Here is a 56,398-nt window from a genome sequence, read left to right on the forward strand (position 1 = left end):
GATCATCGATCACGGGCTTACAGTCGGCGGTGGCCCTGAGGCGGACCCACACCAATGTTCCGCTCCAGCGCCGCACGCCCTGTCCTGCCAGACAAGGCACCCCCACCCCTTACCGAAACAGGGGACCCCCTCCGACTCAGGAAGGCGGCGCAATGACCGACCCCTCCGCAATCCAGCCGAGCGAGCTCGACCAGCTCCCGGACCGCGACCCCGAGGAGACCGCCGAATGGCAGGCCTCCCTGGACGCCGTTACCCAGGCGGCCGGGCCGCACCGTGCCGCGTACCTGATGCGGCGCACGCTGGAGCGCGCCGAGGGCGCGGGCCTGGCGCTGCCCAAGCTCCTCGAGACCGATTACGTCAACACCATCCCCACCTCCGCCGAGCCGGCGATCGACGGCGACGAGGAGATGGAGCGGAAGATCACCGCGTGGAACCGCTGGAACGCGGCCGCGATGGTCACCCGCGGTGCCAAGCACGGCGTCGGCGGCCACATCGCGACCTTCGCGTCGGCGGCCTGGCTGTACGAGACCGGCTTCAACCACTTCTTCAAGGGCAAGGAGGGCGACGGTTCCGGTGACCAGCTGTACATCCAGGGCCACGCCTCCCCCGGCATCTACGCCCGCGCCTTCCTCGACGGCCGCCTGAACGAGGCGCAGCTCGACAACTTCCGGCGCGAGTCCGGCGGCGACGGCCTGCCCTCCTACCCGCACCCGCGCCGCCTGCCCTGGCTGTGGGAGTTCCCGACGGTGTCGATGGGCCTCGGCCCGCTCTCCGCCATCTACCAGGCGCGCTTCAACCGCTACCTCACCAACCGCGGCATCAAGGACGTCTCCGCCTCGCACGTGTGGGCGTTCCTCGGTGACGGCGAGATGGACGAGCCCGAGTCGACGGCGGCCCTCGCCCTGGCCGCCCGCGAGGGCCTCGACAACCTCACCTACGTCATCAACTGCAACCTCCAGCGCCTCGACGGCCCGGTCCGCGCCAACTTCCGCGTGGTGCAGGAGCTGGAGGCCCAGTTCCGCGGCGCCGGCTGGAACGTCGTCAAGGTCCTGTGGGGCAACGCCTGGGACGAGCTGTTCCAGCTCGACACCACGGGCGCCCTGGTCCGCCGCCTGCGCGAGGTGCCGGACGCGCAGTTCCAGACGTACGCCACGCGCGACGCCGCCTACATACGCGAGCACTTCTTCGGCTCGGAGCCGGCGCTCGTGGAGCTGGGCAAGCTGCTGAGCGACGACAAGATCAGCGAGTGCTTCCACCTCTCGCGCGGCGGCCACGAGGCCCGCAAGGTGTACGCGGCCTACCGCGCGGCGCTCACCCACAAGGGCGCGCCGACCGTGATCCTCGCGCAGACGGTCAAGGGCTTCACCCTCGGCAAGGGCTTCGAGTCCAAGAACGCCAACCACCAGATGAAGAAGCTGACGGTGGACGAGTTCAAGGACATGCGGGACCGGCTCGACCTGCCGATCCCGGACAGCGCGTTCGTCGACGGCCAGGTGCCCTACGGCCACCCCGGCGCCGACTCGCCCGAGGTCCGCTACCTCCAGGAGCGCCGCGCGGCCCTCGGCGGCCCCGCCCCGGCCCGCCGCACGCAGCCGTTCGCGCCGCTGCCCGCCCCGGCCGACAAGGCGTTCGCCGCGTTCGACAAGGGCTCCGGCTCGCAGTCGGTGGCGACGACCATGGCCTTCGTACGCCTGGTCAAGGACCTGGTACGCGACAAGGAGACCGGCAAGCGCTGGGTGCCGATCGTCCCCGACGAGGCGCGCACCTTCGGCATGGAGTCGCTCTTCCCCTCCCTCGGCATCTACTCGCCCAAGGGCCAGACGTACGAGCCGGTCGACCGCGACCAGCTGATGTACTACAAGGAGGCCAAGGACGGCCAGATCCTCAACGAGGGGATCACCGAGGCCGGTTCGATGGCGGACTTCATCGCCGCGTCGTCGTCGTACGCCACGCACGGCGAGGCGATGATCCCCTTCTACATCTTCTACTCCATGTTCGGCTGGCAGCGCACCGCCGACCAGATGTGGCAGCTCGGCGACCAGCTCGGCCGCGGCTTCCTCGTCGGCGCCACGGCCGGCCGTACGACGCTGACGGGTGAGGGCCTCCAGCACGCGGACGGCCACTCGCCGGTCATCGCGGCCACCAACCCGGCCGCCCTGACCTACGACCCGGCGTTCGCCTACGAGGTCGCCGCGATCGTCAAGGACGGTCTGCGCCGCATGTACGGCGAGGCGCTGCCCGGCGAGGACCAGAACGTCTTCTACTACCTCACCGTCTACAACGAGCCGATGCCGCAGCCCGCGAAGCCCGCGGGCGTCGACGAGGGCATCGTGCGCGGCCTCTACCGCTTCAACACGGCGGAGTCGGCCGGCCTCTCCCCCGCCTCCGACGCCCCGCGCATCCAGCTGCTCGGCTCCGGTACGGCCATCCACTGGACGCTCGCCGCGCAGAAGATGCTGGCCGAGGAGTGGAACGTGGCCGCGGACGTGTGGTCCGCCACCTCCTGGACGGAGCTGCGCCGGGACGCCCTGGAGGCGGACGAGGCGCTGCTGCGGGGCGAGGAGCGCACCCCGTACCTCCGTACGGCGCTCGAAGGCGCGCAGGGCCCTGTTCTCGCCGTCTCCGACTACATGCGTCAGGTCCCCGACCAGATCGCCCAGTGGGTCGAGCAGGACTACTCCTCGCTCGGCGCGGACGGCTTCGGCCTCTCCGACACCCGGGACGCGGCCCGCCGCCACTTCGGTGTCGACGCGGAGTCGATCGTCGTCGCGGCGCTGGCGCAGCTGGCCCGGCGGGGCGAGGTGCCGGCGTCGGCGGTGAAGGAGGCACGGGCGAAGTACGGCCTGTAGCCCTCCCGACGTCTCCCGCCCACCCACCCGTTCAGCCGGCAACCCCGGGCAATCGGGCGGGTGGGCGGGAAACACCCGCCGCGAAGCGGCGGCCCAGGAGATGACGCCGGGCAATCGGGCGGGTGGGCGGGAAACATCCGCCGCGAAGCGGCGGCTCAGGGGAAGCCCCAGCACAGCGCAGCGCACAGCGCCCCGCATCATGGACCCATGCGCGCTGCCCGCCTCATCAAGATGGTGCTCCTGCTCCAGTCCCGCCCCTCCATGACCGCCGCGGAACTGGCCACCGAACTGGAGGTCTCCGAGCGGACCATCACCAGGGACGCGCAGGCCCTGTCGGAGGCGGGCGTCCCCGTGTACGCCGACCGCGGCCGCACCGGCGGCTACCGCCTCGTCGGCGGCTACCGCACCCGCCTGACGGGCCTCGGCCGCGACGAGGCGGAGGCCCTGTTCCTGTCCGGAGTGCCGGGCGCCCTGCGGGAGATGGGCCTGGAGGACGCCGCCTCCGCGGCCCGCCTGAAGGTCTCGGCCGCGCTCATGCCCTCCCTCAGGGACGCCCCGCAGAGCGCGGCCCAACGCTTCCACCTGGACGCGCCGGGCTGGTTCAAGGAGACGCCCGCCCCCGAGCTGCTGCCCGCCGTCGCGGAAGCGGTGTGGGACGACCGCCGGGTCACCGCCCGCTACCGCCGCCAGGAGTCGGAGGTGGGGCGGGAGCTGGAACCGTACGGGCTCGTGCTCAAGGCGGGCGTCTGGTACGTGTGCGCCCGCGTCCCCGCCGACGGCACGCACCGCGTGTACCGCATCGACAGGTTCACCGAGGTCAGCGTCGGCGACGAGCGCTTCGTAAGGGACGAGGGGTTCGACCTGCCGGGCTTCTGGGAGGAGCGGGCGGCGCAGTTCGCGCGGGCGATCCTGCGCTCCGAGGTCGTGGTGCGGCTCACCGAGGCGGGCGCACGGCAGCTCCCGTACGCGACCGACCGGGCGGTGGCGGCCGAGGCCATGGAGTCGGCGGGCGCCCCGGACGCGGCGGGCCGGGTGACGGTCACCCTGCCCGTCGAGAACGACGACGTGGCGTACACGCAGCTCATGGCGCTCGGCCCGGAGGCGGAGGTGCTCGAACCCGCCCCCCTGCGCGAGCGGTTCGCCCGCGCGGCGGAAGGCTCGGCGGCGCTCTACCGGTAGCCGGCCACCGGTCACCGATCCTCGGTCACCGGTAGCCGGTGACGTCCGCGGTGTCGCTCTCCTGGTCGACCTCCGTGAGGTAGCGCCAGGCGTCGGGCGCCGAGCCGTCCACGTCCGTGAAGCCGTACTCCTTGGCGAGGCCGCCGCTGGAGAGCGAGGCGCCGTTGTGCCGTGCCACGTCGGGGTCGGCGGCGAGCGCGACGAGGGCGCGGCCCACGAAGGCGGGCGTCTCGGAGATCGCGAAGTGCGGGTTCTGCGCGCAGCCCGCGCGCCAGTCGTCCTCGGTCACCTTGAAGTGGGTGTCGAGCATGGCCTCCGAGCGCAGCCAGCCGGGGGTGAGGCAGAGCGCCGTGCAGCCGTACTCGGCGACCTCCTCGGCGAGGTCGCGGGCCATGCGCAGCGGGGCGGCCTTGGCGAGGTCGTAGTAGAAGGGCTTGCGGTAGCGGGGGCCGTTGTACTCGGCGGTGCCGTCGGTGACCTCGACGATCAGGCCGCCGGGGTTCCTGACGAGGAGCGGCAGCGCGTACCGGCTGGTGACGATGTGGGTCTCGACGCCGAGGCGCAGCACGCGCAGCCCTTTGCCGAGGTCGTGCTCCCACATCTTCTTGTCCCATTCGACGTGGAGGTCGCCGCCCCAGATGTCGTTGACGAGGATGTCCAGGCGGCCCTGCTCGCGGTCGATCCGCTCGACGAGCGCCTCGACCTGTTCGGGTTCCAGGTGGTCGGTGGGTACGGCGACGCCCGTGCCGCCCGCCGCCCGGACCAGCTCGGCGGTCCCCTCGATGGTCTCGGTGGCGCGGCCTGTCTCGCTGAGGTGCTCGCGCGTGGTCCGCCCGGTCACGTACACGGTGGCGCCGGCCCGGCCCAGTTCGACGGCCATGGCGCGGCCCGCGCCGCGTGTGGCGCCCGCGACGAGGGCGATCTTCCCGGTCAGGGGGTGCGTGCTGTCGGTCGTTCGCCGTGTGGTGTCCATGTCTTCGAGGCTTCCACCAAAAGGCGACAACCCCTGTCGGTTTTTCCATCGGCATGTGCGCGATAACGAGACAGTCGCATTCCGGTGTACTCCGCGTGCGTCTCCCCTCCCCAGGACCGATGCTGGACCCGTGATGGACGAGACGGAGTTCTGGGAGATCGTGGACAGCACCCGCGAGGCCGCCGGCGGCGACCCCGAGGACCACGCCGAGCTGCTGGTCGAGAGACTGCTGCGGTACGACCCGGAGTCCGTCCTCGACTTCGCACGCCACTTCGAGGCCCGTTACAACCGCGCCTACCGCTGGGATCTGTGGGGCGCGGCCTGGGTGCTGCTCGGCGGCGCGAGCGACGACGCGTTCGACTACTTCCGGTGCTGGCTGATCGGCCAGGGCCGGGAGGTCTTCGAGGGCGCGGTGCACGACCCCGACGCGCTCGCCGAGCTCCTGGACGACTTCGACGAGGAGCTGGACGGCGACGGCGAGGAGCTGGGTTACGCCGCCGACGAGGCGTACGAGCAGCTCACCGGTGTCGTCGCCCCGGACCTCGGCATCCTGCCCGCCCCGCCGGAACCGGCGGGCACGCCGCTCGACCTCGAGGACGACGCGGTGATGGCGGAGCGCTATCCGAAACTGTGGGCCCGCTTCATGGCGGACTGACCCCACGGCGACCCGGTCGCGGCGGACCGGACTTACGGCTCGCGGGCCTCCCCGCCCGCCGCCGTCTCCGCCTCCGCCTCCGCCTCCGCCTCCGGCGCGAACACCATCATCGTCACGTCGTCCCGTACCGTCCCCGCGTACCGCACCACGTCCGCCCACATCCGCTCGGTCAGCTCCGCCGGGTCGTCCAGGATCTCGGGCTCGGACTTGATCAGCTCGCTGAGCCGCTCGGCCAGCGGGTAGAACGCGCCGGACACGTCCCGTGCCTCGCTCACCCCGTCGGTCAGGCCGAGCAGCCGGTCCCCGGCGAGCAACGGCACCGTCAGCTGTTCGGGCGGGGCCAGGCCCGCGATGCCGAGGCCGAGCGGGGGCCCGGCCGCCACGGCGAGTTCGGTGACCTCGGGCCCGCGCAGCAGCAGCGGCGCCGGGTGGCCGCAGGAGACGACGCGTACGCACGCGCAGTCGTCCGGGAACTCCAGGAGTACCGCCGTGGCGAACAGCTCGGCGTGCTCGTCGTCCGCCGAGTCCACGACGAGCCTGCGGTCCAGGCGCCCGGCGACGCCCTGGAGGTCGGGCTGGTCGAGGACCGCCTCGCGGAAGGCGCCGAGCAGCGCGGCGACCGTGCCGACGGCCGTGAGCCCGTGGCCCTGCACATCGCCGACCAGGGCCCGGACGGCTCCCGGGCCCCTGCGTACGTCGAAGAAGTCGCCGCCGACGAGGGACTCGTGCTCGGCGGCCTGGTAGAGGCCGGCGCACCGCACCCGGCCGACCCGTTCCGGCAGCGGCGGCAGGACCGCGAACTGGGCCGCCTCGGCGACGGTGCGGACCGTGACGAGCTGGGCCTCGCGGCGGCTGCGCACCCACGCGAAGAGGATGCTGAGCAGTGCGATGAAGGTGATCGTCAGCGCGTCGCTGTTGCCGGGACGGCCGAGCCCGAAGTCCGGCAGGGTGAGCAGCGCGACCACGACGCCGCCGAGCAGGGCGGTGGCGGCGGGCCCGTACGACAGGGCGGCCAGCGGCGGGACGGCCGCGACCAGGAAGCTCAGGTCCACCGTCTTCGGCGTGATGAGCTGGATCAGGATGATCGCGACGAGGAGCAGCGGCGGCGGCCAGCGCACCCAGGGCGGGGGTGGCGTGCCGCGCAGCAGCCAGTCGCGCTCCTCCGCGTCACGACGTCTCGCCGCAGCCCTGATCATTTCCTCACGCTCCTACGCGCGAGGGGTCGCCGCACCCCGGGCCGGTCCTTCGGGTGCCCGGACCCGCGTGGCGGCGGGCCGGGATTCCCGGGGGGCGGTCACAGGGAGCGGCCCATGAGGACGTCGTCCACGTACGCGCCGTCCAGCAGGAACTCGCCGGGCAGGACCCCCTCGATGGCGAAGCCCTCGGCCTCGTACAGCTTGCGGGCCGGGGTGTTGTGCCCGAGCACCCGCAGGGTGATGCGGACGGCGCCCTGGCGGCGCGCCTCGTCCATGGCCGCCCGCATCAGCCGTCTGCCGACCCCTTTGCCGCGTGCCTCCTCGGCGACCACGAAGCCCTGGATCTGGCGTACGTGCGCGTTGACGAGGAGCGGGGTGGGGAAGCCGAGCTTCACATAGCCGACGAGCCGCCCGTCCAGTTCGGCGACGAGGTGGTCGCCGGGCCCGAAGCGGTCGTCGAAGAAGGGCTCGTAGGGAGGCTCGGGGCGGGGCTGGACCGCGTGCAGCGGGGACCAGGCGGCGCGGTCCAGACGGGCCAGGGCGTCGTCGTCCTCGGGCAGCGCGATGCGTATGTGCGGGGCCGTCATGGCGCCACTGTACGGCGATCATCGCGCGTCCCGGTGGCATTTCGGCCACGTTCCAGCCGCGTTCCGGCCAGTGTCCGCCGTGCCCCTTCCCGGCGTCCCGACCCGGCGTCCCGGCCGGGCGTCGGCAGGCCTCTTCCCGGGGTTCGGGGGCAGGATGGGGCCCATGGAACCCACACAGCCGACGCGTTCCCCGCAGCCGTCCCGGGTGGCCGTCGCCGGCGCCTCCGGGCTCATCGGCACGGCCCTCGCGCGCTCCCTCGCCGCGGACGGGCACGACGTCGTCCGGCTCGTGCGCAGAGCCCCCCGCACCCCGGACGAGGTGCGCTGGGACCCCAAGAAGGGGTACGTCGACACGGCCGGGCTCGTCGGCTGCTCCGCGGTCGTCAACCTCGCGGGCGCGGGGATCGGCGACCACCGTTGGACGGACGCCTACAAACGGGAGCTGCGCGACAGCCGGGTCCTCGGCACGGCCGCGCTGGCCGCCGCGGTGGCCTCGCTGGACGAGCCGCCCCGGGTGTTCCTGAACGCGAGCGCGATCGGCTACTACGGAGACACAGGTCAGCACGCGGTGGACGAGAGCGCGCCCGCCGGGGAGGGCTTCCTGCCGGCGCTGTGCGTCGAGTGGGAGGCCGCGACCGCCGCCGCCCAGGAGGCGGGCATCCGCACCGTCCTGGCCCGCAACGGCCTGGTGGTGGGCCGCGAGGGCGGCGCCTGGGGGCGGCTCTTCCCGCTCTTCAGGGCGGGGCTCGGCGGGCGCCTCGGCGACGGCAGGCAGTACTGGAGCCACATCTCCCTGCACGACGAGGTGGCGGCGCTGCGCCACCTCCTGGACTCCGGAACGCTGTCCGGCCCCGTCAACCTCACCGCGCCCCACCCGCGCACCAACCGCGAGGTGACGGCCGCGATGGGGCGGGTGCTGAAGCGGCCCACGCTCCTCACGGCCCCCGCGCCCGCGCTGCGCCTGGTGCTGGGCGAGATGGCCGGGGACGTCCTCGGCAGCCAGCGGGTGCTGCCGAAGCGCCTGCTGGAGTCCGGCTTCGTCTTCGCGTTCCCCGACATCGAGGACGCGATCCGGGCGGCGCTGCGGTAGTCGGCCGTACTTCGCGGGGGGGGCACCCGGTGTGCGACCCGCGTGCGACCGTGCCCGGTCCGTGCGCGACTGCCCCCGGAAGGTGCCACTCCTACCCTCGTTGCCGAAGTCGGGGATTCCGGGGCCCCGCCGGGGGCATCAGCTCCCCACCAGCCGCGCGACCTCTGGGAGGGCACGTGCTAGAGCCTGCGCACCATGCGGATGTCGTCATCGTGGGGGCCGGGGCCGCGGGGCTCGCGGCCGCGCACCGGCTGACCAGCGCCGGTGTGCCGACCCTCGTCCTGGAGGCCGCCCCTTGCGTGGGCGGCCGGATGTCGACCGACAAGGTCGACGGGTTCCGGCTCGACCGGATCGGACAGCTGCTCACCACCTCCTACCCCGAACTGCGCCGCACCCCGGGGCTCGACTCCCTCGTCCTGCGGCCCTTCGCGCCGGGCCTCCTGGTGCACAGCGACGGCCGCCACCACCGCGTGGCGGAGCCCCTGCCCGGACGGAGCGCGAGGGGCGCACTCACCGCAGCGCGCGCCCTGGCGAGCGCCCCCCGCATGGCATCGCGCGGCGGCACCCCGGCACGCGGCACCGCGCCCCGAGGCGCCTCCTCCCGTGGCACCTCGTCCCGAGGCACCGCCCCTCTAGGCGGTCCGCTCGACCAGGCCCGGCTCGGGGCCGCGCTCGCCCGTCTGGCGGCGACCCCCGTCGAGCGGCTCCTGTCCCGCCCCGAACTCCCCGCCGCCCAGGCCCTCTCCGCGCGCGGCCTGCCCTCGCGCACCATCGACGGGTTTCTGCGGCCGCTGCTCTCCGCGCTGCTCTGCGATCCCGGTCTGACCACCTCCAGCCGGTGCGCCGACCTGGCCCTGCACGCCTTCGCGCGCGGCCGGCTCTGCGTGCCGGAGGGCGGCGCGGAGGTCCTGCCCGAACTGCTCGCCGCCGCGCTGCCGCCGGGCACGGTCCGCACCGGCGTCCGTGTCACGGCGGTCTCCACCACGTCGGTCACCACCGCCGAGCACGGCGAGGTCGCCTGCCGTGCCGTGCTGCTCGCCACCGACGCCCGCGCGGCCGCCGAGCTGCTGCCGGGCCTGCGCGTCCCGCCGTTCCACGAACTGACGGTGGTGCACCACACCGCCCCGGAGCCGCCGCTGGAGGGGCCCGCGCTCCTCCTGGACGCCGACCGCGCGGGCCCCGTCGCGCACACGGCCGTCATCAGCCAAGTGGACCCCTCGCGGGCGCCCGCCGACCGCGTCCTCGTCTCCTCCACGGTGCTCGGCCCACCGCCCGACGAGCGGACCGTCCGCGCGCATCTCGCCGCCCTGTACGGCACGCCGACCGACCGCTGGGAACTGCTCGCCGTCCACCACACCCGCGAGGCGGTCCCCGCGATGCCACCGCCGCACGACCCGCGCCGCCCGGTCCGGTTGCTCGCGGGGCTCTACGTCTGCGGGGACCACCGGGACACCAGCACCGTGCAGGGCGCGCTGCACTCCGGCCGGCGCGCGGCGCACGCCGTGCTCGCGGACTTCGGCCTCGCTCCGGCGCACGCCCAGGGCGCACCGCTGCCGGCCGCGGCCTGATCCCCTCACCGCCGCTCGGACGTGGGGGCGTGCGGCTCAGCCCAGCGCCGCCACCTTGTCGCGGTACCCCCGGACGGGCGCCGCGTCCCGGTACGGCTCAAGGCGGCGCTCGAAATCGCGTACGTACTCATGGGCCCGCGCCGACCGCATCTCGCCGGCCGCCTGGGCGGCCTCGGCACCCAGCAGGCAGGCCTGTTCCAGGTCGCCGAGGCCGAGCCGGGCCGTGGCGAGCACCACCCGGCAGAACAGGCGGCTGCGCGCGAACCCGGGGGCGCGCAGTTGCAGGGAGCGCTCGGCGTGCTGGGCGGCGACGCGGTACTGCTGGAGGTCGCGGTAGCAGTGCCCCTGCTCGTCGGCCAGCTGCGCCTCGTCGAAGAAGCGGGCCCAGTAGGGCACCTCGTCGCCCGGCCGGGACGCCTCCAGCGAGCGCTCGGCCCGCATCAGGGAGGCCGTGCAGGCCCGCGCCTCGCCGAGCACGCCGTGGCCGCGCGCCTCGGCGGCGTACAGCAGGGACTGCACGACGGGCGGTGCGGCGGAGCCGACGCCCTGCTGGGCCACCCGCGCGAGCTGCACGGCCTCCCGCCCGTGCCCGAGGTAGACGGCCTGGCGGCTCATCGTGACCAGGACGTAGGAGCCGTACGCCCGGTCGCCCGCCGCCTGGGAGAGGCGCAGCGCCTGGACGTAGTACCGCTGGGCCAGTCCGTGGGCGGCGATGTCGTACGACGTCCAGCCCGCGAGCCGGGTCAGGTCGGCGGCGGCGCCGAAGAGCCGCCGCCCGGCCTGCTCGCCGTAGGTGCCGCGCAGCATCGGCTCCGCCTCGTGCTCCAGGTAGCGGACGAGGGCCTGGCGGGCGTGGCCGCCGCCGTAGGTGTGGTCGAGGGCGCGGAACAGCTCGCCGACCGAGCGCAGGGCCGCGATGTCGCCGTTGGTGACGCGCTGCCCGGGGCCGCGGTCGGGCTCCCTGCGCTGGCGGGGCACCCCGGGGCGGCCCTGGGCGGGCACGCGGTGCGCGGGGTCGGGCTCGCCGCGGCCGACGCGTTCGTCGGCCCGGCCGATCAGCCAGTCCCGGCTGGGCACGACGAGCCCGGCCGGGGTGAACGCGATCTTCCGCAGCTCGGCGTGGCTGCCGGAGTCCTTGCGCCACAGGCCGCCGACGATGTCGACGGCCTCCTCGGGGGTGGCCGCGAATTCGAGCCCGGCGTACACCGGCGCGCACGCGTCGAGCCCGAGGTCCTGGGCGGAAAGGCGCCGCCCGAGGCGTCTGGTGAAGACCTCGGCGATCAGTGCGGGTGTGGTGCCTCTGGGCTGCTGGCCACGCAGCCAGCGGGTCACGGACGTCTTGTCGTACCGCAGGTCGAGGCCGTGTTCGAGCCCGAGCTGATCGACGCGGCGCGCGAGGCCCGCATGGGAGAACCCGGCTTCCGAGATGAGCGCGGCTAGCTGGCGGTTGGGCGTGCGCTGCGGGGGTCGTTCCGTCATCGGCTGTGCGGTCTCCTGCCTTCCGGACCTGCCTTGAGCAGCCCTTATGGCCTCGTGAACGGCGCGAATGTAACGGCCATCACAGCCCGCGTCGGCGCCTTCGCCCCTCGTTCATCCGATCGTGTGAGGAACCCGGGCCGAGGTTGCCTGCACGGGGGGCCCGTACAGTGGCTGGGGCGCGATATGTGCACGGTGAACGTTCAGGGAGGCACCAGCCGTGAATGAGTTTCGGTTCGTCCGACTGGGCTTCGGCCCGGACGCCGTGGAGTACCAGGAGGCGTGGGACGAGCAGCGCCGGGTGCACGCCGCCCGCTTCGCCGACGAAATCCCGGACACCTGCCTGCTGGTGGAGCACCCGCCGGTGTACACCGCGGGACGCAGGACCCAGGACAGCGAGCGGCCGCTGGACGGCACGCCCGTCGTGGACGTGGACCGGGGCGGCAAGATCACCTGGCACGGGCCGGGCCAGCTCGTGGGGTACCCGATCCAGAAGCTGCCGCGCCCGGTGGACGTCGTAGCACATGTGCGGCGCCTGGAAGAGGCTCTTATCCGTACGTGTGCGGAGTTCGGTCTCGAGACCTCGCGGGTCGAGGGCCGCAGCGGGGTCTGGGTCCTCGGCGACCCCGTGGAGCGGCGCCCCGCGCTCGGCGGTCTCTCCCTGGACTTCGACCCGCGCCTGACGGACGAGGAGTTCGACGCGCGGTTCAACGGTCCGGAGTACGCCCCGTCCAACGCGGGCCAGCGCCGCGAGGACCGCAAGATCGCCGCGATCGGCATCCGCGTCGCCAAGGGCGTGACGATGCACGGCTTCGCGCTGAACGTGAACCCGGACAACACCTGGTTCGACCGGATCATCCCGTGCGGCATCCGGGACGCGGGCGTGACGTCGCTCTCGTACGAACTGGGCCGCGAGATCACGATCTCCGAGGTGCTGCCCGTGGCGGAGCGGCACCTGCGGGACGTGCTGGAGAACGCGGAGCTGAAGCCGCGCCCGGTGGAGAAGACCGCCGTCTAGGGCGGGGCCGCCGGACCCGGGGGAATGCACCCCGTTGGCCAGAGGTTGGCCGGAAGTAAGGCCGACGACATCACGGGCGTACCCTGGTGTGCGCCGATGAATCGAAGATACGCCAGCTAGCAGGGAGCCGATGTGTCCGCAGTCGCACCCGACGGACGCAAGATGCTGCGCCTGGAGGTCCGGAACAGCCAGACCCCCATCGAGCGCAAGCCCGAGTGGATCAAGACCCGGGCGAAGATGGGCCCCGAGTACAACGCCCTGCAGAAACTCGTGAAGAGCGAGGGCCTGCACACGGTCTGCCAGGAGGCGGGCTGTCCGAACATCTACGAATGCTGGGAAGACCGCGAGGCGACGTTCCTCATCGGCGGCGACCAGTGCACGCGGCGCTGCGACTTCTGCCAGATCGACACCGGCAAGCCGCAGGCCCTCGACCGCGACGAGCCGCGCCGCGTCGGCGAGTCCGTCGTGACGATGGACCTCAACTACGCCACGATCACCGGCGTCGCCCGCGACGACCTGGCCGACGGCGGCGCCTGGCTGTACGCGGAGACCGTGCGCCAGATCCACGCGATGACCGCGGAGCGCGCCGAGGGCCAGACCAAGGTCGAGCTGCTCATCCCCGACTTCAACGCCGACCCCGACCAGCTGGCCGAGGTCTTCTCCTCGCGCCCCGAGGTCCTCGGGCACAACGTGGAGACGGTGCCGCGCATCTTCAAGCGCATCCGCCCCGGCTTCCGCTTCGAGCGCTCGCTGGAGGTCATCACGCGGGCGCGGGAGGCCGGCCTGGTCACCAAGTCGAACCTCATCCTCGGCATGGGCGAGGAGCGCGCGGAGATCAGCGAGGCGCTGCACGCGCTGCACGAGGCGGGCTGCGAGCTGATCACGATCACGCAGTACCTGCGCCCGACGCCGCGCCACCACCCCGTGGAGCGCTGGGCCAAGCCGGCGGAGTTCGTGGAGCTGAAGGAGGAGGCCGAGGAGATCGGTTTCTCCGGCGTCATGTCGGGCCCGCTGGTCCGCTCCTCCTACCGCGCCGGCCGCCTGTACCAGATGGCGATCGAGAAGCGCGGGGCGTACGTCGCCTCCCAGGCCGTGTGAATCCGCGCACAAGCCTTTACTGACAGGTAGCCGCCGCGACGCCGCGGCCCGCGTGATCCCGCAGGTGACGGGGGTGTGCGGGCCGCGTCGGCGTTTCGGGGCCCGGATCGAGGTTTCATCGGCGTTTGACCGGTCGGTCACGCCCTGGTAACACCAATCAGTGACCCTGGTATCACCGCACGTACAGCTCCACCGCCAGACGTACAGCTTTCCCCCGAGCCATCGAGCTGGTCCTCAGGAGGGCCCCATCATGCAGGCCGCGCCCGTACGCGCCACCGCCATCCCGTCCGTCACCGACGCCCTGCGCGTCGTCGAGTCCCTGCTGCTGAGCGGCGGCCAGCGCACCGCGCGCCGCAACGCCTGGACTTCCGTCCTGGAAGACCGGCGCCGTGCCAAGGACCGGGTCGAGGCGCTGCGTGTCTTCGAGGAGACGGTGGCAACCCGCACGTCGTAGTCGCGTCCGGGGCCACGTAGACTTCAGGGCATGGCGAGGAAGGAAACCACCGCGGCGGATGCGGCCGCGGAGCCAGGGCGACTCAAGCAGATCGCTCTGACCTACAAGATGACCCGACGGGCCGACTCAAAAATCGGGCTCATCATCGCGGCCGTGGGAATCGTCACCTTTGGTGTCTTCCTCGCGATCGGCTTCTTGATCGGCCACCCGGTCTATCTGGGCATTCTCGGCTTCCTGCTCGCCTTCCTCGCGATGGCGATCGTCTTCGGACGCAGGGCCGAGCGTGCCGCCTTCGGGCAGATGGAGGGCCAGCCCGGTGCGGCGGCCGCGGTGCTCGACAAGATCGGCCGCGGCTGGACGACGACCCCCGCGGTCGCGATGAACCGCAGCCAGGACGTGGTGCACCGCACCGTCGGCAAGGCCGGCATCGTCCTGGTGGCCGAGGGCAACCCGAACCGCGTGAAGGGCCTGCTGGCCGCCGAGAAGAAGAAGATGGCGCGCATCGTGTCGGACGTGCCGGTGCACGTCGTCATCGTCGGCACCAGTGAGGGCACGGTCTCCCTCAAGAAGCTGCGCACGACACTGCTGAAGCTGCCGCGCGTGCTGACCGGCCCGCAGGTCACGGCGACGAACGACCGGCTGCGCGCGATGGGCGACCTGATGTCGAACATGCCGCTGCCGAAGGGTCCGATGCCCAAGGGCATGCGCATGCCGCGCGGGTCGAAGGGCAGGTAGTCCCGGTCCGCCCCTTCCACCCGCTTCCCTGACGACGATGCCCTACGACGATGAGGGCCCCGGAACCGATCGGTTCCGGGGCCCTCATCGTCGTAGGGCGCCCTCGTGGCCGTCCTGATTGGCTGGGTGCGCTAGATCCTGCTCGGCTGGGTCCGCTAAATCCGCACCTGCACGGCGCGGGCGAGGCGGTCGTGGAGGCCGCGGCCGTCGCGGTCCCAGATCAGGGCCGGGATGGCGACGCAGAGCAGGAGGGTGCGGAGCAGCCCCCGGCCGAAGCCGAGCCGGCCGCCGCCCTCGGCGACGACGCGGAGCCGGAAGAGGGCCTTGCCGGGCGTGCAGCCGACCGTGCCGACGGTGAGCACGCCGAGGACGAAGAAGATGCCGAGCGCCCAGTTGCCCATCGCCTGCTGGTCACCGCGGGCGAACAGACCGTATGCGATCACCATGCACAGGCCCCAGTCCACGGCGATGGCCCCGATGCGGCGGCCCGGACGCGCGATCGACCCCGGCCCCTCCTCGGGCAGACCGAGCTGCTCGCCCCGGTACCCGAAGTCGACACCGGCGTCCTCCGCGGCCGCGCGCGGGCCCGAGAGCCACGATCCGATTGCTTGCCTGTTGTCCACCCGTCCACGGTACTGCGCCCGGATTCGGGCGGACACGGGCGGGTCGGGTGTGCGTGACGGCCGGCGGGGGCGCGAGGAGTGCGAGGTCAGGTGTGCGAGGGCAGGTGTACGAGGGCCGGGGAGCGGGGTACCGGAGGTACACGCAAGCGCGCCGGTTAACTTCGGCGAAACAAATGGGTCATGCTTGAGAAATCCCCCGTCCCTAAGGTCGGGTCCCAGCGTGTGCCACCCCACCGGCCGCACCACGAGCTGCAAACCCGTCCCGCCCCGGGCGGGAGTAGGAGGAGTTGGATGTTGTTCCAGAACGCCGACGACGCGAAGAAGTACATCGCGGACGAGGACGTCAAGTTCATCGACGTCCGGTTCTGCGACCTGCCCGGTGTCATGCAGCACTTCACGATTCCGGCGGCGGCGTTCGACCCGGAGGAGGAGCTGGCCTTCGACGGATCGTCGATCCGTGGCTTCCAGGCCATCCACGAGTCCGACATGGCGCTGCGCGCCGACCTGTCGACGGCCCGTGTGGACCCCTTCCGCCGCGACAAGACCGTCAACATCAACTTCTTCATCCACGACCCGATCACGGGCGAGCAGTACAGCCGTGACCCGCGCAACGTCGCGAAGAAGGCCGAGGCGTACCTGGCCTCGACCGGCATCGCCGACACCGCGTACTTCGGTCCCGAGGCCGAGTTCTACGTCTTCGACAACGTCCGCTTCCAGACGTCGGCGAACGAGAGCTTCTACCACATCGACTCCGAGGCCGGCGCCTGGAACACCGGTGCGGTCGAGAACAACCGCGGCTACAAGGTCCGCTACAAGGGCGGTTACTTCCCGGCCCCGCCGGTCGACCACTTCGCCGACCTCCGCGCCGAGATCTCCCTGGAGCTGGACAAGAACGGCCTCCAGGTCGAGCGCCAGCACCACGAGGTGGGCACGGCGGGCCAGGCCGAGATCAACTACAAGTTCAACACGCTGCTGGCCGCGGCCGACGACCTGATGCTCTTCAAGTACATCGTGAAGAACGTCGCCTGGCGCAACGGCAAGACCGCGACCTTCATGCCGAAGCCGATCTTCGGCGACAACGGCTCGGGCATGCACGTGCACCAGTCGCTGTGGACGGGCGGCACCCCGCTCTTCTACGACGAGCAGGGCTACGCGGGTCTGTCGGACACCGCGCGCTACTACATCGGCGGCATCCTCAAGCACGCGCCGTCGCTGCTGGCGTTCACCAACCCGACGGTGAACTCCTACCACCGCCTGGTCCCCGGCTTCGAGGCCCCGGTCAACCTCGTCTACTCGCAGCGCAACCGCTCCGCGGCGATGCGTATCCCGATCACGGGTTCGAACCCGAAGGCCAAGCGGGTCGAGTTCCGCGCGCCGGACCCGTCCTCGAACCCGTACCTCGCCTTCTCGGCGCTGCTCCTGGCGGGCCTCGACGGCGTCAAGAACAAGATCGAGCCGGCCGAGCCGATCGACAAGGACCTCTACGAGCTGGCCCCCGAGGAGCACGCGGGCGTCCCCCAGGTCCCGACGTCCCTCCCCGCGGTCCTCGACGCCCTCGAGGCGGACAACGAGTACCTCCAGGCGGGCGGCGTCTTCACGTCCGACCTGATCGAGACGTGGATCGACTACAAGCGGACGAACGAGATCGCCCCGATCCAGCTGCGACCGCACCCGCACGAGTTCGAGCTGTACTTCGACATCTAAGAGACCCGGTCAGGCGACCTGACCGGAAGTCCCCACAACAGGGTCAATGCTCTGACCTGATGCCGGAACACTGCGAGGGGCCGCTACCCATGTCGGGGTAGCGGCCCCTCGCCTACTCCTGGAGCGGAGCGCCGGCCCCGCGCGTGGTCCGGCACCAGCGCACCACATCGTCCTGGTGGCTTCCGTGCCGTCGCCGGGGTCCTCGCCGCCGGTTCCGACCTTGTAGGAGCGGGAACCGGTCAGGCGCCCCGCCCTCGATCTCGATGGCGGGGCACGAAGCAATCCCATCCGTGGCCTGCCTGCCGTTCTCGAGGAAGAAGGCCGGCGCTCTGCTGCCAGCCGTCGAGTGAGACTTCCGGGCCTCCTTCGAGGTACCGGTGGAGGGCGCTGGAGGTGGTGTCCACGAAGTTCTCGGGGATGGCGCCGACGTCGACCCAGCAGACCTGGGCGTGCTTGCGGGGTTCGCGGTTGTCGGGTTCGCCGGTCCATTCGTGGGCATGAGGCCGGTCTCCCTCGTAGAGCTCGCGGACCGCGGTTTCGGTGATGGGCTCGCCCGGCTCGCTCTTGCCGACGGGGAGGTCCCACATGCCCTGGGCGAACTTGGCGTTCCCGCCGCGTTGGAGGAGGACGATGCGGTTGGTGGCCTTGTCGTGGACGATGACCGCGGCGACCAGCAGGGTCATGGATGCGAGCGCCGGCTTCAGGGCCTTCGGCTGATCGCCGGTCTGCTGGGCCACAAGGTTCCCTTCGTCGGGCGGGGTGTTGGGCATGTCAGGTGAGTGCCTCGCGAGGCTGGGAGGCCGCCCCCGCGTGCGTCGGGCTTTGCAGACGCAGGGGCGGCCGGTCTTGGGGTCAACGCAGTGCTTGGGCGACGCGCTGACCCAACCTCTCGTCGTGGAGGGCGCCGACCGTTCGCCAGGCAGCGTCGGAGACTTCTTCGGCCTGGAGTTCGCCGATGTCGGCGGTGGTGCGGAAGAGGAAGCGGAAGTCGAAGTGCTGGTGGGCGGGCTCGCCCTTGGCGGGGTTGGCGTCGATGGGGTGGATGTCGATGTGGAGCGGAGTCTCGCCGTGCGGGGTGACGACGTGGGGCGGGATGCCGGTCTCCTCGGCGAGTTCGCGGCCGGCGGACTGCAGGAGCGTCTCGTCCGAGGGCTCCAGATGACCGCCGGGCAAGAGCCATTTCTGGGTCACGTTGTGGAGAATGTGCAGGATGCGGCCGTCGGGGCCGACGAGGATGGCCCCTGCGGTGACGTGGCCGGGCAGCGTCTTACGGCTGGTGAGGTCGTCGCCGTCGTCCAGGAGGCCGAGGACGACGCCGAGTTCGCGCTTGTCCTCGGGGTATTCGTCGAGGTAGGCGGCGATGGTGGTGCGGATGTGGTGGGCCGTGATGGTCATGGTGATCACCTGTTGAAGTAGGAGAGCCAGGTCGCCGCGATGGCTTCGCGGTCGGGTGCGGGGACCTCATGGATGCCGGGGGCGAGGTCGCCGCGGGTGAGCATCCTGATCGCGGCGAGGATCTCGGCCTGGACCAGGAAGATGAACGGCCCAACGCTGGCGCCGTGGATGAAGTTGACGGCGTTGCCGCCGTTCGCCAGATAGAAGTAGTGGCCGGTGGTCTGGTAGCGGGTGACGTGGTCGCCGACCTGGGTGCGGGTGTAGACGTCAGGGAGTCCGGCGAGGTCGAGTTCGTCCTCGCTGCTGGTGACGGTGGCGACGTAGGCGCCGTTGCGCAGGTGGGAGAAGTCCTCGCCGCACAGGGAGACGGCGCCGGTCGCGCAGAGCACCAGGCCGGCCCCGGTCAGGGCGGCTTCACGGTCGCGGGCGACGGTAAAGCCCTGGGAGAGTGCCTGGGTGCGGCGGACGGGGTCGATGTCGAAGACGGTGACATGAACGCCCTTGGCATGCAGGAGGCGGGCGATCGAGCTGCCGAGCTTGCCGAAGCCGATCACCAGGGCGGGGCGGCCGTGGAGGATGTCACCGCGATCGCGCATGACGGCCTCGGTGGAGAAGACCACGGACTGGCCGACGAGGAAGTCTTCGGGGTCCTTCAGTGGTGAGCGGGCGACGGAGATGACGGGGCAGGGCAGTTTGTCGAGGTCCTCGTAGCGGTGGTGCCCGTTCTCGGTGTCCTCGATCACCCCGGCGAGCCGGCCGGTAAAGCGGTTGTGGACGTCGGCGAGGCTGGGGGCGAAGTAGCCGCCGACGTCCAGCAGGGTGACCGTCTGGTCGGCGGCACGGGATTCGAGGTAGTCCAGAGCGTCGTCGGCCTGGGCGAACATTTCGCGGGTGAGGGTGTCGACCATGTGCGTCTGCTCGACCTCGCGCTTCGCGGCCGGGTGGACGGACTTCGGCTTGGGCAGCACCGCAGTGAGCCGGGTCATCGCGGCGACCGCGCGGACGAACGCGGGACGCTCGGCCAGCAGGTGCGTGATGAGGAACGACGCCGTCTGCTCACCCGGGGCGAACTGGGCGGCGATCCGGGCGAAGTAGGCGTCCAGCCGGGCGCGTTCGAAGGTTTCCATGGCAGTTCCCTCTCATCCGTTCCGTCCGGGGGCCGTGCGAGGAGATGCGGGTTCAACGGATGCGGGCGCGTCCGAACAGCAGCCGGTCGGCTACGAGCGCTGCATCCAGGTAGGCGTCGACCTTGGCGGCGTCAGCGGACTGCGGCAGGAGGCCCAGCCCGAGCAGGAGGATTGCCTCACCGCTGCCGGCGACCTGTTCGGTCCAGGACCGACGGGTGGGCAGCCGCAGCCGCCGGGAGGCGCCGGGGAAGCGCACCAGCACCTGGTCGCCGACGATCTGCAGGCAGCGCTCCAGCACCGGAACGACCTCCCGGGCGCCGACCAGGCCCCCCAGGCTGGCGGACAGCCGCTGCATCCTGGCCTCGGCCGTCTCAGCGGTGCCCGAGCCGGTCAGGGCCGGGGTGTAGGTGATCAGAATGTGCGCGATCTCGCGGCCGTCCGGGCGGGTGCCCGGCCAGGTCCAGGCTGCGAGCGACACCAGCAGCCGCAGCTCAGGGCCGGGCGGAGTGAGCAGAACGCTCATGCTGTCGTGCCTCCCGTGGCCTTGAAGCAGGACCAGACGACCTTCCCGACCGGAGTGCGGTCCTCGACTCCCCAGCCGTCGGCGAGCGCGTTCACCAGGATCAGCCCGCGTCCGGAGGTGTCCGTGCCGGCGGCCTGCCGAGCTTCCGGGTGCCGGCGGCGGCTGTCGTGCACTTCCAGGTGTACGACACCCTCGTCGGCGCCGAGCCTGACCAGGAAGCCGTGTCCGGGGGCAGTCCCGTGGACCAGGGCGTTGGTGGCGAGTTCGGAGACGCAGAGCCGGACGTCCTCGGCGCGGTCCGGCAGACCCCAGCCGGCCAGGGCCTCAGAGGTGAAGGACCGTGCCTGGCCGACCGACTCGGGCCGCGCGTCGAAGAACTGCTGGGTCGTCTTGGTCATCACGGTGGTCCTCATGACTCGGCGTCCAGGACGCGGGTGGTGCCGGGGTGACGGCGGCGGACGGGACCGCTGCGAGAGAGGGAGTGGTGGGCCGTGCGGGGCTTGCGGACCAGCAGCAGCCGCGAGCCGACCGCCTCGATCCGCCGCCCGCGTTCAGCGGCTATGGCCTTCGGCCCCAGGTGCGACATGGCCGGGGCGATGACGCCGTAGACGTCCGGCAGCGCGAGCACGTCCAGTAGCCCGGTGAACGCCGCCGAGGCGGGTCCGGCGGACGCGTCGCGGTGGGTGAAGACGCCGGACAACTGCAGTTCGTGGCTGCGGCAGTACTCGGTGAGCGAGGCGACCAGCGCGTCCTGCCGCGCTTGGGAGACCCGCACCAGCCGCAGGAAGCCGTAAACGACCGGGCCGCTGACCGGGCGATGCTCCGTGAGGGGTTCCATGCTCAGGACCGTCCCAAAGGCTCGACAAATGGTGACGCTCTGAGCGTGGCGTCCGGCCAACTCGCGGCCAATCACCGGCCGTTCTACTTCCGTTCCACTTCCGTCCCGCCGACCGCACGGATCTGCTTCGATGACCGGCGGAAGGGAGTGACGCGTGGCGACCGTGCACCACTGGACCGGCCTGGAGGCCAGGGCCCTGCGGCTCGCCCTGCGACTGAGCGTGCGGGCCTTCGCCCAGCAGCTCGGCCTGGCCGTCGCGACCGTGTCCAAGTGGGAGAGCAAGCTCGCCGGCACCGAGCCCAGACCCGACACTCAGGCCATCCTCGACACCGCCCTAGGCCGCGCGGACGCCGCTGTCCACCTGCGGTTCGAAACGCTCCTGTCCGAGATGACCAGCCCGGTGCAGAACGCCGGCCGACGCCGCGTAACCGCCTCCGGCCCCAGAGCCTGGGAATACGAGTCCTGGGCCGATGACCTCGACCGGGTCGTGGTCGCCCTGTCCCGGCAGAACTTCGCCTTCGCCGACAACCTCCTCACCCGGTGGCTGGGCCGGTTCAAGGCCGCCGAGCTGGACGAGAAGGGCCTGTATCTCTTCGCCCGCTCCACCGCCCTGCTCGGCGACCTCAAGCGCGACCAGGGCGTTGTCCTGGGCCCGCTGTCCGCCCAGCACTCCTATGCCGGCGCTCGCGCGGTCTTCACCCAGCTCGACATCCCCCGCCGCGTCGCCCAGCTCGACCTGTCCCTCGCGGTCGTCACCGAGATGTCCGGGGAGCTGGAGATCGCCGCCCGCAACTACGAGACCCTCGCCGTCGATGACCGGCTCTCCCGCCGCGACCGGGCCCGCGCGAGGCTGTGGGTGGGGACCGCGCTGAGCAAGGACGGCCAGCACGACTATGCGACCCGCGTCATGCAGGTGGCGACCCGCGACTTCGAGGACCTCACCGAACCGGACGACTGGTCGGTGGCCCACCAAAAACTTGCCCTCGCCCGCCGCGGCGCCGGCGACCTTACCCAGGCCCTGCACTTCATCGACATCGCCCGCAGCAGCGGGACGCCCGACTCACCGATGCAACGCGTGCGACTGCACACCGCTCATGGCCACATCCTGCTCTCCGATGCGGCGACCCGGGATGATGGACACCTCGTCCTCGACCAGGCCGCCAAGGTGGCCGCGCAGTACGGACTTGTGCACCAACTGCGCAGTATCGAGGGCATCAAGGCCATGGGCGAGGGGCCGACCGGCCCCCGGCAACGGTGACCAGGGAGAAACGCGTGAGCAACGACCAGCAGGGCATCACCGCTGACCAGTGGCGCCAGGCCAAGCTGATCTGGAACTACCACCAGATGCAGCACGAGCTGCGGCCCGTCGACGTGGCGATCGGATTGGGCAGCCACGACCTCGGCGTCGCAGCCCATGCCGCCGAGCTGTACCGTTCCGGGCTCTTCCCCACCCTGGTCTTCACCGGCGGCAACAGCCCCACCACTGCGAAGGTCTTCCCGCGTGGTGAGGCCGTCCATTTCCGCGAGCACGCCATCGATCTCGGCGTCCCCGCCGAGGCGATCCTGCTGGAACCGAACGCGGGCAACACCGGGCAGAACATCACCCTCTCGCGTGAGGTCCTCGTCGCCGCAGGCATCACCCCGGCGTCGGTGCTGCTGGTCTCCAAGCCCTATATGGAGAGGCGGTCGTTCGCGACCGCCCGCGAGCTGTGGCCCGACGTCGAGATCCTCTGCGCGTCGGAGCCGCTGGAGTTCGACGACTATCTGAAGTCCATCGGCGACGAGAAACTCGTCCTGGACATGCTCGTCGGCGACCTCCAGCGGGTCATCGAGTATCCAAAGCTCGGATTCGCCATCGAGCAGGAGGTCCCGGAGGACGTGCATGCAGCGTACGAGTCCCTCATCCGCGGCGGCTTCACCAGCCGCCTCATCAACCCCTGACTTGCCCGAGCCAGGCGGGTGGTGTGCCATCCACCAGCCGAATTTGCTGCCCCGGCTGACCACGCTGGCCAAGCTGTTCGCGGCGGACTACTGGATCGTCCTGGACAACGTGCAGTTCACCCGCCGCGACTACCAGCACCGAGCCCGCCTCGCGAACCTCCACGACCCCGCCGGTCAGCAGTGGCTTACCATCCCCACCCGCCTGCCGAGCGGACGGCCCACCCTCATCCGCGACGCCGTGATCGACGACGTGGACCTGGCCCGCCGCAGGACCGCGGGGATGCTGCGGCAACACTATGGGGCCAGTCCTCACTGGCCCGCTCTCACCGAGGCCCTTGACCCGGTGCTGGATGCCTTCGACACCGGCAAGACCGCGAAGGTTGCCGAGACCTCCACCCGCGTCCTGCTGGACCTGCTGGGCTGGAAGGGCCAGGTCGTCACCAGCAGCCGTCTGCCGACCCGGCCGGGCCGCTCCGTCCGGCTCGCGGACCTTTCCGCGGCGACCGGCGCCCGCGCGTATCTGTGCGGGACCGGTGGCATGACCTATCTCGACCCCGCCCCGTTCACGGTTCAGAACATCGCCGTGGCCTCGTTTCGGCCGCCGACCACCGGCATCTGGTCCTCCGGCCGCCGCCTCAGTGCCCTGTGGGCCTTGGCCATCCTGGGCCCGGACGCCGTGGCAGCCCACCTCCGGGCTCTCCCGGCCCACCGCGGCTGGCTCCAGACGGCAGCCTGAACGAGCCGCCCCCTCCTCGTGGAGCGCGATCTGCCTCAGCTGGTTCGCCGGGCAGATGCCCAAGCCCCGCAGCGGCGGTACACCTGGAAGGCGGTCAGCCCCTTGGTGCCAGCGGCCTAGGGCGTGTTTCGAAAGTCCCGTCTGCCTGGCGACGCCTGGCCCGCCCTGCGGGCGGACGACGCTACTTTCGAAACACGCCCTAGTCGTATGTCCAGGCGCGGCCGGTCTGGCGGTACTTCTCTACGGGGATCGGGTCGACGCCTGTTCGCATGCGGGCGGGGTAGAGCAGTCCGTCGAGGTGGTCGATCTCGTGGTGGATGAGGCGGGCGAGGCCGCGCTCGTACGCGGTGGTCACCGGCTCGCCGGTCAGAAGCGTGGCCTCCACCGTGATCTTCAGGGGGCGGGGCACGAGGCCACGCACGTCGAAGAAGCTCAGACAGCCCTCGTACTGCTCATCCATCTCCTCGGAGCGAATGGTGATCCGGGGGTTGAGCAGGATGACGGCAGGTGTGTCGCCGGGCGGCTGGACGACCGCGACGGCGCGGCCGATGCCGATCTGTGGGGCGGCGATGCCCATGCCCTTGGCGAAGGGGTGGACCCGGCCGATCCGCTCCATGGCAGCGAACAGCTCGTCGGTGATGCGCTCGGCCTCGTCGCGCTCGGCGGGCAGGTCGAAGGCGCGGGCCGGTTCGGCGAGGACGCCGGCGCCGTGCTGGACGACTCCGAGGTCGCGCATCTGCCGGCTGGGCCGCACGTCGCTCACCTGAACTCCTTTTGATCCGAGTCGTGTTCGGGCCGTGCCCTGAATCGCCACTCCAGACGGTACCGAGCGTGCAGGGCCGGTGTGGTCGTGGTCCCTGTGCATCCCCCGGCCGATGATGAAGTCGATGGAATGGAGACGATGAAGAAGTCACCGTCCACCGCGGAGGCCTGGACGGGCTCGCCACGGGCTTCTGCCCGGGGGTGGTGTGGCATGCTGGGGTGATTTTGGGAGAGCGTTTTCTGGGGGGCCCTTGAACATTCTCGTACGCTGCTCGTCCGGCGGTGCCGAGGAGCAGCTTCGGTCGCTCGCCGCCTGGCTCGACTCCGACAGGGTGGTCCGCCGTTCCCTGCGGGCCGAGTTGGGGAACGGCTCCCCCGCGGAGCCCGGTCACCAGGGCAACGGCATCGACATCCTGGCCCTCGTGCTCGGCAGCGGATTCAGCGCCGCCTCCCTGGCCACCTCCATCGCGAGCTGGCGCTCCACCCGCCCCCGGCGTCCCACTCTCACCGTCGAGCGGCCGGACGGCACCGTGGTGCACATCAGTGGTGAGTCGGAGGAGGAAGCCGAGCGTCTGCTCCGCCGCGTCCTGGGGGAATGACGTGGCTGCGCCAGAGTCGGCGAAGCTGCCCGATCCCGACGGCACCCGCGTCGTCCTCGTCGGCGCGAGCGCCTTCTCCGCGCTGGACTCCTTGCCGGCGGTGCGGGGAAACCTCACGATCCTGCGGAACCTGCTCCGGGACAAATGGCAGCTGCCCGCCGATCACTGCACGGTCCTCGCCGATCCGCCGCTTCCACGGGATGTCTCCCGCGCTGTCGGCAAGGCCGCCAGGGAAGCCTCCGACACGCTGCTGATCTACTACGCGGGCCACGGGTTGATCGAACCCAGGACCGGTCGTCTGCACCTCGCCATCGAAAGCAGCGATCCACGTTCCGTGCACGACTCGGCCGTTCCTTACGACTGGATCCGGATGGACGTCGAGGGGAGCCGGGCCCAGCGCCGCATCGTCGTCCTCGACTGCTGCTACAGCGCCCGCGCCTTCGGCGTGCAGTCGAACGCGCCCGCTCTGGAGCTGGACGGCACCTACCTCCTGGCCGCCGCCGCGGAGACTGCGGTCGCGCTCGCGCCACCCGGCGAGCCGGTCACGGCTTTCACCGGTGAATGGGCCTCCATCCTCCAGGAGGGAATCCCGGGCGAGACCCAACTGCTCACCCTGGACGCAATCTTCACGCGGCTGCGCACCCGGCTCGTCACGAGAGAGCGTCCGGAGCCTCAACGCCTGTGCCGCAATCAGCTCGGGCAGGCGCCTTTCATCCGCAACGCCGCCTACACGGCACCGCGCGACACACCCGAGGGTGCGGAGGCCGGCCCCGAGAGCCCCGACTCCCTCCTGGCGGACCAGGCCATCGCCGACCTCTACACCAGCCGCAGCCTGGCGGACACCCTGCAGGCCGCCGCGGACGGCATCGTGACGCATCTCGGGTACGGGCTCGCCGCCGTCAACCTGGTGCGGCCCGACGGTGATCTGGTCGTGGCCGCGCTCGCCGGCGATCCTGGGGCCGAGGCCGTGATGACGGGCCGCGTCGGCTCCCGTGAGTCCTGGGAACGCCGGCTGGCGATGGGCGAGGACTGGGACCTGCTGCGCTTCATCCCCCACACCGAGGGCTGGGTGCTCTTCGACGACGACGTCCCCCAGTGGCGCACGGACGGCCCCTTGCCCCAGCGGGAACAGGAGTGGCATCCGGAGGACCGCCTCTACGCCCCGATGTACACGGCCGGCTTCCGCAACGAACTGATCGGTGTCATCTCGGTCGACCTGCCGCGCAACGGACTGCGGCCCGGCCCCCAGACCCGCGGCCATCTGCGCCGCTACGCCTACCACTGCGGCACCGCCATCGGCAATGCCCGGTTGCGGGCCAACATGCAACGCGCGCTGGTCCGCCTGGAACGCGAACAGCAAGCCCTGCGCGCCAGCGAGGAGTCCTTCCGCCAGGCGTTCGAGTACGCCCCTTCCGGTGTCGCCATCGCCGAACTGGGCGGTGACCGTAACGGCAGGCTGCTCCGGGCGAACGACGCGTTGTGCACCATGCTCGGCCGCCCCGCCTCGGCGATGCGGCGGCACTCCTTGGCCGATCTCGTCCACCCGGAGGACATCGGGACTCTGCTGCGCGTGGCTCCCCAGGGCGGGTACGGAGAAGTCCGGCTGGCCCGGCGTGACGGCACCTACGTACCGGTGAGGCTGCGTACCTCGATCGTGGCCGACGTGTCCGACGGCCCGATCTTCCAGCTGTCCCACATCGACGAGATCCGCCCGGCCCCCAGCCCCGAACCGACGGTTCCGGCACCTGTCGGTGCCGCGCGGACCGAGTCGTTCGGCTCACCGGAGGGCAGGGAGCCGAACGAGCAGGCCACGGGCGAAGACGCGCAGACCGTGCGGTGGGCGCTGCCCTTTCCGACACGCCTCGGGCGCGGCTGGTCGCGCCGCTTCCGCCCGGACGGCGGGACCGGACGGTAGGGCGCCCCCTTCAAGGGCCGGTCGTACGCGCCTGGCCTCGGCCGGGGGCTCGGGTTCGTAGGAAGCGGATCGACGGGGCCGGGGGGCTGCCGTCCTGGGGCGGGTCCCCCGGGGTGACCACCGCGCGTACCCCGTAGACCTCGGCGATCAGTTGCTCCGTGATCACCTCCGCCGGGGTGCCCGCCGCGTACGCCGTGCCCTCCTTCAGGATCAGCACGTGGTCGCAGTACATCGCCGCCAGATTGAGGTCGTGCAGCGCGATCACGCTGGTGAGGGGGAGTTCCGCGATCAGTGCGAGCAGTTCCAGCTGGTGCTGGACGTCCAGGTGGTTGGTCGGTTCGTCCAGGAGGAGTTCGCGGGGTTCCTGGGCCAGGGCGCGGGCGATCTGCACGCGCTGGCGTTCGCCGCCGGACAGCGTGTGCCAGGACTGGGCCGCCCGCTCGGTGAGGCCCGTGTGCTCCAGCGCCTCCCGCACCGCCCGCTCGTCCTCGGGCGTGGGGGCCGACCACGCGCGGCGGTGCGGGACGCGACCCAGGCGTACGACATCTCGTACCGTCAACTCGACCTGCGTGGACGCGTGTTGCTCGACCACGGCGATGCGGCGCGCCACCGCCCGGCGGGGCGTGTCGGCGAGCGGACGGCCGTCCAGGGTGACCACCCCGGCGGCGGGCGCGAGGACTCCCGCGAGGAGGCGCAGCAGCGTGGACTTGCCGGAGCCGTTGGGGCCGAGGAGGCCCACGGTGGCGCCGGGCGGCGGGGCGAGGCTGACGCCGTCCACCACGAGTCGGCCGCCGGCCTCGCGGGCGACACGGTCCGCGCGCAGGCCGCGCCCGGTCCCGACCGGCCCTTCCCGACCCCCGGTCCCAGCCGGCCCTTCCCGACCCCCGGTCCCAGCCGGCCCTTCCCGGCCCCCGATCCCGGCCAGCCCTTCCCGGCCCCCGGTCCCGGCCGGCCCTTCCCGACCCCCGGTCCCGGCCGGCCCTTCCCGACCCCCGGTCCCGGCCGGCCCTTCCCGACCCCCGGTCCCGACCGGCCCTTCCCGGCCCCCGGGTCCGCGCACCGTGTCGGGCGTCGTCTCGGGCCTCACCTCGTCCGACCTCTCGGGCCTCACGTCGTCGCTCCCCGCGTCCGGTACAGCACCAGCACGAACGCCGGTACGCCGATCAGTGACGTCACCACACCCACCGGGACCTCCTGGGGGTCCAGGGCCGTGCGGGCCAGCGTGTCCACCCAGATCAGGAAGAGCGCCCCGGCCAGTGCCGTGACCGGCAGCAGGCGGGCGTGGCCGGCGCCGGCGAACGCGCGGGCCGCGTGCGGCAGGACCAGGCCCACGAAGCCGATGGCGCCCGCCGAGCTGACCAGCGCGGCGGTCAGCAGCGCCGTCACGCAGAGCAGCACGAGCCGGGTGCGCGCCACGTGCACGCCCAGCGTCGCCGCCGCCTCCTGGCCGAACGCGAAGGCGTCGAGCGTACGGGCGTGGCCGAGGCAGACGACCAGCGCCACGGCGAGGACGGCGCCGCACAGCCACACGTCCGTCCAGCCCGCCCCGCTGAGCGAGCCCAGCAGCCAGAACAGCACGCCCCTGGTGGTCTCCGCGTCGCCCGCCGTGAGGACGACGAACGACGTCAGGGCGGAGAAGAGCTGCAGCGCGGCCACGCCGGACAGCACCACCCGGTCCGTCGTCCCGCCCAGCGTGTGGCTCAGGAGCAGGACGAGCGCGAAGGACAGGAGCGCGCCCGCGAAGGCCCCCGCCGAGATGGACACCGCTCCCCCGCCCACCCCGAGGACGACGACCGCGACGGCCCCCGTGGACGCCCCGGACGACACCCCGAGCACGAAGGGGTCCGCGAGGGGGTTGCGGAGCAGGGACTGCATGACCGCCCCGCACACCGCGAGGCCCGCGCCGCAGACGGCGGCGAGCAGGGTGCGGGGCATCCGCAGGTTCCAGACGATGCCGTCCCTGAGGGGGGTGAGGCGCGACTCGCCCCAGCCGAGGTGCGCGGCGAGCACCGACCACACGTCGGGCACGGAGATGTCGGCGGGGCCGATGGTGACGGCGAGCGCCACGGACAGCGCGAGCGCCGCGCACGCGGCCAGCCACAGCAGCCCCTGCCGGGCGGGTGCGGCCACGCTCATGTGGTGAGCCCGAACTTCCGCAGCCCGGCCGCCACTTGCTCGATGCCGTCGACGGTGCGGATCGTGGGGTTCATGGCCTGGCCGCTGAGCCGGACGTACCGTTTCTTCCTGACGGCGGTCAGGTTCTTGGTCGCCGGGTTGGTCTCCAGGAACCTGATCTTCGCCTCGGCGCTCTCGGCCGACTGCGACCTGCGGGTGAGGTCGCCGAGGACGAGGACGTCGGGGTCGCGGTCGGCGACGGTCTCCCAGTTGATCTGGGGCCACTCCTCGCGGGTGTCGTGGAAGGCGTTCTTCGCGCCGAGTTCGCGGGTGATGATGCCGGGCGCGCCGCAGCAGCCCGCCATGTACGGGGCGTCGGAGTTGGCGAACCAGTACAGGATCGTCGCGTCGGACGCCTCGACGTCCTTCGTGGCCTTCGTGACGCGGCCCTTCAGGTCGGCGATCAGCCGCTCGCCGCGCTGGCGCACGCCGAACACCTTCGCCAGGTCGCGGATCTCGCCGTAGACGGTGTCCATGGTGAGGGTCCGCACGCGTTTGCCGTCGCCGCCGCCGTCGTTGTCCTTGCCCGCGCAGTCGGTGGGCGAGACGTAGACGGGCACGCCGAGGTCGGTGAACTTCGCGCGGTCGGCGACGCCGCCCTTGCCGACGGTGTAGAGGAAGGAGGCGCTGACGAAGTCCGGTTCCTTGGCGAGGACCTTCTCCAGGGAGGGGTAGCGGTCGGCGAGCCGCTCCACCTTCGCGTTGTCCTTCGCCAGGTTCTTCGCGACCGGGTCGGTCCAGGTGCCGGTGCCGGCCATGCGGTCGGCGAGCCCGAGGGAGAGCAGGATCTCCGTGGAGCCCTGGTCGAGCGAGACGGCGCGCTGGGGCGGGGCCGTGACCCGCACGTCCTTGCCGCATGAGGCGACGGTGACGGGGTAGCCGTCGGCGCCCTTGCCCGCGGGCTCCGGCGCCGAGCCGCCGCCGCAGGCGCTGAGCGCGAGCGTGCCGGCCATGAGGAGTGCGGCACGGCGCAGGACGGATGTACGGGCTTTCGAGGACACGCGATCCCTTGAGTGTCACGGCTCATACGCGGAGCCTGGTCTGCGTCACGACCTTCGCCGCCCGGTGTGCGGGCGAAGGCGCCAGCAGGTCTTCGGACTCGGGATCAACCGGGCGGGGCGCCTTCCCGGGCGTCGTGAGACGCCCAGTGGCCGTGGCCCCGCCCGTCCCCCTCACCGCTGCGCGTCAGTTCCGGATTCGCACCGGATTCCCTGGCCCAGGTGTGGGTTTGACTGGCTTGCGCAAGTTATCACGCGTGCTCACGGGGTCGGTCCGGGCCTCGGCTCGCCCCGGTAGGAGCCGAAGGACCAGTGGTTTCCCTCCGGGTCCGCGACGGCGAACTCTCGGCCGCCGTACGGTTTGTCCTCGATCTCGGCGATGACCCGCACGCCCGCCTCGGTGAGCCGGCGGTACAGGTCCTCCACCCGGTCGGTGACGACGTAGGCGCTCGCGGTGCCGGGTGTGCCGCAGGTGCCCTCGGTGGCGGGGTCGTGGGAGCCGAGCATGACGCCGCCGCCCTCGGGCCAGTCGAGCTGGGCGTGCACGACGCGGCCGCCGTCCTCGTGGACGGCCGTGCGCAGGAAGCCGACGGTGCCGACGAGGAAGTCGATCAGCGCGGGGGCGTCCTCGGCCTGGAGGCCCGGCCAGATGGTGGGGGCGGGCGCGCCGGGCGCGGGCGCGCCGGGGGTGGGTGCGCTGGAGGCGGGCGCGCCGGGGGTGGGCGCGCTGGAGGCGGGTGCGTTGGAGGCGGGGGACGGTGCGGGGTTCGGTGTGGTGTTGGTCATGTCCCTCACTCTTCGCCCTCGCCGTGCGCCTCGGCTTGGATGTTCCGGCACTCTTCGGCGAGCCAGCCGGTGGGGCTCGTCCCCGTGTACCGGCGGAAGTCGCGTACGAGGTGGGAGTGGTCGCAGTAGCCGGTGTCGGCCGCGACCCGGGCGAGGTTCGGCGGGCCGCCCGCCGCGACGGCGCGGACCACGGCGTCCTTCGCGTGCTGGAAGCGCATCAGGCGGGCGGCCTGCTTGGGGCTCAGCCCGGTCTCGGCGCGAAAGAGCGCGGTCAGGCGGCGTTCGCTGAGCGCGACGTGCCGGGACAGGGCGCCCAGCGTGTCCGCGCCGCGGTGCCGGGCCAGCCGGGCCCAGGCCTCGGCGACCTCGGGACGTACGGTCCCGGCGGTACGGTCCGTGGCCGCGCGCCGGCGCAGGTAGGCGGAGAGGGCGGCGAAGCGGTCCTCCCAGCGGTCCAGCTCGCACAGCCGCTCGCGGAGGTCGCCGGCGCGCTCGCCGAACACGTCGGTGCCGGCGACGACGGACTGTCCGGTCAGCGCTCCGGCGGGCAGGCCGAGGAGGGCGCGGGCCGCCAGCGGGTGCACGGCGAGCTGGATGCCCGCCTCGTGCTCGGGCTGGACGACGTACACGGGGCTCTGGTGCAGGCCGCCCACGACGATGTCGGTGCGGGTGGCGTCCGGGCCGGTCGCCCGGTCGGGGGTGTCGCCGCCGGCGATGGCGCCGTCCAGCGAGAAGATCACCGTCAGGTGGGGCGAGGGCAGGCCCCGGTGCAGGGCGGGGCGCTGTCCCGCGGTGCGGTAGCCGACCGCGGAGACGACCATGCCGTCGAGCCGGGGGACGGCCCTGACGAACTCACGGGAGCCCATGCGGCCAGTATGGGCGATGCGACCGCTCCCCGCGGCGGCCCCAGCCGCCCGCGGCGGCCCCCGCCGTCCCCGCTGGCCCAACGCCGTCACCGCCGGCGCCCGCCCTCCCCCGGGTCCGGCGTCCCTCTCCCCTACCCGCCTCCGCCTCCCCCCATGCCGCCGCCGCCCGGTGACGTCGATCATGGGAATCGGCCCCCGGGGGCCCATAGAGTTGCGCGCCGCTCCGAACGGGGCGCACACCGCTCTCAGGGAACGGCAGGGACGCAGAGACATGGCAGCAGTACGGGTGAAGAGCAGGCCGGCCCTCATCGGCGCCATGGGCGCGCTGGCCGCCGCCGTCCTCGCGGGCAGCGCGCTGTGGCCGACGGACCAGGCGAGCGCCGCCGACACCTCGGCGGCCACCGCCCGCGAGCTGTCGCACTGGCCGAAGCCGGTCGCGAAGCGGCTCGGCGAGGTCATCGCCGCGAACGACCACAAGGGCGCGTACGCCGTCTTCGACGCGGACAACACGACGTACCGCAACGACCTGGAGGAGTCGCTGCTGCCCTTCCTGGAGATGAAGGGCGTCCTGACCCGCGAGACCATGGACCCGTCCCTGAAGGTCATCCCCTTCAAGGACAAGGCCGGGCACAAGGAGAGCCTCTACAGCTACTACAACCGGCTGTGCGAGGTGGACGACCAGGTCTGCTACCCCTGGGCCGCGCAGATCTTCTCCGGATTCACGCTGAGGGAACTCAAGAAGTACGTCGACGAGCTGCTGGCGTACGGCAAGCCGATCCCCGCCGAGTACTACGAGGGCGGGAAGCCGACGCGGACCGAGGTGAAGCCGCCGGAGTTCTCCCCGGGCATGCGGCAGCTCTACCGGACGCTGCGGGCGCACGGCATCGAGGTGTACGTCGTCAGCGCGGCGGCCGAGGACCTGGTGCGCATGGTCCTCGCGGACCCGAAGTACGGCTACGGCGTGCGGCCGCAGAACGTCATCGGCGTCTCGCTCCAGCTCAAGGACCGCGGGACCGGTGACGTCACCACCTCCCGCAAGGAGATCGCCGAGGGCCGCTTCGGCGAGAAGGAGCGGGCGCGGCTCGCCGGGCGCGAGCTGACGCCGAACCTGTGGGCGCCGCTGACCTGGTTCGAGGGCAAGCCCGCGGCGATCAACACCTACATCGACGAGTGGCGGAAGCCGGTCCTGGTGGCCGGGGACACCCCGGTCAGCGACGGCCCGATGCTGTTCCACTCCGCGGACGTGGAGCACGGCGGCGTACGGGTGTGGGTCAACCGCAAGGACGCGTACATGAAGCAGCTCGACGGTATGAAGGAGGAGAACGCGCGGCGCCAGCGGGAGTTGGGCCAGAAGGTGACCGCGGACAAGCGGTGGCTGACGGTCACACCGGAGCAGATCGGCTGACACGCCGCACGACCACGTCGACCGCGGGGGTACGGGGTCACGGCCGTACGGGTCACGGCCGTACGGGTCATGGGCGCACCGCTCATGACTCCCCGGCCCGGCATCCCCCCGCCCGGCGCCCGTCGGCGGTCGCCCAGGCCGCCACCCGCTTGGCGAGCGCGCCGCCCGCCCGGGCCCAGGCGAAGTGGTCGAGCCGGGTGCCGGTCTCCCGCGCGGTCAGGTGGTGGCGGGTCAGGCGCGCCCGCGGGGTCTTGGCGAGCAGGTGGTCGAGGGCGCCGACGGGGGCGTAGGCGTCGCGCTCGACGGAGACGGCGAGCACGGGCAGATCCAGGGTGCCGAGCGCCGTCTCGTAGTCGAGCGCGGAGCCCCTGGCGCGGTAGCGCCCCGTACGCACCTGGCGCGCCCAGTCGCGCATGACGCCCCTCGGCTGGTCGCCGCCGAAGCCGAGCCGGGTGCCGGGCCAGCGGCCGAGCACGGCCGCCGTGGCGGTGATCAGCAGTTGGGTCAGGAGCAGGCCGGGGCCGCGCAGGGCGCCGAACGCGCGGAACCAGACCGAGCCGGTGGCGACGATCACCACTCCGTCGACGCCGGGGCCCCAAAAACCGGAACCCCCTACGCCGGAGCCCCCTACGCCCGATCCCCCGACACCGGCGTCCCTCAAGTCCGGGCCCCCGACGCCCGAGCCCCCGAACTCCGAGCCCCCTGCGCCGACGGCCTTCCTCGCCAATGACGCGTACACCAACGCGAGTTGCCCCCCGAGGCTGTGGCCGAGGAGGTACAGGGGCGGCTCGGGGCCCAGCTCGGCGCGGATCGCGGCGAGGACGGCCGGCAGGTCCTCCTCGACGATCGCCCGGTAGCCGTGGTCGCCCGCCGCGCGGCCGGTGGCGCGCGAGGTCGCCTCGCCCTGACCGCGCAGGTCGGCGGTGAGCGCGGTCAGCCCCTCGTCGTGCAGCTGACGCGCGAAGCGGCGGTAGAAGCGGGCGGGGGTGCCCATGGCCGGCAGGACGAGCACCACGGGAGCCGGGGGCGGGCCCGGCGCCGGCCCCGAGCCGGACGGCAGGAAACGTTCCGGCGCGGGGGCGCGCAGGCCGCGCACCGGAAGGCAGGTGCCGTCCGGGAGTTCGGCGGTCGTCACGAGGGGCAGCGCGGCGACGGGTTCCGGCTGGGTCATGGGGCCCAGCATGTCCCATCGCACACATGACCGCACGGGCCCCGCGCCGAAACGGGGCACGCCGGGACGGAGCCACGACGGGACGGGGCGCGCGGCGGGCAACTCCCGCCGTGCGCCCCGCATTTGGTCGGCCGGCGCTGCGCGGCCGCTCGCTCAGCGGCTGTAGCGCATCAACGCGCGCACCATGTGGCAGGTGATGTCGGAGGGCGGGTGGATCCCGACCTGCTCCGCCATGCTCCTGATCGTGGTGTTCCTCGCCTGGTTCGGCAGATGGACGCCCGAGTCGAGCAGGGCGATCGCCAGGCGCATGGCCTTCAGACGGCGGTTGTGGTGGACGTACCACTCGCGGGGGCGGCCGGCGGGCAGCGCCTTCTTCTCCAGCGGGGCGTACGGCAGGTCGATCAGTACGGGTCGGGAAACACGCTTCTTCGTCGGTGCGGCAGCGGGCACGGGCATCCTCCTGTCGCGGTCGGGACCCCCCGTCGGGCGCCCTCGAACACTACGTTGATTCTACCGCCCGGCACTGACAATCGCCGCTGGCCAGACGGGCTTTGAGGCATTCGAACAAGGCCGTGCCGCACGGGCCTGGGGCGGGTGGTTCGGGGGGTAGCGTGTGGGCATGGAGATCTGGATCAACCCCGCCTGTTCGAAGTGCCGGAGCGCCCTGACGCTGCTCGACGCGGAGGGCGCCGACTACACCGTGCGCCGCTACCTCGACGACGTGCCGAGCGAGGACGAGATCCGTGCCGTCCTCGAACGCCTCGGCCTCGAACCCTGGGACATCACGCGGACCCAGGAGCAGGCCGCCAAGGACCTTGACCTCACCGACCGCGAGGCCTGGCCCCGTGACGCCTCGGCCCGCGCCCGCTGGATCAAGACCCTCGCCGAGCACCCGAAGCTGATCCAGCGGCCCATCATCACCGCCGACGACGGCACGGCGGTGGTCGCCCGGACCGAGGAGGCCGTGCGGGACGCGCTCGCCCGCTGACGCCCGGGAGCGGGCGCCGCCGCCTCCGAGCCCGCGGAAACCGGTCGGGAGCGTATACGGACCGGCCCCCGCGAGCGCGCGGGTGGCGGCGCCGCACCCGGGACCGCCGCCGCCGACGCGGCCCCCGAGTGACGTGGGCCACACCCCGAGCAGGTAACACGGGGTTCACACGAGGGCAACGGCCGGGAAATCGCGGATTGCCAGGCTGCCGCACATCACCACGGCACCGCAGCACCCGCACGTTCTGCGCCGTACCGAACGTTTCAAGGATGGGGCCCCCGTGACCTTCAAGGCTGAGTACATCTGGATCGACGGCACCGAGCCGACCGCCAAGCTCCGTTCGAAGACCAAGATCCTCGGGGACGACGCGAAGGGTGCGGAGCTGCCGCTGTGGGGCTTCGACGGATCCAGCACGAACCAGGCCAAGGGGCACGCCTCGGACCGGGTGCTGCGGCCCGTCTTCACCTGCCCGGACCCGATCCGCGGCGGCGACGACGTACTCGTCCTGTGCGAGGTCCTCAACACGGACATGACCCCGCACGAGTCCAACACCCGCGCCGAACTGGCCGAGGTCGAGGCCCGGTTCGCCGCGCAGGAGCCGATCTTCGGCATCGAGCAGGAGTACACCTTCTTCGAGGGCGACCGCCCGCTCGGCTTCCCCGTCGGCGGCTTCCCCGCCGCGCAGGGCGGCTACTACTGCGGCGTCGGCTCGGACGAGATCTTCGGCCGCGACGTCGTCGAGGCGCACCTGGAGAACTGCCTGACGGCGGGCCTCGGCATCTCCGGCATCAACGCCGAGGTCATGCCCGGCCAGTGGGAGTTCCAGGTCGGCCCGCTCGCCCCGCTGGAGGTCTCCGACCAGCTGTGGATCGCCCGCTGGCTGCTCTACCGCACCGCCGAGGACTTCAAGGTCTCCGCGACCCTCGACCCGAAGCCGGTCAAGGGCGACTGGAACGGCGCGGGCGCGCACACCAACTTCTCCACCCGGGCGATGCGCGAGGGTTACGACGCGATCATCACCGCCTGCGAGTCCCTCGGTGAGGGCTCCAAGCCGATGGACCACGTCAAGAACTACGGCGCCGGCATCGACGACCGGCTCACCGGCCTGCACGAGACCGCCCCGTGGAACGAGTACAGCTACGGCGTCTCCGACCGCGGCGCCTCGGTCCGCATCCCCTGGCAGGTCGAGGTGGACCGCAAGGGCTACATCGAGGACCGCCGTCCCAACGCCAACGTCGACCCGTACGTGGTGACGCGCCTGCTCGTCGACACCTGCTGCTCCGCGCTGGAGAAGGCCGGCCAGGTCTGACCCGCCGTGCACACCGCCGACGGGGGCGCCCACCGGTACGGGTGGGCGCCCCCGTCGTCATCTGATTCAATGGGGAGCATGGGCAGCCACCAGAACACCTCGACGGGTCGTGACGACCTCGAGCCTTTCTGGCCCTCCCGTCAGCACCACGACTTCGACCGGGTGTGTTGCCGCGCGACGAACGCGCGGGCCCTCTAAAGCCGTTCACCCCGGCCTTCGCCTGACGCGCACGACGTAACGACGTACGTCTCGTTCTCGACGACTCCTTATCTCGCGCGAAAGAGCTGACCTCTCATGGCGAACTCCCGTACCTTCACCGCCACTGCCACCGCCACCGCCCCGTCCTCCGCCCGGGGGCGCCTGCGCGCCGTCGACCCGGACGAGGTGGTGCGCGTCCCCGACTTCCTGCCGCCCGGCGCCACCTGGCTGCCCGCGCCGCAGCACACCCTGCCGACCCTGCCGGGGCAGCCGCCGATGGTCGGCTACCTCGTCCTCGTGCCGGCCGCCGCGCAGGAGAGTGCCCCGCCGCAGGCACCGGCCACGGGGCCGATCACCATCGACGCCGTCCAGCGCTCCGCCGCCGTGGAGGGGCGGCCCCTGGACCTCACGTACCTGGAGTTCGAACTCCTCGCGCACCTCGTCGCGCACCCCCACCGGGTGCACACCCGCGACCAGTTGGTGACCACGGTGTGGGGGTACGGCCATGTCGGCGACGGGCGGACCGTGGACGTCCACGTGGCGCGGCTGCGGCGCAAGCTCGGCGCCGAGCACCGGGCGACGATCCAGACGGTGCGGCGGGTGGGCTACAAGTACGTGCCGCCGACGCCCCGCTGAGCGCCCGCCCTCTGCCGGCAGCAGAAGGCGTTCCCTGACCGCCGCGATCAGGGCAGAGTCACCCGCATGAGACTTCTGATGCTGGGTGGGACCGAGTTCGTGGGCCGTGCCGTCACCGAGGCGGCGCTGGCCCGTGGCTGGGAGGTGACCGTCTTCCACCGCGGCCGGCACGCCGCGCCGCGGGGCGCCCGCGCCGTGCACGGCGACCGGACGGCGGACGGCGGCCTCGCCGCGCTGGCCGGCGGCGAGTGGGACGTGGTGGTCGACACCTGGTCGGCGGCGCCGCACGCCGTACGGGACGCGGCGCGGCTGCTCGCCGGGCGGGCCGGACGGTATGTGTACGTGTCGAGCGGCTCCGTGTACCGCTACCCGGGCGAGGCCGGCTCCGACGAGAGCTTCCCCGTGGTGGACGGTGACCCGGACGCGGCGGCGACGACGTACGAGCGGGACAAGCGGGGCGGTGAGCTGGCCGCGCTCGACGCGTTCGGACCGGAGCGGACGATCCTCGCCCGGGCGGGGCTGATCCTCGGCCCGTACGAGAACATCGGCCGGCTGCCGTGGTGGCTGAACCGGATGGCGCGGGGCGGCCCCGTGCTGGCTCCCGGACCCCGGGATCTGGAGATCCAGTACGTCGACGTGCGGGACCTCGCCCAGTGGATCCTGGACGCCTCGGCGGCAGCCCTGCACGGCCCGTACAACCTGGTCAGTCCCATGGGCCGGTTCACGATGGGCGAGCTGCTCGACGCGTGCGCCGAGGTGGCGGGCGCCCCGGACGTGTCACTGCGGTGGACGGCACCGGAGGCGGTGCTGGAGGCGGGCGTCGAGCCGTGGTCGGAGCTGCCGGTGTGGCTGGCGCCCGGCGAGCTGCACGACACCATGCACCGCACCTCCTCGCGGAAGGCGATCTCCGCGGGGCTCGAGGCGAGGCCCGTCGCGGAGACGGTGCGCGACACGTGGGAGTGGCTGCGCTCCCTCGGCGGCACCCCGCCGCAGCGCCCGGACCGCCCGACGGTCGGCCTGCACCCCGCCAAGGAGGCCGAGGTGCTCGGGCTCTAGAGCCCCGGGTGGGTCCCGGGGGGTGTCGTCAGGTACACCCCCGGGCCGGGGGGCGGGCCCCGTGACCTGGGCGCGTGCGGCGGGCGAGACTGGGTGACGCCGTAGACGCCGAGAGGGATGGATGCCATGACGAGGCTGAAGGACGCAGTGATCGCGGGGGCCCGGGGCCTCTATCTGGCGATCGTCTCGATGGTGGGGTCGAACGTCCTCTTCGTCTTCTCGGTCGTCTCGATCGCGTTCCTCCCGCTCGGCATCGGCTTCCTCACCACCCCCGCCATCCTCCTGGGCGTGCGCAAGTACGCCGACGCGCACCGCGTGCGGGCCGCCGAGTGGTCCGGGGTGCGCATCCCGGTGCCCTATCGCCCCTTCCCCGTGGGGAAGCGGTCCGGCCTCGCCGGGCAGGTGGAGCGCTGCTCGCTGATGCTGAAGGACCCCGCGACCTGGCGTGACCTCCAGTGGCTCCTGGTGAACATGTCCGCGGGTGCCGTCCTCGCGCTCCTCCCTCCGGTGCTGCTGCTCTACATGGTCTACGGCTGGGTCCTCGCGCTCGGCGTGTGGGAGCCGATCCACGAGGCCGGCGGCGGCGAGTGGTTCGCCTTCATCCATGTGACCTCGCAGTCCACCGCCAACCAGGCGGCCGTGCTCGGCATGGTCATCTTCCTGCTGGGTGTCGCGGTCAACACCTCGCTCATACGCGCCCACTTCCTCCTCGCCCGTACGTTCCTCGCGCCCACGGCCGCCATGCGGGAGCGCCAACTGGCCGACCGCGTCGACCGGTTGACCGAGACCCGGCACGACGCCGTGGACAACTCCGCCGCCGAGCTGCGCCGGATCGAGCGCGACCTGCACGACGGCGCGCAGGCCCGCCTGGTCGCCATGGGCATGGACCTCGGCACCATCGAGGCGCTCGTCGAGTCGGACCCGGCCAAGGCCAAGCAGCTGCTCGCCGAGGCCCGGCGGAACTCCGGCGAGGCGCTGGGCGAACTGCGCGACCTGGTCCGCGGCATCCACCCGCCGGTCCTGGCCGAACGCGGCCTCGGGGACGCGGTGAAGGCCCTCGCGCTGCGCCTGCCGGTGGCCACCGAGGTCGACGTGGAGCTGCCGGGGCGGGCCGGGGCCCCGGTCGAGTCGGCGGCGTACTTCGCGGTGAGCGAGGCGCTGACGAACGCGATCAAGCACTCGGGCGCCGACCGCGTCTGGGTGGACGTGCACCACGCCGACGGCATGCTCCGCGTCTCCGTCACCGACAACGGCAGGGGCGGCGCGGACCCCGGGGCGGGCTCCGGGCTGAGCGGGATCGAACGCCGACTCGGTACATTCGACGGCGTCCTGGCCGTCAGCAGCCCCGCCGGCGGTCCCACCATGGTCACCATGGAGATCCCTTGCGCGTTGTCCTAGCCGAAGACCTCTTCCTGCTGCGCGACGGCCTGGTGCGGATGCTGGAGGCATTCGGCTTCGAGATCGCGGCCGCCGTGGAGAGTGGGCCCGAACTCACCAAGGCCCTCGCGGAGTTGGAGCCGGACGTCGCCGTGGTCGATGTCCGGCTCCCGCCGTCCCACACGGACGAGGGCCTCCAGTGCGCGCTGGCCGCCCGCCGCGCCCGGCCCGGACTGCCCGTCCTCGTCCTGTCGCAGCACGTCGAGCAGTTGTACGCGCGGGAGCTGCTGGCCGACGGCGCGGGTGGCGTCGGCTACCTCCTGAAGGACCGGGTCTTCGACGCGGCGCAGTTCATCGACGCCGTGCGCGGGGTCGCGGCCGGCGGCACCGCCATGGACCCGCAGGTGATCCAGCAGCTGCTGTCCCGGCGCTCGCGCGACCAGCCGCTCGGGGCGCTCACCCCGCGCGAGCGCGAGGTGCTCGAACTCATGGCGCAGGGCCGCTCGAACACGGCGATCGCCGCGCAGCTCGTCGTCACCGAGCGGGCCATCGCCAAGCACACGTCGAACATCTTCGGAAAGCTCGGCCTGCCGGTGTCCGACGACGACAACCGGCGGGTGCTCGCGGTGCTGGCCTATCTGGACCAAGGGCGCTGAACACGCAGGGCGGTTGATGCGTATGTAGTCCCATGGGACGCACATCACGAAAACGATCCAAGCTGGCGGGACGGATGATCGGCGCGTCGGCGGCCCTGCTCCTGGGCGGCGGCGGCCTGGTCGCGGTGAACGTCCACGCCAACGCCGACGAGACCGGCGACCGGCCGCCGCCGCGGAGCGCCGGGCAGCGGGTGTCGACCATCAGCTGCCCGGACGTGGCCACGGAACTGTCGGAGGTGCCCCCGCCCGCCCGCGAGGCGGTGGACCGCGAACTCGCCGAGCTGGACGGCCAGATCACCCGGGCCTACGACCAGCTCACCGCCGCGCGGGACAAGGAGTCCGTGCTCGACCCGCTGGCGGAGCGGCGGCGCGCCACCCTCGGCGAGATCGCGGACGCCATGGACCAGGCGGGCGGACGCCCCGAGGGGCTCGACGGCATGGCGCCCTGCACGGTGCGCGCCTCCATCGGAGACGGATCGCGCTCCGGTGGCCGCAGCGAGAACGGGCCCGTCGCCGAGGACTTCGTCGCGATCGAGTCCGTCCGGCCCGACGTGAACCGGCCCCGCGAGCAGCGGGGCGCCTCCCGGGGCACCTTCACCACGAAGTGCGGGCGGAACGAGAACGGCAAGTTCAACCCGGACAACGTCATCGTCGCCCCCGGGGTGGGCAACGGCGCCCACCACATGCACGACTACGTGGGCAACCAGGAGACGGACGCGTTCTCCGACGACGACGACCTCGCCGGCGGCGCCACCAGCTGCCGCGACCAGGGCGACAGGTCGACGTACTACTGGCCCGTGCTGCGGCTCCAGAACGGGCGGGACGAGGACGACGCTCGGGCGGACGGCGGCGGCAAGGACCAGAACGTCGGCGAGATCCAGACCCCGGCCTCGGTCACGCTGAAGTTCGTCGGCAATCCGCGGAGCAAGGTCGTCGCGATGCCGCGGTTCCTGCGGATCATCACCGGCGACGCCAAGGCGTTCACGAACGGCGACGCGAACGCCAACGCCTCGTGGAGCTGCACCGGTTTCGAGAACCGGCAGCTCACGGACAAGTACCCGATCTGCCCCGAGGGCAGCAAGGTCGTGCGCCGGTTCGCCTTCCAGAGCTGCTGGGACGGGCGGAACACCGACAGCGCCAACCACCGCACCCACGTCGCCTTCGCCGACCGGCGCACCGGCGCCTGCCCGCGGGGCTTCCGGGCCATCCCGCAGCTGGTGCAGCGCATCGTCTACGACGTGCCGCCGGGCCCGGGATTCGCCGTCGACTCCTTCCCCGAGCAGCTGCACAAGCCCGTCACCGACCACGGCGACTTCATCAACGTCTTCGACGAGCGGCTGATGCGGCGCGTCGCGGGGTGCGTCAACTCCGGGCGGCGCTGCTCCTGACAGCGGTCCCGCCCCTCGGGGCCGGCCCACCACCCCCGGGCCGGCCCCTTCGCGTCAGCCCATGCGGTGACCGCGGTGGCCCCCGCCGTGCCCGTGCGCGGCGTCCACCACGGTCCCGCCGAGCCGCTCGCGCAGCGCCGAGATGTCGGCGGGGCCGCCGACGGCGACCCAGCTGCCGCCGACGAGGTACGTGCCCCCGTAGTCGTTCGCCTCGTCGAGCCATTCGGCCTGGCCACGGGCGTTGGCGAAGGTGACGAGGACGTAGCGCCGGGCACCGTCGTCACAGGTGGCCTGACGCAGGTCGGCGGCGTCCGTCTGGACGTCGGCCGTGCACCCCGCCCTGGCCGCCAGCTGCTCCAGGCCGCCGCGCGCCGTGTCCGGTGTGTCGCCGCCTTCCGAGCCGCACCCCACGCTCACCGCACCGCATCCCACCAGCGCGAGCAGAAGGCCCACACCTCTGCCCGCCCGCGCCCTTCGTGCTGCCCGCATCGCCCACCGACCTCTTCCGGCGAGTGCGACTCGCCTGTCTCGTATGCGCCTGTGTGGAAGGCCCACCGCACGGATACCGTGCGCCGCAGCCTCACCTCAGGGGGTACACATGTCCGCACCGTCCCGACGTTCCCTGCTCGGCACCGCCGGCGCCCTCGGCCTCGGCGCCGCCGTCGGCGGGGTGCCGCTGCCGGCGCACGCCGCCGAGGGGTCCGCGAAGGCCCCCGCCTTCGATACGGATGCCGCGCGCGCGGCGCTCAACAGACTCCTGCCGCGGCACGCGGAACAGTTCCGGCTCACCCTTGTGCCCGCCCAGGGGCGCGAGGACCGCTTCCGGGTCACCGGCACCACCGGCCGGATCACGGTCACCGGCACGACGCCCGCCGTGCTCCTCACCGGCGTCCACTGGTACCTGAAGTACGTGTGCGGCGCCCACATCACCTGGAACGGCGACCAGCTCGACCTGCCGCGCAGGCTGCCCGCCCCGGTGAAGCCGCTGGAGCGGTCCACCTCGCTGCCCCACCGGTTCGCCCTGAACGACACCAACGACGGTTACACCGCGCCGTACGCCGACTGGGCGTACTGGGAGCGGATGATCGACGTACTCGCCCTGCACGGCTGCAACGAGGTGCTGGTCGTGGCGGGCGCCGAGGCCGTCTACCACCGGGTCCTCACGGAGTTCGGCTACTCCGACGCCGAGGCGCGGGCCTGGCTGCCGGCGCCCTCGCACCAGCCGTGGTGGCTGCTCCAGAACCTGTCGGGGTACGGCGGCCCCCTCAGCGCGCGGCTCATCGCGGACCGCGCCGCGCTGGGGCGCAGGATCGCCGACCGGCTGCGCTCGCTCGGCATCGCTCCCGTGCTGCCCGGCTACTACGGGCACGTGCCCGACGGCTTCGTGGCGCGCAACGGCGGGGACGCGCGGGTCGTCCCGCAGGGCGTCTGGCACGGCTTCCCGCGGCCCGACTGGCTCGACCCGCGCACCGACGCCTTCGCCCGGGTCGCCGCGTCCTTCTACCGCCACCAGCGGGAGCTGTTCGGCGCCGCCGACCTGTTCAAGATGGACCTGCTGCACGAGGGCGGGACGCCCGGCGACGTGCCCGTGCCGGACGCGGCGCGCGGGGTGGAGAGAGCCCTGCGCGCCGCGAGACCCGGGGCCGTCTGGGTGATTCTGGGCTGGGAGGCCAACCCGCTGCCCGCGCTGCTCGACGCCGTCGACAAGAAGCGGATGCTGATCGTCGACGGCGTCTCGGACCGGTACGCGAGCGTCACCGACCGGGAGAAGGACTGGGGCGGCACGCCCTACGCCTTCGGCACCATCCCCAACTTCGGCGGCCGCACGACGATCGGCGCCCGCACCCACCTGTGGAACGAGAAGTTCTTCGCCTGGCGCGACAAGCCGGACAGCGCGCTCGCGGGCACCGCCTTCATGCCCGAGGCCACCGACCGCGACCCCGCCGCCTTCGAGCTGTTCTCCGAACTCGCCTGGACCAAGGCCCCCTTGGACCGCGCCGCGTGGTTCTCCTCCTACGCCGACTTCCGCTACGGCGGGCGGGACCGCGCCGCGCGCTCGGCCTGGCGGGCGCTGCACGACACCGCCTACCGGCACACCGCCGTGGAGCGCAGCGACCCCCACGACTCCCTGTTCGCCGCCCGCCCCGACCTGGCGGCGGCCCGCGCCGCCGAGTACGCGCCGCGCGCCCTCACCTACGACCCGGCCCGCTTCGACGCCGCGCTCGCCGGGCTGCTCGGGGTGCCGGGCGCCCTGCGGGGCAGCGCCGCCTACCGCTACGACCTGGTGGACGTGGCCCGCCAGGCCCTCGCGCACCGCAGCCGCCAGCTCCTGCCCCAGCTGCGGGCCGCGTACCGGCGTAAGGACCAGGAGACCTTCCGCGCCCTCTCCACGCTGTGGCTGCGGCTGATGCGGCTCTCGGACGAGGTCACAGGCACCCACTCGGCCTTCCTGCTCGGGCCCTGGATCGAGGCCGCCCGGCGCATGGGCACGAGCGAGGCCGAGCGCGCCGAGTTCGAGCGGACCGCCAAGGTGCTGATCACCACGTGGGGCGGGCGCGCCACGGCCGACGGCGGCAAGCTCCACGAGTACGGCAACCGCGAGTGGCACGGCCTGCTGGGCGACTTCTACCTCCCCCGCTGGCAGCGGTGGCTCGACGAGCTGGCGGACGCGCTGGCCGCCGGGCGCGCGCCGGCGCCGGTCGACTGGTTCGCCGTGGAGGACTCCTGGACGCGGGAGCGCGAGGACTATCCGCTGCGCCCGGCCGGCGACGCCCACCGCACCGCCGCACGGGTGCGCGGCGTGCTCGCGCGGGCGCCCTACCAGGGGACCGTCGAGGTCACCGCCGAACCGCCGGCCTTCCCGCCGGGCGGCCACGCGCTGGTGAGCGCCGTCTTTCGCAACGTCAACGGGCTGCGCGCCACCGGCCGCGTCGACTTCGCGTTGACCGGCATCGACGCCCGGCCGACCGGCCCGGTGTCCCTGCCGAGGGTCGGCCCGGGGGCGACGGGAAAGGTGACGTGGCGGGCCAGTGCGCCGGACACGCCCCTGGACCGGCCGCTGCGGCCGATGCCCTACGAGATCACCGTGCGGTACGGCCCGGCGGGCGAGCGGCGGGTTCGGCACGTCCACGAGGGGACCCTGTTCGAGGCGGGACCGGTGAGCGACGCGTGGCGGACGTACAGCACCAACGCCGCCGTCTTCGGGGAGCTGGAAGAGCGGTACGCGATCGACGGGGGCGGCGCCGACCTGTGGAAGGGCACCGCCGAGTTCGGCACGCTGTACCGGCGGCAGGCGTTGCGGGACGGGGTGTCGGTGACGGTGCGCGTCGACACGCAGGCGGTCACGGGGTCCTGGGCGCGCGCCGGCCTCATCGCCCGTAACACCATGGCGACGCCGGGCTCCCGCGGCATCGTGGACCTCGCCGTCACGCCGGCCAACGGCGTCGTCCTGTCGTACGACACCAACGGCGACGGGACGCTGGACGCCTATCAGCGGATCACGGGCGTCAAGGCGCCGGTGCTGCTGCGCCTCACGCGTGCCGAGGGCTCCGTCACCGGCGCCTGCTCCACCGACGGCGGCGCCTCCTGGCGCACGGTGGCGACGGTGCGTGTGCCGGGCGCCGCCGCGGCGCAGGACGTGGGGATGTTCATGAGCGCGACGAACGGTGGCGACGAGGGGCGCGGGACGGTCGAGTTCAGCGGTTGGGCGGTGACGCCGTAAAGCCGTGCCGCGTGGGGCACGTGTGTGCGAGGGTGGGGCCGTGAACGCGAACTGGGAAGAGCGCGTGGCGAAGGCCTGGGACACCTTCGACACCTACGAAGAGGACCGCGCCGGGGAGTTCCGCGCGCTGATCGACCAATTGGCCGCGGAGCTGCCCGAGGGCCATCCCGCCGGCCTCTTCGAGCGGGCCTGCGCCTTCGACTCGACCGGGCACTCCGACCGGGCCGTGCCGCTGTACCAGGAGGCGCTGGAGCGCGGCCTGGACGGCGTCCGCAGGCGGCGCGCGCTGATCCAACTCGCCAGCTCGCTGCGGAACGTGGGCCGGGCGGCGGAGGGCGTCGCGCTCCTCGGTCCGGAACTGGAGGCGGTACCGGACGAGTTGGACGACGCCGTGCGCGCCGTCCTCGCGCTGTGCCTGGCGAACCTCGGCCGGGAACGCGAGGGCCTCGCCCTGGTGCTCGGCGCCCTCGCCCCCCATCTGCCGCGCTACCAGCGGTCCATGGGTGCTTACGCCCGCGCTCTGGTGGAGCCCGCCGAAGCCTGAGGTGACCAACCGACGATTCGCTCGTTTTGCTGAACGTGTCGTCGAATGTGCAGTCCAAGCAGCCGCAGTCCGCGAGCGCCAGCGGCCCCGCTCCCGTCGTCGACGTGGAGCAGGCCGAGGCCGCCCTCGTCGAGCACTACCCCCGGCTCGTCCGGCTCGCCTATCTGGTGCTGCCGCCGAGCCTCGGACGCAACCGCCGCGTCCTGACCGCCCACGCCCTGACCCAGCGCGCCCTGCCGCGCGGCCGCACCCCGGGCACGGCGGTCGTCGTCCCCGCCCAGCACGGCGGCGGGGGCGGCCACCAGCGGGACCCCGGCTACGCGTACGTGCGCCTGCGGGTCCTGCGCGGCGCGCTCGACGCCGGGCTCCCCCTGACGTGGCGGGCCCGGCCCCGGCGGGCGCAGCTGCCCCCGCTGCTGCCGCAGGTCCTGGGGCTCCGGCTCTTCCCGCACGCGGGCGGCGCCGACGAACTGGCCCTGGACCAGCACCTGGCCGAGCTGTCCGGCGCGGGCCGCGCCGCCTACGTGCTGCGGGGCCTGGAGGCGCTCGACGACGCCGGGGTGCGCACGGTGCTCACGGCCGCCGGGTGCGACGACCCGGACGACGCCCTCGCCGAGGCGGACGAGGTCGAGGCCCCTTACGCCCTGCTGGCCTCCCCCGAGTTCGACCCCTGCTCCCTGCAGGCCCGGCCGACGGACCTGATGCGGCGCAGGCAGCACATGAAGGCCGCGGGCGTCGCGGCCGTCGCCCTGCTGGTGTGCGGGGCGCTGCTCGGCCTGCCGGGCGAGGGCTGGGGGCCCGACGGCGCCGCCGCTCCCCCGTACGCGCAGAACCCGGCCGGTCAAGCGGCCCTCGACCCGGGCCGGTTGACGGTGGCCACGGCGGGAGCGTGGAAACGTTCCGCCCGCGCCGACTTCTCGGTGTGGCCCGCCCGCGGCGGCCTCGTCGGCGACAAGGATCTCCTGCGCCGCGCCCTCGCCGTCTGGGCCCGGCCCGGCGGGACCGTACAGGTGTCGGCCACCCCGGGCACGCCCTCCGGGGCGCCCCCGGGTCCCGCGCAGCTCCTCTTCGCCGGTGAGGTCGACGCCGCGCGCGTGGTGCTGTTCCACGACGGTCTGCGCATCGTGCGCTACGCCGAGCCGAAGGAGGGCACGAGCGGCGCCGCGCTGGACTTCGCGCGCGTGGACGGGGCGAGCGGTCCGGAGGCGAGCGCCGTCGTCGTCAGCCGCGCGGACGGCAACATCCGCTATCTGACGGCCCCCTGGATCCGCGCCACCGAGGTCCGCGACCTGCTGAAGCCCGCCGGGCGGGCCGTGCCGCTGCGCCGCGACGAGGACGGCGTCACCGAGCCCTTCTCCGGCCCCGCGCCGAGCGGCCGGTGCACGTCCTGGAACGCGCTGCGGATGCGCGACGACCTGGGCGCGGAGCGGATGTCCACCGACCTCGGCGAGCTGGTCCCCGCCCGGCTGACCGCGGGCCGCCCCGAGGCGCCGCGCGAGGCCACGCCCGCGGACTGGGCCAAGTCCGCCTGCTCCCTGGCCACGGTGCGCTCCAACGGCGTACGGACGGTGAACTCCTGGGCGTACGCCCGCCAGACGCTGCCCGAGGCCAACGGCGCCGCCCAGTGGGTCTGCACCCGGGCCGAGACCTGGCGGGGCGCGGGCAGCCGGAGCTTCGCGGAGATCCAGCCGGCCGATGTCCCGGCGGGCGCGGTGGCCGCCAAGGCGGAGGACTCCCCGGAGTGCGGGGCGCGCGACCCGAAGGTGCTTGCGGGCGTGCTGTGGAAGTCCCGGGCCGGCAACTGGTACCTCCTGGGCGCGGGCAGCAAGGACGTGACGTCCCTGTCCTCGTCCGGCGGCGACCGCGTCCAGGACAACGTCATCGCGGTCAGGACGGAGCGCACCGCCCGCGTCCGGCTGACCGGCACCCTCGCGGACGGCACGAAGGTGACGACGCTCGGCTAGCGCGAACGCGGCGACGCGGCGGCACACGGCGACGCGGCGACTACGGCGACGGTCCGGTGGGTGGCCCGGGATTTTTCCCCGCGCCACCCCCTGTACCACCCGGCCTACCCGTCAGTACATTGACGCCATGTCTCACAAGCAGAGCCGGGTTCCCGGATCCGTCGCCTCCGAGCACATACCGCTCAAGGCGCGCGACGTCTCCTTCTCCTGGGCGGACACCCCGCTGCACTGGCTCCCGGGCGACCCGTTCACCGCGCACACCATCAACGTCCTGCACCTGCTGCTGCCGGCCGGGGAGCGCTGGTTCGTGCACGTGTACAAGCAGGTCCTGCCCCACATCCGGGACGAGCGGCTGCGCGCGGACGTCATCGGGTTCATCGGCCAGGAGGCGATGCACGCGCAGGCCCACGACGAGGTGCTGCCGCACCTCAGGGAGCAGGGACTGGACCCGACGCCGTACACCGCCCAGGTCGACTGGCTCTTCGAGAAGCTGCTCGGGGACCGCGCCCTGCCGCCGGGCCGGGCGCGCCACTGGTGGCTGATGGAGCGCGTGGCGATGATCGCGGCCATCGAGCACTACACCGCCTTCCTCGGCGACTGGGTGCTCAACGCCGAGGAGCTGGACCGCAGGGGCGCGGATCCGACCATGCTGGACCTGCTGCGCTGGCACGGCGCCGAGGAGGTCGAGCACCGGTCGGTGGCCTTCGACCTGTTCCAGCACGTCGACGGCGGCTACCGGCGCCGGGTGCGGACCTGGGCGACCGCCTTCACCGCGCTGGTCTTCCTCTGGCAGCGCGGGGCGCGGTTCTTCATGGAGAACGACCCGTCGCTCGTCGGCGGCCGGGCGAGCTTCCGGGCCTTCCACCGCGGCGGGCGCGCGGGCACCCTGCCGTCGACCGGCGCCATGCTGCGCTCCATCCCCCGCTATCTGAGCCGGGACTACCACCCGTCGCAGGAGGGCAGCACGGCCCAGGCCGTGGCCTATCTGGCGTCCTCGCCGGCCGCCACCGCCGCCGAACAGGCCGCCGCCCAGCGGTCGAACGGAAGCGTCTGACATGCCCCGCATCCCCACCCTCGCCCTCGTCACGGGCGGCGCCCTGCTCGCGCGGCGGGCCCTGCGCCGCCGCATCGCCGCCTCCCCGCTGTGGCCACTGCCCGCCCTGGAGGAGCCGGTTTCCGGACAGCCGCGCTCCCGGGCGCTGCGGCTGCGCGTGGCACGCCATGAGCGGGTGGCCGAGGGCGTGGTGCAACTCCGCCTGGAGGGGCGGGACTTGCCGCGCTGGCGGCCGGGCGGCCATCTCGACCTGGTGCTCCCGTCGGGACTCGTGCGGCAGTACTCGCTGTGCGGCGACCCCGAGGACCGCTCCTCGTACACCGTCGCCACCAGGCTGATCGCCGCCGAGGACGGGGGCAGGGGCGGTTCGCGCGAGGTGCACGAGCGGTTGCGGGAGGGCGACGAGGTCGAGGTGCGCGGGCCGCGCAACCGCTTCCCGCTGGCGGACGCCCCCTCCTACGTCTTCGTCGCCGGTGGCATCGGGATCACGCCGATCCTGCCGATGCTGCGGGCCGTCGCGGCCTCCGGGGCACCGTGGCGGCTGCTGTACGGGGGGCGTTCGCGCCGCTCCATGCCGTTCCTCGAAGAGGTCGCCAAGCTCGCCGGGGAGCACGCGGGGCGGGTGACCGTCGTCGCCGAGGACGAGGACGGGCTGCCGGACGTGGCCGCCTTCCTGAGCGGGACGCCCGAGGGCGCCGCCGTGCACGTGTGCGGGCCGCCGGCGCTGCTCGACGCGGTGACGGACGCGCTGCCGCCAGGGTGCGCGCTGCGGACGGAGCGGTTCTCGGCCGGCGCCCGAAGCGGTGGCGACACGGCCTTCGAGGTCGAACTGCGGGGCAGCGGGCGCACGGTGGCGGTCGGCGCCGACAGCACGGTGCTCGCCGCGGTGCGCGCCGTGCTCCCGGACACGGCGTACTCCTGCGAGCAGGGGTTCTGCGGTACGTGCCGGCAGCGCGTGCTGGCCGGGGAGGTCGACCACCGCGACGAGCTGCTCACGGACGGGGAGCGGGCGTCCGCCATGCTCATCTGCGTCTCGCGGGCGCACGGCGGACGGCTGGTGCTCGACCTGTGAGCCCCGGGGCCGATCCGGCCCCCCGAGAGGCCGGATCCGCTCGGTAAGGTGTTCGTATGACAACCGGGGTACGCCGCAGGATGGGTGTCGAGGAGCGGCGGCAGCAGCTGATCGGCGTCGCGCTCGACCTGTTCAGCCACCGCTCGCCCGACGACGTCTCCATCGACGAGATAGCGGCGGCGGCGGGCATCTCGCGCCCGCTCGTCTACCACTACTTCCCCGGCAAACTCAGCCTGTACGAGGCGGCGTTGCGGCGGGCGGCCGAGGACCTGGCCGAGCGGTTCGTGGAACCGCCCGAGGGCCCGCTCGGGGCCCGGCTGCTGCGGGTGATGGGCCGCTTCCTGTCCTTCGTGGACGAGCACGGGCCCGGCTTCTCCGCGCTGATGCGGGGCGGCCCGGCGGTCTCGGCGGGCGGTGGCTGCGCGGTGGGCACGGCGTCGACGACGAACGCCCTGATCGACTCCGTGCGGCAGGCGGCGTACGACCAGATCCTCGCGCACCTGAAGGTCACCGCGCCGTCCGCCCGGCTCGAACTGGTCGTGCGCTCCTGGATCTCGCTGGCCGAGTCCACGGCGCTGCTCTGGCTGGACGGCCGGCGCATCCCGCGCGCGGAGCTGGAACGGCAACTGGTGCACGACTTCGTGGCGTTGACCGCCGTGAGCGCCGCGCACGACGAGGAGATGGCGGCGCTGCTGCGCGAGATCCTCGCCGAGGAGCCGGCCGACGGCCCGTTCGCGGAGCTGATCGGCCGGCTGGTCGCGCTGGCGCCGTGAGCGTCCCGCTGAGCGTGCGCGCGGCACGGGAGAGCGACACGGCCACCCTCGCCGGCCTCTACGACGGCGCGGCCCGCTGGATGCGGGAGCGCGGCATCGAGCAGTGGCGGCCGGGCGACAAGGACGAGCGGCACTTCCGCCGGCTGATCACCTCGGGCGTCGACGAGGTGTGGCTCGCCCACGAGGGCGAGGAGGTCGTCGGGGCGTTCGAGGTGTGGTGGCGGGACGAGGCCGCGTGGGGTGTGCGGGCGCCGGACGCCGGCTATGTGCACCGGCTCATGGTGCGGCGCGGGGCGCGGCCCGGGACCGGGCGGGCGATGCTCGCTTGGGTCGAGCGGCGGATCGCCGCGGCCGGGCGCGCGCTGTGCCGGCTGGACTGCGTGACGGCCGGTCCCAGGCTGCGCGCGTACTACGAGGACGCCGGGTACACGGTCGTGGGTGAGTTGCCGGACAAGGTCGCCGCCGACGGGAGCACGTACGGCGTGACGTTGCTGGAGAAACGACTCACCGGGTGTTAGGGCCGGTCAGGCCGAGGACCAGGAGCGCGATGTCGTCGTCCCTGTCGTGGCCGAAGCAGGCGAGCAGCGTGTCGCACAGGGCCGCGACGCCGTGCGGCGCGTCGGCGGCGGCGGCCCGCAGGTGCTCCATGGAGACCGCGAGGTCGATGCCGCGGGTCTCGATGAGGCCGTCGGTGACCATGAGGAGCCGGTCGCTGGGGCGCAGCAGTGTCTCGGTGGGCGCGGGCCGCTCCAGGCCGAGGCCGAGCAGCGGGCCGCACGCGTCGAGGTAGGCGGCGCCGCCGTCCTCGCCGACGACGAGCGGCGGGATGTGCCCGGCGTTGGAGACGCGGGTGCGTCCGGTCGCGGGGTCGACGAGGGCGAGGCAGAGCGTGGCCGTGACCTCGGGGTGGTAGCGCTGGAGCATTCTGTCGAGGCGGTGGGCGAGTGTCCTCGGGTCGGATTCGTCGACGCAGTAGGCGCGCAGGGCGTGCCGGATCTCGACCATCACGGTGGCGGCGTCCAGGGAGTGCCCGACGACGTCGCCGATGGCGGTGAGGACGCCCTGCGGGGTGGGCAGCGCGGCGTAGAAGTCGCCGCCGATCTCCGTGTCGCTGGAGGCGGGTTCGTAGCGCACGACGATTTCCGCGCCGGGGACCTGGGGCACGAGCGCGGGCAGGAAGCTGCGCTGGAGGGTCAGCGCGATGTGCCGCTCCATCTCGTACATGAGCAGCCGCTCGGCGGCGAGCGCGGTGGCGTGGGCGAGCCGGCCCACCAGGCGCCCGGTGTCGGGGAGCGGCCCTTGGGCGTAGGCGGGGGTGGCCAGGCACACGGGGGCGCTGCCCTCCCGGCTGCGGGCCAGGGCGAGCCGGGCCCCCTCGGGGCGGCCGGCGGCGCCGGGGGCCTCCGCCTGGAAGAAGCCGGGCGGCCACAGCGGGGAGGGCGCGATGGTGCTGCGGACGCCGACGTGGCCGGACATGATGCGCAGGATGAGGCGGGCGACCGCGTCGTGGGCGCCGTCGTCGGGCAGGGAGGCGGCGGCCCGGCGCCGGGACAGGCCCCGGTGCATCACGCCGTCGTGGCCGAGGATGAACGCGGCGGCGGGGCTGCGGGTGAGGCGGTCGGTGCCCGCGGCGGCGGCGTCGGCCAGTTCGCGCGGGCAGCGGGCGGATTGCACGTCGAGGATGGTCTCGGCGAGCCGCGTCAGGTGCCCGGCCTCGGCCTCGGCGTCGCTGCGGTGGCGGGCGCCGCGGGCCACGGCGCGGACGACGGCCTGGATCTCCTCCGGTTCGGCGGGCACGGTCAGATAGGCCTCGCCGCCCGCGTCGAGGCCGTGGCACCGGTCGAGGGGCGAGACGCGGGCCGCCGAGAAGTGCACGACGGGCAGGGCGGCGGTGTGCGGCAACTCCTTGAGGCGGCGGCACAGCTCGAAGCCGCTCATGTCGGGCAGGCCGACGTCGATGAGGGCCACGTCGGGCAGTTCGCCGGCGCGGTGGCGCGCCTCCAGTTCGGCGAGGGCCTCACCGGCGGTCGCGGCGAGGATGACGCGGTGGCCGTCCCGGCGCAGGACAGCGCCCAGCGCGTATCGACTGGCGGCGACGTCGTCGACCACCAGGATCGTGGTGTCTGCCTTGCCGTTGGCACTCAAGCTGGCCCCTTTGGGGCAGGGCGGGCGGGGCAGGCCCCCCTCGGGCCTGCCCGACCAAGTTAGCGCTCCGGTACGCGCTGCGGGAGAAGACCGCGACGGCCCGACCGGGAACGGTGAAGATCCCCGGAAGCGCTCTCGCGGAGGGTGTCCTTACCGATATGATCTGCGCCCTTCGCGTGAACTGTCCCCGGGTGGGGCGCTTGCCCTCGCCCCGGCGTCCGCGCGGGCGGCGACGGCGGAACGGCCGCTCCGGCGAGCGGACTCGTGACCTTCGCCTTCCGCGGGGCGTTCACCGGAGTGTCCGCACTCCTAAGGGGCCTCATGACCCAGCACGTCACCACCGCGCCCGCCCTCACCGACTCCATGCCGTGCCGGGAGTGGTGGCGCGACGCGGTCATCTACCAGGTCTACCCGCGCAGCTTCGCCGACGGCAACGGCGACGGCATGGGTGACCTGCCCGGCATCACGGCCCGCCTGCCGTACCTGCGCGAGCTGGGCGTGGACGCCGTCTGGCTCTCCCCCTTCTACGTCTCGCCGCAGGCCGACGCCGGCTACGACGTGGCCGACTACCGCGCCGTCGACCCTGTGTTCGGCACGCTCGGCGACGCCGTCGACCTCGTGCGCGAGGCGCACGCGCTGGGGCTGCGCGTCATCGTCGACCTCGTGCCCAACCACTGCTCGGATCAGCACGAGTGGTTCCGGCAGGCGCTGCGCGAGGGTCCCACGTCGCCGCTGCGCGACCGCTTCCACTTCCGTCCCGGCAAGGGAGACGACGGCGAACTGCCGCCCAACGACTGGGAGTCCGTCTTCGGCGGCCCCGCCTGGACCCGTGTCGAGGACGGCTCCTGGTACCTGCACCTCTTCGCGCCCCAGCAGCCCGACTTCAACTGGGACCACCCGGCCGTCCGGGACGAGTTCCGCTCCGTGCTGCGCTTCTGGCTGGACCTCGGCATCGACGGCTTCCGCATCGACGTGGCGCACGGCCTGGTCAAGGCGGCGGGCCTGCCCGACATCGGCCACGAGGAGCAGGTCAAGCTGCTCGGCGGGCAGGCCGTGCCGTACTTCGACCAGGACGGTGTGCACGAGATCTACCGCGACTGGCGCAGGATCCTCGCGGAGTACACGCGCGAGGAGGGCACGGAGCGCATCGCCGTCGCCGAGGCGTGGACGCCCACCGTCGAGCGCAGCGCGCGGTACCTGCGCCCCGACGAGCTGCACCAGGCCTTCAACTTCGAGTATCTGACCACCGGCTGGGACGCCGCCGCCCTGCGCGCCGTCATCGACCGCTCACTGGCCGCGATGAACGCCGTGGACGCCCCCGCCACCTGGGTGCTCTCCAACCACGACGTCGTACGCCACGCCACGCGCTTCGCCGACGGCGACGCGGCCCGCGGGCTGCGCCGGGCGCGGGCGGCCACGCTGCTGATGCTGGCGCTGCCCGGCTCCGCGTACCTCTACCAGGGCGAGGAGCTGGGTCTGCCCGAGGTGACCGAGCTGCCCGACGAGGTGCGTCAGGACCCGGCGTTCTTCCGCTCCGCCGGGCAGGAGGGCACGCGCGACGGCTGCCGGGTGCCGCTGCCCTGGTGCGGGGAGCGCGCGCCGTTCGGGTTCGGCCCCCTGGAGGGCGGCCCGAGCTGGCTGCCGCAGCCGGGGTCCTGGAAGGACCTGTCGGTGGCGGCGCAGACCGGTGATCCGGCCTCGACGCTGGAGTTCTACCGCGCCGCGCTCGCCGTGCGCCGCGAGCACCCGGCGCTCGGCGCGGGCCGGGGCATCGAGTGGCTCCAGTCCCCGGCGGGTGTGCTCGCCTTCCGCCGCACGCGCGCCGGGGCGGCGTTCGTCTGCACGGTGAACCTCACCTCCCGGCCCGTCGCCCTGGCCACGCCGGGCACCCTGCTGCTGGCGAGCGCGGAGGTGGCGCCGGGGTGCGGGGAGAGCGTCCTGCCCGCCGACGCGGCGGCCTGGTGGGCGGCCTGAAGCCTGCCGGGCCGTCGCATCGGCATCGGCGCGCGGCCGCTCCCCCGACGGGACGGTGCCGGCCGAACCCGCGCCGGACCTGGTGGTTCGCGGTTCAACCGCCTCGGTGTCCGGGCGCCCCCCAGGGAATCCCGGAGCGCGCACTGGTACCTGTGGCGTAGCGAATGCGGTCCGAACCCGACCAGGGGATGATCGGTCGGGGGGCGGGCATCTGGCAGACTCAGGCCTATGGGTGAGACGATCGTGACGACACTTGAGGGCCGGCAGGCGCCCGCTGATCCACCCATCGCGGGTGACGACGAGCGCCGCGACGGGCAGGCCCTGCTGCGTCGTCTGCGTGCCCCCCGCCGCCCCCGGCTGTGGTTCGAGATCGTGCTGATCGCGGTGAGTTACTGGACGTACTCGCTGATCCGCAACGCCGTCCCGGAGCAGAAGGCGCAGGCCCTGCGCAACGCCGACTGGATCTGGCGCGTCGAGGGGGACCTGGGGATCGCCGTCGAGAGAAGCGTCAACCACGCCGTCGACTCGGTGACATGGCTCATCGTCGGCATGAACTACTACTACGCGACGCTGCACTTCGTGGTGACGCTCGGTGTCCTCGTCTGGCTCTTCCGCAGCCATCCGGGGCGGTACGCGGCCACGCGCCTGGTCCTGTTCGCCACGACGGCGGTGGCCCTCGTCGGCTACTACCTGTATCCACTGGCACCCCCGCGCCTGATGAACGGCACCACCTTCATCGACACGGTCCTGGTGCACCACACCTGGGGCTCGATGGCCTCGGGCGACCTGAAGACCATGTCGAACCAGTACGCGGCGATGCCGTCCATGCACATCGGCTGGTCCCTGTGGTGCGGGCTGACGATCTTCGCCCTGGCCTCGGCGCCGTGGGCCAAGGTGCTCGGCCTGCTCTACCCCGTGACGACGCTGGTGGTGATCGTGGCGACCGCCAACCACTTCTGGCTGGACGCGGTCGGCGGCCTGATGTGCCTGGCCTTCGGCCTCCTGGTGGCCCGCCTCTGGTACGGGCGGCCGCCCCACCGGCTGCCGCGCGAGGTGGCGGTACGGGACGCCGAGGCACCGCCCCTGCCGGTCAGGCTGTAG

Annotated in this window: 51 protein-coding genes, 2 pseudogenes and 1 riboswitch; of the genes and pseudogenes, 32 read left to right on the plus strand and 21 right to left on the minus strand. The window is 72.9% G+C overall.

Annotated elements, in window-relative coordinates; all coding sequences use genetic code 11:
• Positions 1-152 precede the first annotated feature (152 nt).
• Together aceE and ABZ385_RS12910 are read left to right on the plus strand one after the other, a co-directional pair.
• Positions 153-2,849: a pyruvate dehydrogenase (acetyl-transferring), homodimeric type gene (gene aceE, locus ABZ385_RS12905; RefSeq protein WP_358911307.1), complete on the plus strand. Its 2,697-nt coding sequence runs from the start codon at positions 153-155 to the stop codon at positions 2,847-2,849.
• Between the two features lie 207 nt (positions 2,850-3,056).
• Positions 3,057-4,028, plus strand: coding sequence for a WYL domain-containing protein (locus tag ABZ385_RS12910; protein WP_358911308.1), 972 nt, complete (start codon positions 3,057-3,059; stop codon positions 4,026-4,028).
• A 25-nt stretch (positions 4,029-4,053) separates the two neighbouring features.
• On the opposite strand, the gene ABZ385_RS12915 is transcribed toward ABZ385_RS12910, so the two are convergent.
• On the minus strand, positions 4,054-5,001 hold the full coding sequence (locus tag ABZ385_RS12915) for an SDR family oxidoreductase (protein ID WP_358585657.1): 948 nt from the start codon (positions 4,999-5,001) through the stop codon (positions 4,054-4,056).
• Between the two features lie 133 nt (positions 5,002-5,134).
• Between ABZ385_RS12915 and ABZ385_RS12920 the strand changes: the two genes are divergently transcribed.
• The gene (locus ABZ385_RS12920; RefSeq protein ID WP_358585673.1) at positions 5,135-5,656 is read left to right on the plus strand and encodes a DUF4240 domain-containing protein; all 522 of its coding nucleotides are present in this window, start codon (positions 5,135-5,137) and stop codon (positions 5,654-5,656) included.
• A 32-nt stretch (positions 5,657-5,688) separates the two neighbouring features.
• Here the strand turns inward: ABZ385_RS12920 and ABZ385_RS12925 are convergent, their stop codons facing one another.
• The gene (locus ABZ385_RS12925) at positions 5,689-6,852 is read right to left on the minus strand and encodes a PP2C family protein-serine/threonine phosphatase (protein ID WP_358585655.1); all 1,164 of its coding nucleotides are present in this window, start codon (positions 6,850-6,852) and stop codon (positions 5,689-5,691) included.
• Between the two features lie 98 nt (positions 6,853-6,950).
• Complete coding sequence (locus ABZ385_RS12930; RefSeq protein WP_358585653.1) at positions 6,951-7,439, minus strand: GNAT family N-acetyltransferase; 489 nt, start codon at positions 7,437-7,439, stop codon at positions 6,951-6,953.
• A 163-nt stretch (positions 7,440-7,602) separates the two neighbouring features.
• On the opposite strand from ABZ385_RS12930, the gene ABZ385_RS12935 reads away from it, so the two are divergent.
• Both ABZ385_RS12935 and ABZ385_RS12940 read left to right on the plus strand, forming a co-directional pair.
• Positions 7,603-8,529, plus strand: a complete 927-nt coding sequence (locus ABZ385_RS12935; protein ID WP_358911310.1) for a TIGR01777 family oxidoreductase — start codon at positions 7,603-7,605, stop codon at positions 8,527-8,529.
• Positions 8,530-8,705: 176 nt separating this feature from the next.
• Positions 8,706-10,097 carry an NAD(P)/FAD-dependent oxidoreductase gene (locus tag ABZ385_RS12940; RefSeq protein WP_358911312.1) on the plus strand — a complete coding sequence of 464 codons (1,392 nt, stop codon included), beginning with the start codon at positions 8,706-8,708 and terminating at the stop codon, positions 10,095-10,097.
• Between the two features lie 36 nt (positions 10,098-10,133).
• Here ABZ385_RS12940 and ABZ385_RS12945 read toward each other — a convergent pair whose 3' ends face one another.
• A complete protein-coding gene (locus ABZ385_RS12945; protein ID WP_358585648.1) occupies positions 10,134-11,576 on the minus strand; it encodes a regulator in 1,443 nt (480 codons plus the stop codon).
• 217 nt (positions 11,577-11,793) lie between these two features.
• Between ABZ385_RS12945 and lipB the strand changes: the two genes are divergently transcribed.
• The 4 genes from lipB (at position 11,794) to ABZ385_RS12965 (ending at position 14,878) form a co-directional block, all read left to right on the plus strand.
• Positions 11,794-12,591, plus strand: coding sequence for a lipoyl(octanoyl) transferase LipB (gene lipB / locus ABZ385_RS12950; protein ID WP_358585646.1), 798 nt, complete (start codon positions 11,794-11,796; stop codon positions 12,589-12,591).
• A gap of 132 nt (positions 12,592-12,723) precedes the next feature.
• Complete coding sequence (locus tag ABZ385_RS12955; RefSeq protein WP_358585644.1) at positions 12,724-13,689, plus strand: lipoyl synthase; 966 nt, start codon at positions 12,724-12,726, stop codon at positions 13,687-13,689.
• Between the two features lie 250 nt (positions 13,690-13,939).
• Positions 13,940-14,143, plus strand: a complete 204-nt coding sequence (locus ABZ385_RS12960; protein WP_358585642.1) for a hypothetical protein — start codon at positions 13,940-13,942, stop codon at positions 14,141-14,143.
• Between the two features lie 30 nt (positions 14,144-14,173).
• Positions 14,174-14,878, plus strand: a complete 705-nt coding sequence (locus ABZ385_RS12965; protein WP_358697619.1) for a DUF4191 domain-containing protein — start codon at positions 14,174-14,176, stop codon at positions 14,876-14,878.
• A 155-nt stretch (positions 14,879-15,033) separates the two neighbouring features.
• Here the strand turns inward: ABZ385_RS12965 and ABZ385_RS12970 are convergent, their stop codons facing one another.
• The gene (locus ABZ385_RS12970; RefSeq protein ID WP_358585638.1) at positions 15,034-15,501 is read right to left on the minus strand and encodes an RDD family protein; all 468 of its coding nucleotides are present in this window, start codon (positions 15,499-15,501) and stop codon (positions 15,034-15,036) included.
• A 294-nt stretch (positions 15,502-15,795) separates the two neighbouring features.
• On the opposite strand from ABZ385_RS12970, the gene glnA reads away from it, so the two are divergent.
• Entirely contained in the window at positions 15,796-17,205 is a 1,410-nt protein-coding gene (gene glnA, locus ABZ385_RS12975) for a type I glutamate--ammonia ligase (protein WP_358585671.1), read from the plus strand.
• A 332-nt stretch (positions 17,206-17,537) separates the two neighbouring features.
• Here glnA and ABZ385_RS12980 read toward each other — a convergent pair.
• The 6 genes and pseudogenes from ABZ385_RS12980 to ABZ385_RS13005 all read right to left on the minus strand — a co-directional run.
• A pseudogene (locus ABZ385_RS12980) lies at positions 17,538-17,975 on the minus strand (NUDIX domain-containing protein); the annotation flags it as partial.
• Between the two features lie 82 nt (positions 17,976-18,057).
• The gene (locus ABZ385_RS12985; protein WP_358911314.1) at positions 18,058-18,600 is read right to left on the minus strand and encodes an NUDIX domain-containing protein; all 543 of its coding nucleotides are present in this window, start codon (positions 18,598-18,600) and stop codon (positions 18,058-18,060) included.
• Between the two features lie 5 nt (positions 18,601-18,605).
• A complete protein-coding gene (locus tag ABZ385_RS12990; RefSeq protein ID WP_358911316.1) occupies positions 18,606-19,727 on the minus strand; it encodes an NAD-binding protein in 1,122 nt (373 codons plus the stop codon).
• A 52-nt stretch (positions 19,728-19,779) separates the two neighbouring features.
• Positions 19,780-20,250, minus strand: coding sequence for a hypothetical protein (locus ABZ385_RS12995; RefSeq protein WP_358911318.1), 471 nt, complete (start codon positions 20,248-20,250; stop codon positions 19,780-19,782).
• On the minus strand, positions 20,247-20,648 hold the full coding sequence (locus ABZ385_RS13000; protein WP_358911319.1) for an ATP-binding protein: 402 nt from the start codon (positions 20,646-20,648) through the stop codon (positions 20,247-20,249). Before ABZ385_RS13000 ends, ABZ385_RS12995 begins: the two co-directional genes overlap by 4 nt.
• A gap of 11 nt (positions 20,649-20,659) precedes the next feature.
• Positions 20,660-21,088 carry a hypothetical protein gene (locus ABZ385_RS13005; RefSeq protein ID WP_358911321.1) on the minus strand — a complete coding sequence of 143 codons (429 nt, stop codon included), beginning with the start codon at positions 21,086-21,088 and terminating at the stop codon, positions 20,660-20,662.
• 154 nt (positions 21,089-21,242) lie between these two features.
• On the opposite strand from ABZ385_RS13005, the gene ABZ385_RS13010 reads away from it, so the two are divergent.
• From ABZ385_RS13010 to ABZ385_RS13020, 3 genes are read left to right on the plus strand one after another with little or no spacing between them, the layout of a single operon-like run.
• Positions 21,243-22,346, plus strand: coding sequence for a hypothetical protein (locus tag ABZ385_RS13010; protein ID WP_358911323.1), 1,104 nt, complete (start codon positions 21,243-21,245; stop codon positions 22,344-22,346).
• Between the two features lie 14 nt (positions 22,347-22,360).
• On the plus strand, positions 22,361-23,029 hold the full coding sequence (locus ABZ385_RS13015) for a YdcF family protein (RefSeq protein ID WP_121891966.1): 669 nt from the start codon (positions 22,361-22,363) through the stop codon (positions 23,027-23,029).
• Between the two features lie 46 nt (positions 23,030-23,075).
• Positions 23,076-23,765, plus strand: coding sequence for a WbqC family protein (locus ABZ385_RS13020; RefSeq protein WP_358911375.1), 690 nt, complete (start codon positions 23,076-23,078; stop codon positions 23,763-23,765).
• A 199-nt stretch (positions 23,766-23,964) separates the two neighbouring features.
• On the opposite strand, the gene ABZ385_RS13025 is transcribed toward ABZ385_RS13020, so the two are convergent.
• A complete protein-coding gene (locus ABZ385_RS13025; RefSeq protein WP_358911325.1) occupies positions 23,965-24,528 on the minus strand; it encodes a peptide deformylase in 564 nt (187 codons plus the stop codon).
• Positions 24,529-24,778: 250 nt separating this feature from the next.
• Between ABZ385_RS13025 and ABZ385_RS13030 the strand changes: the two genes are divergently transcribed.
• Positions 24,779-25,126: a hypothetical protein gene (locus ABZ385_RS13030; RefSeq protein WP_358697616.1), complete on the plus strand. Its 348-nt coding sequence runs from the start codon at positions 24,779-24,781 to the stop codon at positions 25,124-25,126.
• A 790-nt stretch (positions 25,127-25,916) separates the two neighbouring features.
• A pseudogene (locus tag ABZ385_RS13035) lies at positions 25,917-26,834 on the plus strand (PAS domain S-box protein); the annotation flags it as partial.
• A gap of 217 nt (positions 26,835-27,051) precedes the next feature.
• On the opposite strand, the gene ABZ385_RS13040 reads toward ABZ385_RS13035, so the two are convergent.
• The 5 genes from ABZ385_RS13040 to ABZ385_RS13060 all read right to left on the minus strand — a co-directional run bounded on the left by ABZ385_RS13040 (position 27,052) and on the right by ABZ385_RS13060 (position 31,866).
• A complete protein-coding gene (locus tag ABZ385_RS13040; RefSeq protein ID WP_358911326.1) occupies positions 27,052-27,819 on the minus strand; it encodes an ABC transporter ATP-binding protein in 768 nt (255 codons plus the stop codon).
• A 329-nt stretch (positions 27,820-28,148) separates the two neighbouring features.
• Positions 28,149-29,177 (minus strand): iron chelate uptake ABC transporter family permease subunit, encoded by a 1,029-nt coding sequence (locus ABZ385_RS13045; RefSeq protein ID WP_358911328.1) that lies wholly within the window; start codon positions 29,175-29,177, stop codon positions 28,149-28,151.
• Positions 29,174-30,169: an ABC transporter substrate-binding protein gene (locus ABZ385_RS13050; protein WP_358590689.1), complete on the minus strand. Its 996-nt coding sequence runs from the start codon at positions 30,167-30,169 to the stop codon at positions 29,174-29,176. The genes ABZ385_RS13045 and ABZ385_RS13050 overlap by 4 nt, the downstream gene beginning before the upstream one ends.
• 113 nt (positions 30,170-30,282) lie before the next feature.
• A riboswitch (cobalamin riboswitch) is annotated at positions 30,283-30,468 on the minus strand.
• Positions 30,469-30,475: 7 nt separating this feature from the next.
• The gene (locus ABZ385_RS13055) at positions 30,476-31,000 is read right to left on the minus strand and encodes a VOC family protein (protein WP_358911330.1); all 525 of its coding nucleotides are present in this window, start codon (positions 30,998-31,000) and stop codon (positions 30,476-30,478) included.
• Positions 31,001-31,005: 5 nt separating this feature from the next.
• Positions 31,006-31,866: a helix-turn-helix domain-containing protein gene (locus ABZ385_RS13060; RefSeq protein WP_358911332.1), complete on the minus strand. Its 861-nt coding sequence runs from the start codon at positions 31,864-31,866 to the stop codon at positions 31,006-31,008.
• A gap of 271 nt (positions 31,867-32,137) precedes the next feature.
• On the opposite strand from ABZ385_RS13060, the gene ABZ385_RS13065 reads away from it, so the two are divergent.
• Positions 32,138-33,271 (plus strand): HAD family hydrolase, encoded by a 1,134-nt coding sequence (locus tag ABZ385_RS13065; protein WP_358911334.1) that lies wholly within the window; start codon positions 32,138-32,140, stop codon positions 33,269-33,271.
• Positions 33,272-33,353: 82 nt separating this feature from the next.
• Here ABZ385_RS13065 and ABZ385_RS13070 read toward each other — a convergent pair whose 3' ends face one another.
• Positions 33,354-34,442 carry an alpha/beta fold hydrolase gene (locus ABZ385_RS13070; protein WP_358911336.1) on the minus strand — a complete coding sequence of 363 codons (1,089 nt, stop codon included), beginning with the start codon at positions 34,440-34,442 and terminating at the stop codon, positions 33,354-33,356.
• 153 nt (positions 34,443-34,595) lie between these two features.
• The gene (locus ABZ385_RS13075; protein ID WP_358590586.1) at positions 34,596-34,898 is read right to left on the minus strand and encodes a hypothetical protein; all 303 of its coding nucleotides are present in this window, start codon (positions 34,896-34,898) and stop codon (positions 34,596-34,598) included.
• A gap of 163 nt (positions 34,899-35,061) precedes the next feature.
• Here ABZ385_RS13075 and ABZ385_RS13080 point away from each other — a divergent pair, with 163 nt between their 5' ends.
• The 7 genes from ABZ385_RS13080 (at position 35,062) to ABZ385_RS13110 (ending at position 42,050) form a co-directional block, all read left to right on the plus strand.
• Positions 35,062-35,430 carry an ArsC/Spx/MgsR family protein gene (locus tag ABZ385_RS13080; RefSeq protein ID WP_358911338.1) on the plus strand — a complete coding sequence of 123 codons (369 nt, stop codon included), beginning with the start codon at positions 35,062-35,064 and terminating at the stop codon, positions 35,428-35,430.
• Between the two features lie 280 nt (positions 35,431-35,710).
• Positions 35,711-36,739 (plus strand): glutamine synthetase, encoded by a 1,029-nt coding sequence (gene glnII / locus ABZ385_RS13085; RefSeq protein WP_358590582.1) that lies wholly within the window; start codon positions 35,711-35,713, stop codon positions 36,737-36,739.
• 294 nt (positions 36,740-37,033) lie between these two features.
• Positions 37,034-37,573 (plus strand): winged helix-turn-helix domain-containing protein, encoded by a 540-nt coding sequence (locus tag ABZ385_RS13090; protein WP_358699723.1) that lies wholly within the window; start codon positions 37,034-37,036, stop codon positions 37,571-37,573.
• A gap of 66 nt (positions 37,574-37,639) precedes the next feature.
• Positions 37,640-38,629: an NAD-dependent epimerase/dehydratase family protein gene (locus tag ABZ385_RS13095; RefSeq protein WP_358911340.1), complete on the plus strand. Its 990-nt coding sequence runs from the start codon at positions 37,640-37,642 to the stop codon at positions 38,627-38,629.
• Between the two features lie 117 nt (positions 38,630-38,746).
• Positions 38,747-40,027 carry a sensor histidine kinase gene (locus ABZ385_RS13100; protein WP_358911342.1) on the plus strand — a complete coding sequence of 427 codons (1,281 nt, stop codon included), beginning with the start codon at positions 38,747-38,749 and terminating at the stop codon, positions 40,025-40,027.
• The gene (locus tag ABZ385_RS13105; RefSeq protein WP_358590164.1) at positions 40,012-40,662 is read left to right on the plus strand and encodes a response regulator transcription factor; all 651 of its coding nucleotides are present in this window, start codon (positions 40,012-40,014) and stop codon (positions 40,660-40,662) included. Before ABZ385_RS13100 ends, ABZ385_RS13105 begins: the two co-directional genes overlap by 16 nt.
• Before the next feature lie 32 nt (positions 40,663-40,694).
• Positions 40,695-42,050, plus strand: coding sequence for a DUF1996 domain-containing protein (locus ABZ385_RS13110; RefSeq protein ID WP_358911344.1), 1,356 nt, complete (start codon positions 40,695-40,697; stop codon positions 42,048-42,050).
• Positions 42,051-42,104: 54 nt separating this feature from the next.
• On the opposite strand, the gene ABZ385_RS13115 is transcribed toward ABZ385_RS13110, so the two are convergent.
• The gene (locus tag ABZ385_RS13115; protein WP_358911345.1) at positions 42,105-42,467 is read right to left on the minus strand and encodes a hypothetical protein; all 363 of its coding nucleotides are present in this window, start codon (positions 42,465-42,467) and stop codon (positions 42,105-42,107) included.
• Positions 42,468-42,648: 181 nt separating this feature from the next.
• On the opposite strand from ABZ385_RS13115, the gene ABZ385_RS13120 reads away from it, so the two are divergent.
• The 7 genes from ABZ385_RS13120 (at position 42,649) to ABZ385_RS13150 (ending at position 51,696) form a co-directional block, all read left to right on the plus strand.
• Positions 42,649-45,771, plus strand: coding sequence for an alpha-N-acetylglucosaminidase (locus tag ABZ385_RS13120; protein ID WP_358911347.1), 3,123 nt, complete (start codon positions 42,649-42,651; stop codon positions 45,769-45,771).
• Positions 45,772-45,793: 22 nt separating this feature from the next.
• On the plus strand, positions 45,794-46,315 hold the full coding sequence (locus ABZ385_RS13125) for a tetratricopeptide repeat protein (RefSeq protein ID WP_358587319.1): 522 nt from the start codon (positions 45,794-45,796) through the stop codon (positions 46,313-46,315).
• Between the two features lie 47 nt (positions 46,316-46,362).
• Positions 46,363-48,279 (plus strand): hypothetical protein, encoded by a 1,917-nt coding sequence (locus tag ABZ385_RS13130; protein ID WP_358587320.1) that lies wholly within the window; start codon positions 46,363-46,365, stop codon positions 48,277-48,279.
• A gap of 127 nt (positions 48,280-48,406) precedes the next feature.
• Positions 48,407-49,333 (plus strand): metal-dependent hydrolase, encoded by a 927-nt coding sequence (locus ABZ385_RS13135; protein ID WP_358911349.1) that lies wholly within the window; start codon positions 48,407-48,409, stop codon positions 49,331-49,333.
• Position 49,334: 1 nt separating this feature from the next.
• Entirely contained in the window at positions 49,335-50,405 is a 1,071-nt protein-coding gene (locus ABZ385_RS13140; protein WP_358911350.1) for a PDR/VanB family oxidoreductase, read from the plus strand.
• A gap of 56 nt (positions 50,406-50,461) precedes the next feature.
• Positions 50,462-51,178, plus strand: coding sequence for a TetR/AcrR family transcriptional regulator (locus ABZ385_RS13145; RefSeq protein WP_358587326.1), 717 nt, complete (start codon positions 50,462-50,464; stop codon positions 51,176-51,178).
• Complete coding sequence (locus ABZ385_RS13150) at positions 51,175-51,696, plus strand: GNAT family N-acetyltransferase (protein ID WP_358587328.1); 522 nt, start codon at positions 51,175-51,177, stop codon at positions 51,694-51,696. The genes ABZ385_RS13145 and ABZ385_RS13150 overlap by 4 nt, the downstream gene beginning before the upstream one ends.
• On the opposite strand, the gene ABZ385_RS13155 is transcribed toward ABZ385_RS13150, so the two are convergent.
• A complete protein-coding gene (locus tag ABZ385_RS13155) occupies positions 51,683-53,323 on the minus strand; it encodes a fused response regulator/phosphatase (protein ID WP_358911352.1) in 1,641 nt (546 codons plus the stop codon). The genes ABZ385_RS13150 and ABZ385_RS13155 overlap by 14 nt on opposite strands.
• A 321-nt stretch (positions 53,324-53,644) precedes the next feature.
• On the opposite strand from ABZ385_RS13155, the gene ABZ385_RS13160 reads away from it, so the two are divergent.
• Together ABZ385_RS13160 and ABZ385_RS13165 are read left to right on the plus strand one after the other, a co-directional pair.
• The gene (locus ABZ385_RS13160) at positions 53,645-55,297 is read left to right on the plus strand and encodes a glycoside hydrolase family 13 protein (protein WP_358587333.1); all 1,653 of its coding nucleotides are present in this window, start codon (positions 53,645-53,647) and stop codon (positions 55,295-55,297) included.
• Positions 55,298-55,525: 228 nt separating this feature from the next.
• Positions 55,526-56,398, plus strand: coding sequence for a phosphatase PAP2 family protein (locus tag ABZ385_RS13165; RefSeq protein WP_358587335.1), 873 nt, complete (start codon positions 55,526-55,528; stop codon positions 56,396-56,398).

The organism is Streptomyces sp. NPDC005898, from assembly GCF_040629635.1.
Taxonomy (GTDB): domain Bacteria; phylum Actinomycetota; class Actinomycetes; order Streptomycetales; family Streptomycetaceae; genus Streptomyces.

Bases quoted from the DNA above. Each gene is read 5' to 3' on its own strand.
- ABZ385_RS13060 (WP_358911332.1), bottom strand. From the start codon at position 31,866: ATGGGCTCCCGTGAGTTCGTCAGGGCCGTCCCCCGGCTCGACGGCATG.
- ABZ385_RS12990 (WP_358911316.1), bottom strand. From the start codon at position 19,727: ATGGAAACCTTCGAACGCGCCCGGCTGGACGCCTACTTCGCCCGGATC.
- ABZ385_RS13070 (WP_358911336.1), bottom strand. From the start codon at position 34,442: ATGACCCAGCCGGAACCCGTCGCCGCGCTGCCCCTCGTGACGACCGCC.
- aceE (WP_358911307.1), top strand. From the start codon at position 153: ATGACCGACCCCTCCGCAATCCAGCCGAGCGAGCTCGACCAGCTCCCG.
- ABZ385_RS13075 (WP_358590586.1), bottom strand. From the start codon at position 34,898: ATGCCCGTGCCCGCTGCCGCACCGACGAAGAAGCGTGTTTCCCGACCC.
- ABZ385_RS13100 (WP_358911342.1), top strand. From the start codon at position 38,747: ATGGATGCCATGACGAGGCTGAAGGACGCAGTGATCGCGGGGGCCCGG.
- ABZ385_RS12910 (WP_358911308.1), top strand. From the start codon at position 3,057: ATGCGCGCTGCCCGCCTCATCAAGATGGTGCTCCTGCTCCAGTCCCGC.
- ABZ385_RS13000 (WP_358911319.1), bottom strand. From the start codon at position 20,648: ATGACCAAGACGACCCAGCAGTTCTTCGACGCGCGGCCCGAGTCGGTC.
- ABZ385_RS12985 (WP_358911314.1), bottom strand. From the start codon at position 18,600: ATGACCATCACGGCCCACCACATCCGCACCACCATCGCCGCCTACCTC.
- ABZ385_RS13045 (WP_358911328.1), bottom strand. From the start codon at position 29,177: ATGAGCGTGGCCGCACCCGCCCGGCAGGGGCTGCTGTGGCTGGCCGCG.
- ABZ385_RS13095 (WP_358911340.1), top strand. From the start codon at position 37,640: ATGAGACTTCTGATGCTGGGTGGGACCGAGTTCGTGGGCCGTGCCGTC.
- ABZ385_RS13055 (WP_358911330.1), bottom strand. From the start codon at position 31,000: ATGACCAACACCACACCGAACCCCGCACCGTCCCCCGCCTCCAACGCA.
- ABZ385_RS13140 (WP_358911350.1), top strand. From the start codon at position 49,335: ATGCCCCGCATCCCCACCCTCGCCCTCGTCACGGGCGGCGCCCTGCTC.
- ABZ385_RS13120 (WP_358911347.1), top strand. From the start codon at position 42,649: ATGTCCGCACCGTCCCGACGTTCCCTGCTCGGCACCGCCGGCGCCCTC.
- ABZ385_RS13110 (WP_358911344.1), top strand. From the start codon at position 40,695: ATGGGACGCACATCACGAAAACGATCCAAGCTGGCGGGACGGATGATC.
- ABZ385_RS13160 (WP_358587333.1), top strand. From the start codon at position 53,645: ATGACCCAGCACGTCACCACCGCGCCCGCCCTCACCGACTCCATGCCG.
- ABZ385_RS13135 (WP_358911349.1), top strand. From the start codon at position 48,407: ATGTCTCACAAGCAGAGCCGGGTTCCCGGATCCGTCGCCTCCGAGCAC.
- ABZ385_RS12995 (WP_358911318.1), bottom strand. From the start codon at position 20,250: ATGAGCGTTCTGCTCACTCCGCCCGGCCCTGAGCTGCGGCTGCTGGTG.
- ABZ385_RS12930 (WP_358585653.1), bottom strand. From the start codon at position 7,439: ATGACGGCCCCGCACATACGCATCGCGCTGCCCGAGGACGACGACGCC.
- ABZ385_RS13145 (WP_358587326.1), top strand. From the start codon at position 50,462: ATGACAACCGGGGTACGCCGCAGGATGGGTGTCGAGGAGCGGCGGCAG.
- ABZ385_RS13165 (WP_358587335.1), top strand. From the start codon at position 55,526: ATGGGTGAGACGATCGTGACGACACTTGAGGGCCGGCAGGCGCCCGCT.
- ABZ385_RS12960 (WP_358585642.1), top strand. From the start codon at position 13,940: ATGCAGGCCGCGCCCGTACGCGCCACCGCCATCCCGTCCGTCACCGAC.
- ABZ385_RS13090 (WP_358699723.1), top strand. From the start codon at position 37,034: ATGGCGAACTCCCGTACCTTCACCGCCACTGCCACCGCCACCGCCCCG.
- ABZ385_RS13005 (WP_358911321.1), bottom strand. From the start codon at position 21,088: ATGGAACCCCTCACGGAGCATCGCCCGGTCAGCGGCCCGGTCGTTTAC.
- ABZ385_RS12935 (WP_358911310.1), top strand. From the start codon at position 7,603: ATGGAACCCACACAGCCGACGCGTTCCCCGCAGCCGTCCCGGGTGGCC.
- ABZ385_RS12925 (WP_358585655.1), bottom strand. From the start codon at position 6,852: ATGATCAGGGCTGCGGCGAGACGTCGTGACGCGGAGGAGCGCGACTGG.
- ABZ385_RS12965 (WP_358697619.1), top strand. From the start codon at position 14,174: ATGGCGAGGAAGGAAACCACCGCGGCGGATGCGGCCGCGGAGCCAGGG.
- ABZ385_RS13050 (WP_358590689.1), bottom strand. From the start codon at position 30,169: ATGGCCGGCACGCTCGCGCTCAGCGCCTGCGGCGGCGGCTCGGCGCCG.
- ABZ385_RS12945 (WP_358585648.1), bottom strand. From the start codon at position 11,576: ATGACGGAACGACCCCCGCAGCGCACGCCCAACCGCCAGCTAGCCGCG.
- ABZ385_RS12920 (WP_358585673.1), top strand. From the start codon at position 5,135: ATGGACGAGACGGAGTTCTGGGAGATCGTGGACAGCACCCGCGAGGCC.
- ABZ385_RS13065 (WP_358911334.1), top strand. From the start codon at position 32,138: ATGGCAGCAGTACGGGTGAAGAGCAGGCCGGCCCTCATCGGCGCCATG.
- ABZ385_RS12915 (WP_358585657.1), bottom strand. From the start codon at position 5,001: ATGGACACCACACGGCGAACGACCGACAGCACGCACCCCCTGACCGGG.
- ABZ385_RS13080 (WP_358911338.1), top strand. From the start codon at position 35,062: ATGGAGATCTGGATCAACCCCGCCTGTTCGAAGTGCCGGAGCGCCCTG.